Below are 56165 nucleotides of genomic sequence, written 5' to 3'. Positions count from 1 at the left end.
CCTTCCAGGAATACACCGTGGGCATGGTGTTCGTGATCGCCGGCCTGCTGGTGTTCAGCCTCGGGGCGCTGCCGGAACTGCGACGTCTCGGTATCAGCGTCGTGGTGGTCAACCTCGCGTTCACGCTGGCCGCGATCGTGGCCGCCGAAGCGCTGCCGCTGACCGCCACGGGCATCGCGTTGACGTTGGCCGGCGGCGCGTACACGGCGGCGTTCGCGGGGCTGCAATACCTGGGGTGCGTCGCCTCGAGGCGTGATCTGCCGCCGGGCCGGTGTGGGCTGCGTTAAGCGCTAAAGCTTGCGCAGCCGCAACCGGTTGATGGAGTGGTCGGCGTCCTTGCGCAGCACCAGGGTGGCGCGTGGCCGGGTCGGAAGGATGTTCTCGACCAGGTTGGGGCGGTTGATCGACCGCCAGATCTCGCGAGCGGCGGCGACCGCCTTCGTGTCGTTGAGGGCCGAGTAGTGGTGGAAGTGCGATTCGGGATCCGCGAAGGCGGTGCTGCGCATGGCCAGGAATCGCGATACGTACCACTGCTCGATGTCCTCGATCCGGGCGTCGACGTACACGCCGAAGTCGAACAGGTCCGACACCATCAGGGTCGGACCGGTCTGCAGGACGTTGAGGCCCTCCAGGATCAAGATGTCGGGGTGACGGACCACATGCTTAGCCCCGGGGATGACGTCGTATTTCAGGTGCGAGTACACCGGCGCGCACGCGTAGTCCGAACCGGATTTGACCGAGGTCACGAACCGCATCAACGCGCGACGGTTGTAGCTCTCCGGAAACCCCTTGCGGTGCATCAGGTTCCGCCGGTCCAGCTCGGCATTCGGGTACAGGAAACCGTCGGTGGTGACCAGGTCGACCCGCGGGTGGTGATCCCACCGCGCCAACAGGGCCTGCAGCACACGGGCGGTCGTCGACTTGCCGACAGCGACGCTGCCGGCTACCCCGATGATGAACGGCACCGGCCGGTCCGGGTTCTGCTGAGGTTCGCCGAGGAATTCGGCGGTGGCGGCGAACAATCGCTGCCGCGCCGCGACCTGGAGGTGAATGAGCCGGGCCAGCGGCAGGTAGACCTCTTCGACTTCGAGCAAGTCGATTTGTTCACCCAAACCGCGCAGCCCGACGAGTTCTTCCTCGGTGAGGGCCAGCGGCGTCGACATACGAAGCGCACGCCATTGCTTTCGGTCGAACTCCACATATGGGCTCGGCTCGCTAAGCCGCGGCATAGTGCAAGTGTTGCAGGAGCGCCGAAAAGCCCGACGGCTGGGCTGGCGAAAACTCGACGCTGGATAGCGCGAGCGGCCTCGCTGTGGGGTTAGCCGGCCGACTAGTCTTGTTCTCATGTCAGCCGACTTGACCCGCACCGCCATCTCGACCACGTCACCGGGCGGCGAATATGCCGACACCGCGACCACTGCCTACCGAGCCGCACTGCAGGTGGTCGAGTCCGTCGAACCACGCATCGCCGCGGCGACGCGCAAAGAGCTCGCTGACCAACGTGATTCGCTCAAGCTGATCGCCAGCGAGAACTACGCGTCGCCTGCGGTCCTGCTGACGATGGGCACCTGGCTGTCAGACAAATACGCCGAGGGCACCATCGGACATCGGTTCTACGCCGGATGCCAGAACGTCGACACCGTCGAAAGCGTTGCCGTCGAGCACGCCCGAGAGCTGTTCGGCGCCCCGCATGCGTACGCGCAGCCCCATTCGGGCATCGACGCCAACCTCGTTGCCTACTGGGCGATCCTGGCGACCCGGGTCGAGGCCACGGGTCTGGCCAAGGCGGGGGTCAAGCACGTCAATGATTTGTCCGAGGCCGACTGGGAGAAGCTGCGCACCGAACTGGGCAACCAGCGGTTGTTGGGCATGTCGTTGGATGCCGGCGGCCACCTCACCCATGGCTTCCGGCCCAACATCTCCGGCAAGATGTTTCACCAGCGCAGCTACGGCACCGATCCGGACACCGGATTCGTCGACTACGGCGCAGTCGCGGCCGCCGCGCGCGAGTTCAAGCCGCTGATCATCGTCGCGGGCTACTCCGCTTACCCGCGCCGGATCAACTTCGCGACGATGCGTGAAATCGCCGACGAGGTGGGCGCCACCCTGATGGTGGACATGGCGCATTTCGCGGGCCTGGTGGCGGGCAAGGTGTTCACCGGCGACGAGGACCCGGTGCCGCACGCCCACGTCACGACGACGACGACGCACAAGTCGCTGCGGGGTCCGCGCGGCGGCCTCATCCTGTGCCAACCCGAATACGCCGACGCCGTTGACAAGGGCTGCCCGATGGTGCTCGGCGGGCCGCTGTCACATGTAATGGCGGCCAAGGCCGTCGCGCTCGCCGAGGCGAGGCAACCCGCGTTCCGGGACTACGCGGCGCGGGTCGCCGACAACGCCCAGGCCCTGGCCGACGGCTTCCTTAAGCGCGACGCCCGGCTGGTTACCGGGGGCACCGACAACCACATCGTGCTGCTCGACGTCACCTCGTTTGGCTTGACTGGACGTCAAGCGGAGTCGGCGTTGCTGGACGCCGGCGTCGTCACCAACCGCAACGCCATACCCGCCGACCCCAACGGCGCCTGGTATACCAGCGGCATCCGGCTCGGCAGTCCCGCGCTGACCACCCGCGGCTTCGGTGCCGACGACTTCGACCGAGTGGCCGAGTTGATGATCGACGTGCTGACAAACACGGAACCCGCGGGCTCCTCCAAGGCCAAGTATTCACTGGCCGACGGCACCGCCGAACGGGTCAAGGCGGCCGCGACCGAACTATTGGCCGCCAACCCGCTTTACCCGGGCCTGACGCTCTAGGCTCCCGCTGTACCAAGGGCTCCAGGAGTGGAGCCAGGTCGGCCGCTGACCAGGGGGCGCAGCGGCTCTGAGGACCAAAGTCACCAGTCGCCGCGACTTGCCGCGACACGACCCGGGCGATTTCATGAACCTGTGTATGCGGGTTACAGTTATCTCATGGCACAGAGACCTGTCGCTAACGCGCTGACCCTGGAACTCGAGCCGGTCGTCGAAGCAAACATCGACCGCCACTTGTCCACCGAAGAAACCTGGTTCGCACACGACTACGTGCCGTTCGAACGGGGCGAGAACTTCGCCTTCCTCGGTGGGCGCGACTGGGACCCGTCGTCCATGACGCTGCCGAGGCCGTTGACGGACGCATGCGAGATCATGCTGCTGCTCAAGGACAACCTGGCCGCGCACCATCGCGAGTTGGTCGAGCACTTCATCCTGGAGGACTACTGGGGCCGCTGGCTGGGCCGGTGGACCGCCGAGGAGCACCTGCACGCCATCGCGCTGCGCGAGTACCTGGTGGTGACCCGCGAGGTCGACCCGACCGCCAACGAAGAGGCCCGCGTCCAGTACGTCATGAAGGGCTACCGCGCCGACACCTACTCGCAGGTGGAAACGCTGGTGCACCTGGCGTTCGTCGAACGCACCCACGCCGTGTTCTGTGAAAACCTGGCCGCGAAGCTCGAGGAGCCCATCCTCGCCGGCCTCATCGACCGGATCGCCCGCGACGAGCGGCGCCACGAGGTCTTCTTCTCCAACCTCGTCGCGCACTGCCTCGAGTACACCCACGACGAGACCATCGCGGCCATCGCCGCCCGCGCTGCCGACCTGAAGGTGCCCGGCGCCGACATCGACGCGTATGCGGACAAGGTGCAGAACGTCGAAAAGGCAGGCATTTTTGGTCCGGAGCAGCTGCGTCAGGCGATCTCCGACCGCATCGCCGCATGGGGGCTCGCGGACGAGCCTGAACTGCGGCAATTGATCGTCGGCTAAGCCGGCCTGCACGCGCCCCTCAACATCGGCCTCCCACCGAAGGGGGTCGCGGGTCGCCACGTCGGCGCGCCTGCACAGCGCGCATGCGGCCACGGGAGTAGCGTCGATCCCGATGGTCAGCGTCATGCTCTGCTGCCAGGGCGGCACCTCCCGTCACCACAACGGAAGGACCGGCCCCGGTCCTGGTGCTGCGGTTCCCGTCGACATGCCTGTGCGGGTCCGCGCGGGCTCATCCCGCTCGAGGAGCGCTACGTGACCGAAATCCGGACCTACGTGATCGACACTTCCGTGCTGCTGTCCGACCCCTGGGCGTGCAGCCGGTTCGCCGAACACGAGGTGGTTGTTCCGTTGGTGGTGATCAGCGAGCTGGAGGCCAAACGCCACCACCACGAGCTGGGATGGTTCGCCCGCCAGTCCTTGCGGCTGTTCGACGATCTCCGGCTGTTGCACGGACGACTGGATCAGCCCATTCCCGTTGGGACGCAAGGTGGTTCGCTGCACGTCGAGCTCAACCACACGGACCCGTCGGTGCTGCCTGCGGGTTTCCGCAGCGACAGCAACGACTCCCGGATCCTGAGCTGTGCCGCCAACCTCGCCGCCGAGGGCAAGCGAGTCACCTTGGTCAGCAAGGACATTCCGCTTCGCGTCAAGGCAGCCGCGGTGGGTCTGGCCGCCGACGAGTACCACGCGCAGGATGTGGTGGCTTCCGGGTGGTCGGGAATGCGCGAGATCGAGACCGCTACCGAGGACATCGACGCGCTGTTCACCGACGGCGAGATCGATCTGGTGGAAGCGCGAGACCTTCCCTGCCACACCGGTGTTCGGCTGCTCGGCGGGAGCTCTCACGCGCTGGGCCGGGTCAACGCGGACAAACGTGTCCAGCTGGTGCGCGGCGACCGCGAGGTGTTCGGGCTACGCGGCCGCTCGGCCGAGCAGCGGGTGGCGCTCGACCTGCTGCTAGACGAGTCGGTGGGCATCGTGTCGCTGGGCGGCAAGGCGGGCACCGGCAAGTCGGCCCTCGCGCTGTGCGCCGGCCTGGAGGCGGTGCTGGAACGGCGGACCCAGCGCAAGGTGGTGGTCTTCCGGCCGCTCTACGCCGTCGGCGGTCAGGAGCTCGGATACCTGCCCGGCAGCGAGAGCGAAAAGATGGGGCCATGGGCGCAGGCCGTCTTCGACACCCTCGAGGGTCTGGCCAGCCCGGCGGTGCTCGAGGAAGTGCTGTCCCGCGGCATGCTCGAGGTGCTGCCGTTGACCCACATCCGGGGCCGGTCGCTGCACGACTCGTTCGTGATCGTCGACGAGGCGCAGTCGCTGGAGCGCAACGTCCTGCTGACGGTGCTGTCCAGGCTGGGCACCGGATCGCGGGTGGTGTTGACGCACGACATCGCGCAGCGCGACAACCTGCGAGTGGGCCGCCACGACGGGGTCGCGGCGGTGATCGAGAAGCTCAAGGGCCATCCGCTGTTCGCCCACATCACCCTGTTGCGCAGCGAGCGGTCCCCGATTGCCGCCCTGGTCACCGAGATGCTCGAGGAGATCGCCGGCCCGCAGTGAGGGCGCCTGACCAGCGCGCTCCACTCCGGGTAGGCCTGCCTTCGCTAAACTTCCACGGTGGCGAAACGACCCGACACCCAAGCCTGGCGCTACTGGCGCACGGTTGTCGGTGTGGCGGCGGCCGTCGCGGTGCTGGTGATCGGCGGGCTCACGGGTCACGTGACGCGCGCCGACGACCTCAGCTGCTCGGTCATCAAGTGCGTCGCGTTGACGTTCGACGACGGGCCGGGGCCGTTCGACGGGCGGCTGCTGCAAATACTGAAGGAGAACGACGCCAAGGCCACCTTCTTCCTGATCGGCAACAAGGTGGCCGCCGACCCGGCCGGGGCCAAGCGCATTGCCGACGCGGGGATGGAGATCGGCAGCCACACCTGGGAACACCCCAACATGACCACGATCCCGCGCGAGGACATCGCCGCCCAGTTCTCCAAGGCCAACGACGCGATCACCGCCGCGACCGGCCGCACCCCGAACCTGTATCGCCCCGCGGGCGGATTGTCCGACCCGGTGGTGCGCCAGGCCGCTGGCCAATTCGGCCTGGCCGAAATCCTCTGGGACGTGATCCCTTTCGATTGGGCGAACGACTCGAACACGGCGGCGACGCGCTACATGCTGATGACCTACATCAAGCCCGGCTCGGTGGTCCTGCTGCACAGCACCTACTCGAGCACCGTCGACCTGGTGTATCAGTTCATCCCGGTGCTCAAGGCCAACGGCTACCGGTTGGTGACGGTCAGCGACCTGCTGGGATCGCGTTCTCCCGGCAGCAGTTACGGCAGCCGGGAGAACGGTCCGCCCGTCAACGGCCTGCACGACATCCCACCCGGCGACATCCCCACGCTGCCCAATACGCCCTCACCGAAACCGATGCCGAATTTCCCGATCACCGACATCCCAGGGCAGAACTCCGGCGGGCCGAACAACGGTGCGTAGAGCAAATTTCGGACCAGACGCGGCTACCTTCATAGGGTGATCACCGTGGGCTGGCTTCGGGATCGGCTTCCGCCATCGTGGCGTGGCCCGGGGCGGCAGCCCGCCATGGGGCAACGAAAGTCCTTTCGACGGTGGTTGTTTCAATACGGGTTCGATATGAGCCTGTCCTACCTGTTGGCCGTCGTCGAGGTGGCGGCCATCCTGATTCCGTTGCGGGGCCACACTTCCGTCGGCGCCAACGCAGACTTCGCACGGCAGAACACCGCGCCCGTGGTGCTGCTCATCGTGCTGGGCATCGTCAGCGTCGCGGTCGCCGGCGCCGTCAGCCTGGTGCCCACCGTGCGCTGGTACGTCGCCGGTAATGAACCCACCCCGCAACAACGCGAAGCCGTGATGAAGCTGGCCGGGCGCCAGTCGGCGATCCTGGTGACGTCCTGGGCGACGACCGGCGGGATCTTCATCCTGCTGAATCTGACTGGCGGGGCCCAACTTCTGCTGCCCATCGTGCTCGGCGTGCTGCTCGGCGGATCGGCGGCCGCCGGCACCGGGATGCTGCTCGCGCAGCGCACCCTGCGGCCCATCATGCGCGCCGCCACGCTGGGCGCCGAGCCGCGGCTGGCGGTGCCGAGCGTGTACGCGCGGCTGGTCCTGCTGTGGTTCTTGTGCAGCGCCTTTCCCATCGCCGTCATCGCGACGCTGGTAGTTCTGCGCTCGTATGGCTGGCTGATCGAGAAGTCGGCCTCGCTGGACGTGCCGATTCTGGTGGTGTCGCTGGCGGCGCTGGTGCTGGGACTGCCCACGATGATCCTGACCTCGCGGTCGATCTCGGATCCGGTCGGCGAGGTCGTCGACGCGATGGCCGAGGTCGAGCACGGCCGCATGGAAACGTATGTCGGCGCCTACGAACGATCCCAAATCGGGCGCCTGCAAACGGGATTCAACCGAATGGTGGCGGGCCTCGCCGAGCGCGACCGGCTGCGTGACCTGTTCGGCCGCCATGTGGGCGCCGACGTCGCACAACGCGCCCTCAGCGAGGGGGCGACGCTGTCGGGCGACGTGGTCGAAGCGGCGGTGCTTTTCATCGACCTGGTCGGATCCACCCGGCTCGCCGAAAGCCGCCCACCGCAAGAGGTCGCGGAGGTGCTCAATGACTTCTTCCGGATCGTCGTGCACGCCGTCGACGAACACCACGGGCTGATCAACAAATTCGCCGGCGATGCCGCACTCGCCGTCTTCGGGGTGCCGTTGCCGATCAGCGAGCCCGCATCGTCGGCGTTGGCGACCGCCCGTGCGCTCGGATCCCAACTGCGCAGGCTGCCGGTCGATTTCGGCATCGGTGTGTCAGCGGGTCGGGTGTTCGCCGGCAACGTCGGCGCTGAAAACCGGTACGAATACACCGTGATCGGTGACGCCGTCAACGAAGCCGCGCGGCTGGCCGACCTCGCCAAAACCTCCGACAGACGGATCCTGTGCTCGGCGGGTGCCATCGATGCCGCGGGTGAGGCCGAGCGCGCGCAGTGGGCCGAATGCTATTCCACGGTGCTGCGCGGGCGATCCGAGGCCACCCACGTCTCGGCGCCGACCGGCCCGGCCGGTTAGCCGGGCCAACCTGCGTCAGGACTTCGAGACCTTCAGCGCGGCAATGATTTTGCCGACGAGGCCCGCCGAGGCGGAGTCACCGATGGGTGTGCTGCCGATGAAGACCGTCACCGGCTTGGTGTCGACGGCGATGATGGTGACGGAGTCACCCTTGACGTTGCGACTGGGATCGGCGATCGTGACGTCGGCGTCGACCCGGGCGGCCTTGGTGCCGTCGACGGTGATCGACGACGACTTCGTCGGTCCGAGCGTGGGCTGGGCGTTCGCGTAGCCGGGGCCCGCGACGATGCATTGCATCAATTTCGTGGCTTGGGCCGTAAGGTCCATGCTGGAAACGAAATTGGTGACGCCGACCTCGGCCGTCATCATCCACTGATTGGCCCCGGGCACGTCCTGGGCGACCCCCAGCCCGCCGATCAGGTTCGGACCCTGGTCGTCGGAGAACACCGTCCAGCCGCCCGGGGCCGCACTGGCGGGGAACGAAAGCTTGCCGGCGGAGATCGAATCGCCCCGCGGCATCTCACCGCCGGACACGTTCGGGGTGCAGTCGGTCGCGTTCTGCGCGGAGTTCTTCGGCTGCGAAACCGAGGTGCTCGTTGTCGAGGGCGCGGTGGCCGGCTTGTTGTCATGTCCGCCCCGCATCACCAGCAGCGTCGCCACCAGCGCGATGACCGCCAGCACGACCAGACCGGCGACGATCAGCCACGGCAGCTTCGAGCCGGATCCACCCGGCGGCGGCCCCGGAGGGTAGGGCCCGCCGGGGCCACCCGGCGGAAACTGTTGTCCGGGTTGGGGATACTGCTGATATGGGTACTGGCCACCCGGCGGCGGGTAGCCATACGGACCGCCCTGCGGGTAGGGACCTGGACCGCCCTGCGGGTAAGGCCCTGGACCGCCCTGCGGGTAGGGACCTGGACCGCCCTGCGGGTAGGGGCCTGGACCGCCCTGCGGGTAAGGCCCTGGACCGCCCTGCGGCTGGCCGCCCCAATTCGGGTCCTGCCCATACGGATTGCTTCCGTAGGGCCCCTGACCGTAGGGACCGCCGGGAGGAGCCGTCATGGAAAACCACCCTTACTCTCGTCGACCACCGCCGTCACCCCCCGGACGGCCGGCTCAGTCTTCGGGTTTGACCTTGGCCATCGCCAGCACGTCGAGCCGCCGGTCGAGTTCCTCGATCGACAACTTGTCGCCGATCAGGCCGCGATCGATCACCGTCTGACGAATCGTCTTGCGCTCCTTGAGCGCTTGCTTGGCCACCGCCGCGGCCTCCTCGTAGCCGATCGCCGAGTTCAGCGGCGTCACGATGGACGGCGACGACTCGGCCAGCTCGCGCAGGTGCTCCACATTGGCGGCCAGTCCGGTGATGCAGCGCTCGGCGAACAGCTTCGACACGTTGGTCAGCAGCTTGAAAGACTCGAGTACGTTGCGGGCCATCATCGGGATGTAGACGTTGAGTTCGAACGCACCATTTCCACCGCCCCATGCGACCGCGGCGTCGTTGCCGATCACCTGGGCGGCGACCTGCGTGACCGCCTCGGGCAGAACGGGATTGACCTTGCCCGGCATGATTGAGCTACCCGGCTGCAGGTCGGGCAGCTGGATCTCGGCCAGGCCGGTCAGCGGGCCCGACCCCATCCAGCGCACGTCGTTGGCGATCTTGGTGAGCGACACCGCGATGGTGCGCAGCGCGCCGGAAGCCTCGACCAGCCCGTCGCGCGCCGCCTGCGCCTCGAATGAGTTTGCCGCCGTGCGCAATTCACTCAGCCCGGTGGAGGTGACCAACGTTTCGACCACCTTGGCGCCGAAGCCGTCGGGAGCGTTCAGGCCGGTACCGACCGCGGTGCCGCCGATAGCCAGCTCGCCCAGGCGGGGCAGTGTCGCGCGCACCCGCTCGATGCCCGCCTCGATCTGCCGGGCGTACCCGCTGAATTCCTGACCGAGCGTCACCGGGACGGCGTCCATCAGGTGGGTGCGGCCCGACTTGACCACGGTGTGCCACTCGCGGGCCTTGCCGGCCAGGGCGGCGTGCAGCACCTCGAGGGCGGGAATGAGATGACGCACGGCGGCCTCGGTGGCCGCGATGTGCGTTGCGGTGGGGAAGGTGTCATTCGACGACTGCGACATGTTGACGTCGTCGTTGGGGTGAACCGTCACACCGTTGGCGGCCGCGATGCTTGCGATCACCTCGTTGGTATTCATGTTGGAACTGGTGCCCGAACCGGTCTGAAAGACGTCGATGGGGAACTGGTCGTCGTGCTGGCCGTCGGCGATCTCAGCCGCCGCGGCGATGATCGCGTCGGCCTTCTCCGGCGCCAGCAGGCCGAGGTCCTTGTTGACCTGCGCGCAGGCGCCCTTCAACAAGCCCAACGCGCGGATCTGGGTGCGCTCCAAGCCGCGACCCGAGATCGGGAAGTTCTCGACCGCACGCTGGGTTTGCGCGCGCCACAACGCTTTTGCGGGTACGCGCACCTCGCCCATGGTGTCGTGCTCGATGCGGTACTCGGTGTCGTTTCCAGAGCCGTCAGCGGCCATAGAGTGGCTTCCTTGTTCCTCGATGGTTGGTCAGGGCAGGGGATAGGCGGCAGAGCTGTCGCCGGTGAAGTCGATGGAAGAGTATTCGTTGAGTTTCGACAGCCGGTGGTAGGCCTCGATCATCCGGACGGTGCCCGACTTCGACCGCATCACGATCGACTGGGTGGTGCAGCCGCCGGGGTAGTACTGCACGCCCTTGAGCAGGTCACCGTTGGTGACTCCGGTCGCGCAGAAGAACACGTTCTCACCGGAGACCAGGTCCTCGGTGGTCAGCACGCGGTCGATGTCGTAGCCGGCGTCGACGGCCTTCTGGCGTTCCTCGTCGTCCGTGGGGGCCAGCTGCGCCTGGATGGCGCCGCCCATGCAGCGGATCGCGGCGGCGGCGATGATGCCCTCCGGGGTGCCGCCGATCCCGGCCAGCATGTCGGTGCCAGAGTGCGGCCGGCAGGCCGAGATGGCGCCGGCGACGTCGCCGTCGGTGATCAGCCGGATCCGGGCCCCGGTCGCCCGGACCTCGTGGATCAGCTTGGCGTGCCGCGGCCGGTCCAGGATGCACACGGTCATGTCCCGTACCGACAGCGCCTTGACCTTGGCGACGGCTTTGATGTTCTCGGCGATCGGGGCGGTGATGTCGAGTACGTGCGCGGCCTCGGGCCCGACGGCGATCTTGTTCATGTAGAACACCGCGGACGGGTCGAACATCGCGCCGCGGTCGGCCACCGCCAGCACGGAGATGGCGTTGGGCATGCCCTTGCTCATCAGCGTGGTGCCGTCGATCGGGTCGACGGCGAAGTCGCACTCCGCGCCGTCGCCGTTGCCGACCTCCTCGCCGTTGTAGAGCATCGGCGCGTGGTCCTTCTCACCCTCGCCGATGACGACGACGCCGCGCATCGACACCGTGTTGACCAGCTCACGCATCGCGTCGACGGCCGCCCCGTCGCCGCCCTCTTTGTCGCCGCGGCCGACCCAGCGACCTGCGGCCATGGCGCCGGCCTCGGTGACGCGTACCAGTTCCAAAGCCAGGTTGCGGTCCGGAGCCTCACCGCGCGGTCGCCCCTGCGCTGGGCTCCGGCCGGTGGTGGCGGTCGAGTGGTCGCCCTCAACTGTCATGGTTGGAATTGTCCCAGAGGCGGATCGGTCCGCTGGAACTGGGATACTTGGGGGATGACGGAGGAGCCGCCGCTGAATGCCCAGCTTGATGGGAACGTAGCAGGCGCGCCGTCTCCGCAAGCAGGACCGGCGCCCAGGCCGGCGAAGCCCCGGCTGTTGCAGGACGGCAGGGACATGTTCTGGTCCCTGATTCCGCTGGTCATCGGGTGTGTCGTGCTGGCCGGGATGCTCGGCATGTGCTCGTTTCAGCTCGGCAACCACGAGGGCCCCGTCCCGTCCTATGACGCGGGCGCGGCCCTGCGTGCCGACGCTTCCGCGCTCGGCTTTCCCATCCGCCAACCCCGGCTGCCCGCCGGCTGGCAGGCCAACTCCGGCCACCGCGGTGGCATCCAGGGCGGGCGGACCGACCCCGCCAGCGGGCAGCGGGTGAACGCGCCCATCTCGGTCGTCGGCTACGTCAGTCCGACCGGGATGTATCTGAGCCTGACCCAGAGCGACGCCGACGAGGACAAGCTGGTCAACTCGATTCATCCGTCGGCCTTCCCGACCGGCGCGGTCGACGTCGCCGGGACCAACTGGGTGGTCTATCAGGGTTCCGGCCAGGACGGCGTGGACGCCGAGCCGATATGGACGACCCGGCTCAGCGGCCCGGGCGGCGCCACCCAAATTGCGATAACCGGCGCCGGAAACACCGATCAGTTCCGTACGCTGGCGTCGGCGACGCAATCGCAACCGCCTTTGCCAAGCCGCTAACCCACCCGCGCAAGCAAGGGGCCCTGTCGACGTGACTGCACCAGAGGCTGATCTGTCCGGATGGTCGGCGGCACCGTTCAGCGGCGGCGGATACACCCATGACGTCTACCGCAGGGGCAGAGGCCCCGGTGTGGTGCTGATCCCCGAGATTCCCGGGATCCATCCCGGCGTGCTCGCCCTGGGTAATCACCTGGTGGACAACGGCTTCACCGTCGCCATGCCCTCACTGTTCGGCGAGCCGGGCAAGGCCAAGACGGCCGGTTACCTCGTCGGCGCGATCGGGCGGGCTTGCGTGGCAAGAGAATTCGCGGCACTCGCGCTGAACAAGCAGAGGCCGGTGGCATCGTTCCTGCGTGCGCTGGCGCGTGATCTCAACGCGTCGACGCCGGGTAAGGGCGTCGGCGTGATCGGCCAGTGCTTCACCGGCGGGTTCGCGCTGGCCGCCGCGGTCGACGACAGCGTGCTGGCGCCGGTGCTTTCGCAGCCGTCGGTCCCGTTCCCGCTGGGCGCCGCGCGGCGCCGCGACCCCGGCCTGAGCGAATCCGAGCTGGCCACCGTGGCCGACCGGTGCGCCAATGACGGCCTGTGCGCAATGGGCCTGCGGTTCAGCGAGGACAAGACGGCGCCGGCCGAGCGGTTCGTGACGCTCAAGCAGCGGCTCGGCGACGCCTTCGAGGTGATCGACATCGACTCAGGCCCAAACAATCAGCACGGCTTCGGCAAGATGGCGCACTCAGTGCTCACCGACGAGGTCCGCGAAGTCGACGGCCACCCCGCCTACGAGGCCCGCAAGCGCGTGGTCGAGTTCCTCACGCAACGCCTTTTCTAGGTTCTTCAGGAGATTTCGCACGCGCATGGCAATCGACGACTTGGTGGTCGAAACCAACTACGGCCCGGTCCGGGGCATCGCAGAGGACAACGTCAAGGCGTGGAAGGGCATTCGGTACGCGGCGGCTCCCGCCGGCGAGCTGCGTTTCCGGGCGCCCCAACCGCCCGCGCGCAGTACCGCGGTCGCCGACGCCACCGCATTCGGGCCGGCGTGCCCGCAACCCGTATTTCCCAACATGCCACTGGATCTGGGCGCGCCACAGGGTGAAGATTGCTTGCGGCTCAACGTCTGGACGTCTTCTGCCACCCGGCCCGGCGACGCCAAGCCGGTGATGGTCTGGCTGCACGGCGGCGCCTACGTCCTGGGGTCGAGCAGCCAGACGCTGTATGACGGCCGCAGATTGGTCAGCCACGGCGACGTCGTCGTGGTGACCGTCAACTATCGGCTCGGGGCGCTCGGCTTTCTCGACCTGTCGTCGTTTGATCGCGCGGGACGGAATTTCGACTCGAACGTCGGCTTGCGCGACGTGCTGGCGGCGCTGGAGTGGGTGCGGGACAACATCGCGGCCTTCGGCGGCGATCCGCGGCGGGTCACCCTGTTCGGCGAGTCCGCCGGGGCCGGGATCGTCACCACCCTGCTGGCCAGCCCCGCGGCCGAGGGTCTGTTCGGCGCGGCGATCGCGCAAAGTTCGCCGGCCACTTCGGTTTACGACCGCGAGCGGGCCGCCCTGGTGGCCAAGGCCTTCCTCGACCGGCTGGATGTCGCCCCGTCGGAATCGCAAAAGCTGCTCGACCTGCCCATGGCGACCATCCTGGCCGCGTCGCAACGGGTGTTCGACGAGGTGCCGGTGCGCAACCCGGGAAGGCTGGCGTTCGTCCCGATCGTCGACGGCGACGTGCTGACCGACTACCCGGTCAAGCTGGCACAGGAGGGCCGCTCACATCCGGTCCCGTTGATCATCGGCACCAACAAGCACGAGGCGGCGCTGTTTCGGTTGATGCGCTCGCCGCTGATGCCGATCACACCGAGCGCGATCACGTCGATGTTCAACCAGATCGCCGCCGAACAACCCGATCTGCAGTTGCCCACCGAAGAGGTGATCGGCTCGGCGTATTCGCGAATGCGGCGCAAGGCAAGGAGTTTGAGCATTGCGACCGACGTCGGCTTCCGGATGCCGTCGGTGTGGCTCGCCGAGGGCCACAGCCGGGTCGCGCCGGTCTATCTGTACCGGTTCGATTACGCCACCCCGTTGCTGAAGCTGCTGATGGTCAACGCCGCGCATGCCACCGAATTGCCTTACGTCTGGGGCACTCTCGGTGCGCCCAAGGATCCCACCCTGAAGCTCGGCGGTACCAGAACCGCCAAGGCGGTATCCAAGAGGGTGCGCGCCCGGTGGATCAACTTCGCCGCGAACGGCACGCCCGCGGGTCCCGCCGGTGAGCCGGAGTGGACGCCGTATGCGCAGGACGACCGCTCCTGCCTGATCATCGGCCGCAGCGACGCGGTCGCGCACGACGTCGATGCCGGCATCCGCGCGGCCTGGGGCAGTGAGATGGTGAGCTTCCGCTAGGCGGATGCCTTGCCGGCCAGGACTTGTCGCTTCATCTGGTCGAACATCTCGACGTAGTACGACAGGCATTCCGACAGCGCCTGCTCGGTGTTGAACAGGGGCTGATAGCCGAGATCGCGCGACGCCTTGTCGATGGAGAAGAAGTTGTCCAGATACAGCCGCTCGACGGCGAGCGGCTCGAGCAGCGGCGCCGGTATCCCGAATCGGAAATGCAGCCGCTGCCAACCCGTCATCGCGGCGCGCACGATGGGGCCGTTCACCCGGACCCGTGGCCACTTCTCCCCGCAGGCCTCGACGACCGGCCTGGCGAACTCGAACATGTTGATCGGCTCGGCGTCGTTGATGAAGTACGCCTCGCCGGGCGCGGTGCCGCCGGGCGTCAGGTGCTCGGCCGCCAGGATGAAACCGTGAATCAGGTTGTGCACGTAGGAGTTATCCAGCCGGGCCGATTTGCGCCCGATCAGCACCTTGACGTGGCCGGCGATCACGCTTTCGAACAGCTTGCGGAACATCGTCTGATCGCCCCGGCCCCAGATGCCGCTGGGCCGGATGGCACACGTCAACAGGCCGTCAACCCCGTTCTGGCCCAAGACGAATCGCTCGGCGATCACCTTGGTCTCGGTGTACAGGTCGTTGAACCGGTTGGTGTAGGGCAGTGTCTCGTCGCCGCCGGCGATGTTCTGGCCACCCATGACGACGCTGTTGGACGAGGTGTAGACGAAGCGCTGCACCCCGGCGGCCTGTCCGGCACGGACCAGGTTCTCGGTGCCCCCGACGTTGACACCGAAGCTGCGCTGGCGGTACTCATCGGTCACCGACGCGCCGCCCATCAGGTCGATGATCGCGGCGGTGTGGAAGACGGTGTCGATGCCGTCGACCGCCCGCGCGCACACGGCCGTGTCGGTGATGTCACCCTGCAGCACCTCCAGCCGCGGGTGGGGCGGCAGCGGTGAGGGCGCACGGTCGAAGGAGCGGACCTGATGCCCGCGGTCGAGCAAAGTGGTTACCAGGTTGGCGCCGACGAATCCGGACCCCCCGGTGACCAGGACACGGCCGAGTTCGGCCGTCAGTGATGCATCACCCATGGTTGAGAGCATAACTGAAACGTGTTCCAGTTTGGAAAAATGTCTTCAACGAAGCCCCTCCAATATCGCCGAATTCAGGCGTCCTCGGCGTCGCCTGCCGCGAGCGCATCTTCGATTCTCTTCCGGGCGCCAGCTAAGTGCTCTTCGCAGCGTTTAGCCAGCTGTTCGCCTCTTTCCCACAGCTTCAGCGATTCGTCCAGGTCCAAGCCGCCCTGCTCCAGCACACGCACGACTTCGATCAATTCGTCCCGGCACGCTTCATAGGCCAGGTGACTAATAGGTGTAATGGATTCGACCTCTTTCGGGGTGGTGGCGTCGTCTCCACCGTCGCTTTTACGCGCCATCGGACCGCCCCTCGCTCACCGCGGCCACGGCGCCGTCGGCCACCCGCACCCGCAGCCGCGTGCCCGCCGGCGCGTCGTCGACCGAGCGGAGCACGTGGTTCGACGGCCCGATGGTCTGCACGACGGCGTAACCGCGGGCCAGCGTGGCCGCCGGCCCCAACGTCGCCAGCCGCGCGCTCAGGTGGCCGACACGCTCGCTCTCGGTGGCGGCCAGCCGGGTGATGTCGCGGCGAATCGCCGATCGGGCGCGGTGCACCTCCTCGGCGCGCACGGTCAGCGCCGCCAGCGGCTCGGCCAGCACCGGGCGGCTGCGTATCTGGGCCAGCGCCCGTTGCTCGCGGGACACCCAGTTGCGCAGCGCCTGCGCGCTGCGCCGGCGCAGGTCGTCGATCAGCCGCTGCTCGGCGGCGGTATCGGGCACCACCTTCTTCGCCGCGTCGGTGGGAGTGGCCGCACGTAGATCGGCGACCAGGTCGCACAGCGGATTGTCGGGCTCGTGGCCGACCGCACTGATCACCGGGGTGCGGCACGCCGCGATGGCACGGCAGAGCGTCTCGTCGGAGAACGGCAGCAGGTCCTCCACACTGCCGCCGCCGCGGGCCAGCACGATGACGTCGACCTGGGCGTCACGATCGAGTTCGCCCAGCGCCTCGACGATCTGGGCGACCGCGTTGGGTCCCTGCACCGCGGTGTTGCGCACCGCGAAGCGCACCCCGGGCCAGCGTGTGGCCGCCACGGTCGTCACGTCGCGTTCGGCGGCGCTGGCCCGGCCGGTGATCAAGCCGATCATGTTGGGCAAGAAGGGGATTGGTCGCTTGAGCCGAGGATCGAATAACCCCTCGGCGTCCAGCAGCCGGCGCAGCCGCTCGATGCGGGCCAGCAGCTCGCCCACCCCGACCGCGCGAATCTCGGTGAGCCGCAATGAGAATGTGCCCCGGCCCGTATAGAACGAGGGCTTGCCGCGCACCACCACCTGCGTGCCTTCGGCCAGCTTCACCGGCGCGTTCAGCACCAGATCGCGCGGACACGTCACGCTCAGGGACATGTCGGCGGCCGGGTCGCGCAGCACCATGAACACGGTTTTGGAGTCCTGCCGCATCGAGATCTGGGCCAGCTGGCCCTCGACCCAGACGGTGCCCAGCTTGTCGATCCAGCCGGCGACCCGGATGGCCACCGCGCGCACCGGAAAGGGGTTCTCGGCGGAATTCGGTTCGGAGGTAACGGCCGGTGTCACTTCGCGTTCGCGCGGGTGATCCTGTTGGCCAGCAGCGTCTGGAACGGTGCGCGGCCCTTGGTGGCCTGCTCGTAGGCCAGCAGGGCTTCGAGTTCGTCTACGCTCAGCGATTGCAGACGGGCGCGCAGCTGCGCCAGTGTCAGCGACGGGTAGTCCAGCTCGGTGACCACCGACGGTTGCGGAACCGAGGCGTTGGCGGCCGGCTTCTTCGATTGCCGGGCGGGCTTGGTCAGGGCGCTGGCGTCTTCGTGCGCGTCGGCCACCGAGTACAGCGCGAACCGGCCCTCGGCCCGGCGCTCGCCCTCACCGCCGTCCTGCGTCGGGCTGAGGCCGCCGTCGAGCGCGTCGTTCAGGTCCTCATCGAAGGTCGCCCACTCCGGCTTCTCATCCCGGGGCGGGAAGATCGATTCGAGGGTGCTGTCGCCCTTGATCGCCAGCTCGGCGAGGTTCTGCTGAAAGCGCATCACGATGTGCGCAGCCTGGCTGGCCAGTGTCATCGGGTACATCAGGATGGTTTTCGGCAGCCTGATGGTCTCTTCGACAGCGACTGTTGCCGCGCCGACCAGCAGCCGAACGCCATACGGTGCAGTGCCCATGGGTCCAAGATTGCCCTAAGCGGCGGCTAACTCCAAGCCCACCGGCGCGAGCTGGCAAGCCCGTGTCGGCAGTAAGTACCCTGGACCTCATGCCGCCGACTATCGACATGGGGATTCCCGGCGCGGTGCGATCGGTAGCCAGCGACTCAGCCCGTAAACGAGTGCTCCTGGCCGAACCGCGCGGGTACTGCGCGGGCGTGGACAGGGCCGTCGAGACCGTGGAACGCGCACTGGAAAAGCACGGCCCACCGGTCTACGTCCGTCACGAGATCGTGCACAACCGCCACGTCGTCACCACCCTGGAAAAGGCCGGCGCGGTGTTCGTCGAGGAGACCGACGAGGTGCCCGAGGGCGCCATCGTGGTGTTCTCCGCCCACGGCGTCGCGCCCACGGTGCACGCCGCGGCCGCGGACCGGAACCTGCACACCATCGACGCCACCTGCCCCCTGGTGACCAAGGTGCACAACGAGGCCAGGCGGTTCGCCCGCAACGACTACGACATCCTGCTCATCGGCCACGAGGGCCACGAGGAGGTCGTCGGGACCGCCGGGGAGGCGCCCGACCACGTGCAGTTGGTCGACGGGGTCGCCGCCGTGGACAACGTGACGGTGCGCGACGAGAACAAGGTGGTGTGGCTCTCGCAGACCACGCTCTCGGTGGACGAGACCATGGAGATCGTCGAGCGGCTGCGGCAGCGGTTCCCGAAGCTGCAGGATCCGCCCAGCGACGACATCTGCTACGCAACCCAGAACCGCCAGGTCGCGGTCAAGGCGATGGCCCCGGAGTGCGAGCTGGTGATCGTCGTCGGGTCCCGCAACTCGTCGAATTCGGTGCGGCTGGTCGAGGTGGCGCTGGGCGGCGGGGCCGCCGCCGCGCACCTGGTCGACTGGGCCGACGACATCGACCCGGCGTGGCTGGAAGGCGTCAACACGGTGGGCGTCACCTCGGGTGCATCGGTGCCCGAAGTGTTGGTGGAAGGCGTCCTGGCGCGGCTCGCCGAGTGCGGCTACGACGTGGTGCAGCCGGTCACGACCGCGCAGGAGACCCTGGTGTTCGCGCTGCCGCGCGAGATGCGGTCAGGTCGCTGAGCCGCGTAGCGCCTCATCCCGATGGTGGCGACCCGCCGCGCTGGACATCACAACTAGACGTCGTACTCCCACGATTCCGCCGGCGACCGTCCGTGCGAGCGCCCCGGTGTCCGCGAGCGGCTGCGGCGCTCGGTGGGCGGCTCGCGCGGCGGGTCCTGTGAACCGGCGCCGCGGTAGCGCACCTGCGAGATGGGGTGATGCGTCCCGCTGGAACCGTTCGACGGGGGCCGCCGGCGCCTCGGTTCATAGGAAGGCTCGTAGGGCTCACGGCTGTCGTAGCGGCCCTCATACCGGCTCGCGGAAGTGGGGCCGCTCGGCGGGTCGTACCGGTCGCCATAGGACTCGAAGCCGTCGAAACGGCTGCTCCGCGGGGTGGGCCGCTCGTAAGGATCGCGGCGGGTGCGCGGTTCGCGACGGGCTTCCCGGGGCGATTGGGCACGCGGATCGGCGTCGGCGTCCGGCCGCGGCCGACGGCGTGACCGCCGGGCCGGGTCGGCGGCGTCATAGTCGCGGGCCGACGCCGCGCTGCGGCGCGTGCTGCTGCGCCTTGGGCGCTCGGGCCGCTCGAGCGGTTCGGACCCATCGCCCAGCGGCTCGCGTGAATGCCGGGAGCGGGCGCGTGCCGACCGGGTGGAGGAGCGGGTGCTGCGCGTCGTGCGGCGGGTGCTCGACGACGAGCCCGACCTGCGCGCGCGACGGGACTCGGTGCTGTCGTCGGCCTCGTCCGCCTCGGCATCGGACTGCAGCGCCGACTGCGCTTTGGCGACGATGCCGTTGAAGAAGGACTTGACGGCGACGCTCGCGGCCCCGGCAGCGTCCTCGGAGGCATTCGCCGTCGCGCTTGTCTTGTAAGCGTTTCCGAAATACCAGCGGGCCAGCCCGATCGCCAGAACGCCGCCGGCGGTGCCCAGCATCAGCGGGAACCGCTCGATCAGCGGATAGCCGCAGTTGATCAGCAGGTCCTTGAGGCGGCCGACCTTGGCGTCGTGGAACAGCCAATAGGCGCCGGGGACCGCGCCGAACAGGATCAGGGGCGGCTGGATGATCGTGGTGAAGATGCCGTCCTGGCGCACCGCCAGCACCGCCGCCACGCAGCCGGCTATATAGAAGCCGGCGAAGACGTGCGTCAGTTCCTTGTGACCAGCGTCGATTCCGTAGCCGATGGCAGTCGCTGTGACGGCGATAAGCAGGGCCGCGTACCAGGGGATACCTGGGATATTTGGGTGGATCGAACGGTGAGCACCCTCCACCGTCGAACTTGCCCGCTGTGCTGACACATGTAGACCGTACCGGGAATGGGCCGAAAGGCCCGTAAATACCTCGTTGCGATCCTGCGCGTGCCATGCCGGCGTGCAGTATCGGTGGTGATCAACGGTCCCCGGCGCCCGTCGCCGCCAAGACCCCTAGACTTGGTTCCCCGTGAGCCTGAGCCTGGGAATAGTGGGTTTGCCCAACGTCGGCAAGTCGACCTTGTTCAACGCGTTGACCCGGAACAACGTGGTGGCGGCCAACTACCCGTTCGCGACGATCGAGCCCAACGAGGGCGTCGTCCCGCTGCCCGATCCGCGGCTGGACAAGCTGGCCGAGATGTTCGATTCCGAGAAGATCGTGCCGGCGCCGGTGACGTTCGTCGACATCGCCGGGATCGTGAAGGGCGCGTCCGAGGGCGCCGGGCTGGGCAACAAATTCCTGGCCAACATCCGCGAGTGTGACGCGATCTGTCAGGTGGTGCGGGTGTTCGCCGACGACGACGTCGTCCATGTCGACGGCAAGGTTGATCCGGCCTCCGACATCGAGGTGATCGAGACCGAGCTGATCCTCGCCGACATGCAGACGCTGGAGAAGGCCGTCCCGCGGCTGGAGAAGGAAGCCCGTAACAACAAGGACCGCAAGCCCGTGCACGAGGCGGCCGTGGCCGCGGAGGCGGTGCTGAACTCGGGCAAGACGCTCTTTGCGGCCGGTGTCGACACCTCACTGCTGCGCGAGCTGAACCTGATGACCACCAAGCCGTTTCTGTACGTGTTCAACGCCGACGAGTCCGTGCTGACCAACGACGCCCGCAAGGCCGAGCTGTGCGCGATGGTCGCACCAGCCGACGCGGTGTTCCTCGACGCGAAGATCGAGGCCGAACTGCAAGAGCTGGACGACGAGTCGGCGGCCGAGCTGCTCGAGTCCATCGGACAAACCGAGCGTGGGTTGGATGCGTTGGCACGGGCCGGTTTTCACACCCTCAAGCTGCAGACCTACCTGACGGCGGGCCCAAAAGAGGCGCGCGCGTGGGTGATTCATCAGGGCGACACCGCGCCGAAGGCCGCCGGGGTGATCCACACCGACTTCGAGAAGGGCTTCATCAAGGCCGAGATCGTCTCCTACGACGACCTGATCGCCGCGGGGTCGATGGCGGCGGCCAAGGCGGCCGGCAAGGTCCGCATGGAGGGCAAGGACTACATCATGGCCGACGGCGACGTGGTCGAGTTCCGGTTCAACGTGTAGGCGGCAAGGCTGCTGCACGCTAGAACCCGTTGCTTAGGCCGATGACCCGGTTCGGGAACATGGAGACATGGGACGAACGGATTCCGCCTCGTTGGTGATGGATGCTCCGCTGCGTCGGGTGTACACCGCACTGGTAGAACCGCAGGCGCTTCTCAAGTGGCTTCCGCCTCACGGGATGTCGGGTCAGTTCGAACACTTCGACGTCCGCCCTGGAGGCTCCTACCGGATGAGGCTGACCTACGCCGACGCGCCCGAGTCGGGCGGCAAGTCGAGCAGCAACTCGGATGTGGTGGATGTTCGGTTCGTCGAGATCGTGCCCGGTGAACGTGTCGTTCAGGCAGTCGACTTCGAATCCGATGACCCTTCGTTTGCGGGAACGATGACCATGACGTGGTCGGTTACCGCGGTGAACGCCGGCAGCACCCGTGTTGATATCCGAGCCGATGACGTCCCAGCCGGCATCTCCGCTGAAGACCACATTGACGGGCTTCGATCGTCATTGACAAACCTTGCGACCTATTTGACCGGGGCGCGGGTCGATCAAGATTGACCGCGACCTGGTCGAGCTCCGGCACGGAGCAACAACAAAGCCGACGAGGTAGCAAAACCCGCACAGTAGGCAGTCGGCCGGCTGGTTGACGATTGATGGTCCCCCCGAGTGACGATTACGATCATCGCGGGACTCTTAAGGAGGCGACAATGACACCGCCGTCGCTCGCTTCGAAATTGGGTGCCGAGCTTTTCGGCACGTTCTGGTTGGTGTTCGGTGGGTGTGGCAGCGCGATTTTTGCGGCCAAACAGATCGCTCGAGCCGAGGGGGGCAGCGGCACCTTCCAATTGGGCATCGGCTTCCTCGGAGTGTCATTGGCGTTCGGGCTCACTGTCGCCACCATGGCTTACGCCGTCGGTCACATCTCGGGTGGACATTTCAACCCTGCGATCAGTCTGGGCGCTGCGGTGGGCGGCCGGCTGCCGTGGAAGGACCTTCCGGGATATTGGATCTCCCAGGTTGTCGGTGGTCTGCTCGCGGGCTTGGCCCTGCTCGTCATCGCGAGGGGAAAGCCCGGATTCTCGCCGACCGGCCACATGGCCGCGAACGGATTCGGTGAGCATTCACCTGACCACTACTCGCTGGGTGCGGTGATAAGCACCGAGGTCTTGCTAACGGCGTTCTTCCTCATCGTGATATTGGGCGCGACCGACGACCGGGCCCCTGACGGATTTGGGCCGCTGGCCATCGGTCTGGCGCTGACTCTCATCAATCTCGTGGCCATCCCGATCAGCAACTGCTCGGTCAATCCGGCCCGGTCTACTGGCGTCGCCTTCTTCAACGGGGACGGCGCGCCAGGCCAACTGTGGGTGTTCTGGCTGGCACCACTGATCGGGGGTCTTATCGGCGGTGCGATCTACCCACTCGTGTTCGGGAGCCGAAACTCGGCGCCCGCAAAGACGACGCCGCAGGCCAACTGACGGTCGAGTTCCGGTTCAACGTGCAGTCGCCAACCAAGAAATACTTGCAGCCGGCTGGCCGCTTCCGATCTAACCCTTGATAGCTGGACAGGTGTCCAGTTATCGTGACCACAATGATCGTCAGTCGAGCCGAACAGGATGGGGCCTGAAATGGGCAAGGCTCCAAGCCGTCAGGCCCGCTTGGCGCACGCGGCCAAGCACGCGGAGTTGTGGAACGCGGGCCGTAAGGACGAGTGGGTGGCATCGTGGCGCACGATCTGTCCGGGCGAGGTCCGCATGTTCGATCCGGTCGGCACGGAGGAGAAGCACGGTTTCGCCGCCGCCACGACGGACGCGTTCGACATGTTTCAGTCGATTCTCAATATCAAGATGATCACGGTTCAGGTCAACGGGAACGAGATGGCTTGGGTGTGTGAGAACCACTTCGGTACCGAGCCGAACGTGCAAATGGCATACAGCATCGAGACATTCGCTTGGAACGACGACGGAAATCTGCTCATCAAGACCTACTATCCGATGCCGGAATCCGTAGGTGTCGAGGCCGATCCTTACGCTCACCTATTGGACGGGCAGAAGTAGTCGGCACTCGGTATACATGGCGTCGCGGGACTAGAAGTGGTAAGCCTCGAGATCATCGGATGAGAGAGGATCGAAGGACCGCGCACCGGCGTAAGGGCGACTCCTGGCGAGGAGGTGTACGTGGCCACCGACGACTTCGCTGACACGCCCGGTGCCTGCGATCGCCGGGTTTCCCGGCTCGACGAGCGTGAAAAGGCGCTTGATCATCGCGAGGCTGAACTTGCGAGACGCGAATGGTTCGCCGATGAGCGTGATCGGCTCGCTGATGAGCGTGACTTCCTTGCCGACCAGCGCGAGCGGATAGCGGACGAACGGGAGTTGCGTGCGGACGAGCGCGAAGGCACGGCCGCCGACCGTGAAGTCGCGCGGCTGCGGCGCGTAGACGAGGGCACGGAGCGCGATACGGCCGCTGCCGAACGGGAGGAGGCAGACGTGTCCCGGGAAATGGCCGACAGCGAAAGGCGTGACGCCGAGGACTGATCCTCCACTGACTGTGATGACCGGACCCCGCGAATTGGTCCACGGCAGCTGAGAGTCAATCGGAACGAAACCGGGAGTAGTTCAGAGAGTTGCCGGTGGCAGGGCCTCAGATCGCTGAAGTGCCGCCGTCGACGGCCAACTCCACCCCATTCACGTAGCTGGAGTCGTCGGAGGCCAGGAACAACGCCACCGTCGCAATCTCTTCGGGACGGCCCATCGTTCCTCGCGGAATCAGAGATTCGAACTGCCGCTTTGTCTCCGCGTCGAACATCTTCTCCTGAATCGGTGTGGCGATCTGCCCCGGGCTGAGCACGTTCACCCGGATCCGCCGGTCCTTCAGTTCGTTGAGCCACGTGCGGGCGAACGAACGCAAGGCAGCTTTGCTCGCCGAGTACACGCTGTAATCGGGCCAGCCCTTGACCGAGGCGATTGACCCTGTCATGAAGATGGATCCGCCATCGTTGAATAGCGGCAACGCCTTTTGCACCGTGAAGAGGGTGGCACGGGTGTTCAGACCGAAGACTGTGTCAAAGTCCTCTTCGGTGATCTCACCGAGCTTGCGCGCTTGCCCTCCCGTTCCGGCGCTGGCGAAGAGCACGTCGACACTGCCCTTCTCCCGCTTCACCGTGTCGAACAACCGGTCCAAGTGGTCGAGGTTGGCCGCGTCGCCCTGCACGGCGGTGACGTTGCGACCGATCAAGGCGGCGGCCTCGTCCAGAGCCTCCTGCCGCCGGCCCGTGATGAAAACGTGTGCTCCCTCGTCGACGAACAGCTTCGCGCTGGCGAGCGCCAGACCGCTTGATCCACCCGTGATCACCGCAACCTTGCCGTCAAGCTTTCCCACATCCCCTCCTCGCCGTGTTAGATATACCGATCTGTGTACTTAAGCTAGCGGAGGAGGTAACCCTACGCCAGCTAAGTACACTTAGCGTTACCCTGGATGGCGTGGCCGAGCTGGAAAAAGGTCCGCGGGGCCGGCGACGGGGCCGGGGAGCGCGCGAGCGCATCCTCGGCGCGGCGCAGCAGCTGTTCCGCCAGCGGGGCATCAACAACACCGGAATGGATCTGCTCTGCGCGGCAGCACAGGTGTCCAAGCGCACCGCCTACCAGCACTTCGGCAGCAAGGACGAGCTGATTGCTGAGTATCTACGGCGTCATGACGTCGACACCATGCCCGAGGGCTTCGAACGCGCCGGCCTCACGCCACGCGAACGCCTGCTCGCGGTATTCGAGAAGCCGCCCGCGTTCACCCACGACCCGATACCCCTCTGCCCGTTCCTCGCCGCCGCCGTGGAGATCTCCGATCCGAAGCATCCCGCGCGCGTGCGCGCCCGCGAGTACAAGACCTCCGTCGCCGCCCGCCTGAGCGAGACCGCCCGGGAAGCCGGTGCCGCCGATCCGGTATTGCTCGGTGAGCAGCTGGCGCTGTTGCTCGATGGCGCCTCGGTCCGGACCAGAGCCTTAGGCACTGACGTCTTCCCGGCCGCTGTCGGCATCGCGGTCGCTCTGATTGAACACGCCATTCCGTCTACCGCACAGTGAATCTCGCGACGCGATGCGAACCGTTTTAGGTAGCTAACCCGGTGAAGACGGCGTCTAATAACGCATCGATGTATGTCCCCGATAGGTCGCCGTGCTCGTAGGGGACAAGCAGGCGGTGGTAAATGGGCCCGTACAGCAGATCGAGGACGATGTCGGGATCGAGCCCGTCTCGAAGCTCTGAGGAGTCAATCCCGTGGCGAACGACGGATCGGGCGCGTGCTCGCCGGGGCTCGACCCAGCGTGTGATCACCGCGCCGCGCAATTCGTCGTCGATCTGCGCCCGTCCGATCAAGATGCGCAATATCTGGCCGTGCGGACTCCGGTACAGCCGGGCCAGCGCTTTCAGTGATGCCGCCAAGCTTTCGCGGGCGGTGCCGCGTTCGACGATCGGAGCTGCCCGATCCACTTCGGCGAGGAACGCATCCATCACCACTGTGGAGATGTTCGGCCATCTCCGGTAGATCGTCGTCTTGGCGACCCCGGTGCTCTGGGCGAGGCGTTCCACGGTGAGCGCATCGAATCCCATTTCGGTGCCGAGCTCCAACGCTGCCCGCAGAATCATCGCCGTCGTCTCCGCACTCCTCGTGGGCTTAACACTTCGCTGCCCATCCGATTCCGCTGCCGACATCGCGCACTCCTCTCAGCTCAGGCATCGCTGCTGACACCGGTATCCCAGTTGACGCACAACGCTACGCTACGTAGCGTTGTTTTGGGACTGTTGTATGTAGAACGAGGGAGGGCGGCATGGGCGTCGATCACGTCAGAGAAAACCTGCACGGCAAGGTGGCGATCGTGACTGGCGCGGCCAGCGGCATCGGTCGGGCCGTTACCCGACAACTGATCGAATACGGCGTCTTTGTGGTCGCCGAAGACATCAACCCCGCGGTCGAGGACCTGTACGCCGACATCGACGCGGTGGCGCCACTCGTCGGTGACGTCGCCCAGGAACAAACGGCGAACGACGCGGTCGAGTTGGCCGGTCGCCGCTTCGGGCGGCTCGACATCCTGATCAACAATGCCGGCACCATCATCAACCGGCCGGTCATCGAAACGACCCTGGAAGACTGGAATCACATCCTCGGAACCAACGTCACCGGGGCGTTCCTTCACACCCGCGAGGCGATGCGCGCAATGATCCCCCGAGAAAGCGGCGCCATCGTGAATATCGGTTCGTACGCCTGCTTTCAAAGCTTCAAGACGATTTCCGCCTACGCGGCGTCCAAAGGAGCCCTCGCGCAGCTCACCCGCACCGCCGCCCTAGAGGCAATCGATGCCGGTATCCGGATCAACGCCCTCGGCGTCGGTGATGTCGTCACCAACATCCTGGGCGATCCCGGCAACTTGGTCGAGCACGGGAAAGGCGCGCCCATCAAACGCGCCGCGGATCCCGCCGAAATCGCCCACGTCGCCGCCTTTTTAGCCTCCGATTTGGCAAGTTACGCGGTAGGTGCTGTCTGGATGATTGACGGGGGCATGAGCGTCGCCATCCCAAATTGATCCGCTGCTCGGAGTGTCTCAGTTTTAAACCGGACGCTTCCGACGGCCCCAGGTCGCTTCCTCGTCGGCGTCAACGGTTCGCGAAAATGATCCTCTCGGTTCCGCTGGAAACCACCTCCCGGAAGATTGCCCCTGGCGTTCGGACCATAAGTCTCTGACCTAGATCGCACGCCAACTTTGGTCGTTCTATCGCGCGATCCGTGCTTTCGCCAGGAGTCGGCCTGATCTGGCGAACACGGTGCCAAGCGTCGCATGGCAGGCCAGGAGAACCCGGCGGGCCCGGTGATTCGGGACATCGGGTCGCACCCTCGTGACGGCGCCCTGGTTGTCGGAGGCGGCGTCTAGCATCCGTGCCCAGACAGGCATCGCTGTGAACCCGAGGGAGATCGCATGAAGTTCATCTCGACGCGCATCATCACGGCCGACGTCAAGCGGCTGGTCGGTTTCTACGAGCTGGTCACCGAGGTCGCCGCGATCTGGGGCAACGAGCTGTTCGCCGAAATCCCGACGCCGATCGGCACGCTGGCCATCGGCAGCGACAAGACCGTCCCAGTGTTCGGCGAGGGATCCGCCGAACCCGCGGCCAACCGAAGCGCCATTCTGGAGTTCATCGTCGAGGACGTGGACTCCGAATACGAGCGGCTCCGCGAGCACGTCGCCGAGGTCGTGACGGAGCCGACCACGATGCCCTGGGGGAACCGCGCGTTGTTGTTCCGCGATCCCGATGGAAACCTGGTCAACCTGTTCACCCCGGTGACGCAGGAGGCCCGGGCCAAGTTCGGGCTGTGACCCGCTTGCCAAGGAATCCGACTTACTACTTGCCCGGATCCCGGTCTAGGGAAAGTCTGGGGAGATGACGACTGTAAAGCGGACGGGGCGGTGGTCTCGGAGAGTGCTGGTGGGCGGTGCGTTGGCGCTGTCAGCTCTGGGCCTGGCCGGCGGCCCCGTCGCTGAGGCGGCCCCGACGCCGTCGCCCACCGGTCACTGGTGTCCGGGCGATCAATGGAACCCGGCCTGGGGCAACGTATTGGACTGGGACTGGCATCAATGCCACGACTGGCAACGTCCGGGAGGCCCATCCGCCCCGGCGGGGTGGGGGCCCTGGGGGCCCCCACCGGCGTGGGCGCCGCCGCAGCCACCCCAACCGGCCTGGGCGCCCGGGGCGCAAATGATGTGGAACCCGACCGGCGCCGGTAACTGGGGTATCTGGAACAACGGGATATGGACGCCGGTCTGACCAAAACGCCGTGTGCCGAGAGTTGGATCGGGAGAAGTCGCGCTCGGCGGGTTGTCGGCTGCGACCACGCGTAGTCGGTAACGGTGTAAAAGCGCACGGAGGAACCGCGGAACCAGCGCTCGCGAACCGCAAGTATTTAGCTGCCGAAAATATACCGATGTGTAATAAGTTTGCTCTAGCTGCGGCGTACGTCATTCTCCGCATAGCGGATGACCTGCGCCACAAATTTTGGTTCGCGATAAATGTTATTGCTAGCCTCCCTGCCCATGGTCGTTATTGCAACATTGATGTCTTTGATCGGTCAGGTTTCCGGCACGCCGTATATTCCGGGCGGCGATTCGCCCTCCGGGACGGATTGTTCGGGACTTGCTTCGTGGATTGCGAATGCAGCGACTGACAGGCCCGTTTTCGGCGATCGATTCAACACCGGAAACGAAGAGGGTGCATTGCTGGCGCGCGGCTTTCAATATGGAACCGCCCCCAACGCCTTGGTCATCGGCTGGAACGGTGGCCACACCGCGGTGACGCTGCCGGACGGAACCTCGGTCGCCAGCGGTGAGCGCGGCGGCGTGCACCTAGGTGGTCCGGGCGCCTACCAGGCCGGATTCACCCACCACATGTTCCTCCCAATGCCACCGGAAGATGGTGGCGCGCCACCGCCACTGTTCGCTCCGCCGCCAGCGCCGGACGCTCCGCCGCCGCCGCCTGCCGTTCTGATCGACGCTCCGGCCCCCGTTCCGCCTCCGCCGGGTCCCTGATTTCCTTTATCCGGGCACGCAGGAATTGCGAATCAATAACGAAAAGAACGCGAATTGCCGGGCATAAAGACAGGTTTTTCGACGCCTTGAGTGGATGCAGTTCTGCCGTTGCGTGGAATAGTGAAATGCAGCCGCATCGGGCTAATTTGTGAGCTACGCCACTAGTCATGGGAAAAGGGTAGCCTGCGGCGAAAGTGTGCTCATGTGTCATGTGTGACGCATGAGCACACTTTGCTCTAACCATTACCCAAGCAAACTACGCCGGGCGTTCGGCCCCGGACGTAGCCGTCGCGCCACCCGCGGGCGGATAGGCTGGCGCTGCCCGCGGAGACCGGACGGGCGTAACCGGAACAGCGAACCGAGGCGGGGCCGCAATGATCTTCATCGTCGTCAAGTTCGAGACCAAACCCGAGTGGACCGACCGCTGGCCCGAATTCGTCGCGTCGTTCACCGCGGCGACTCGGGCCGAAGAAGGCAATCTCTGGTTCGACTGGTCGCGCAGCCTGGACAACCCGGCGGAGTACGTCTTGGTGGAGGCGTTCCGCGACGATGAGGCGGGCGCAGCCCACGTCAACAGCGACCACTTCAAGCGCTTCATTCAAGAGGCCCCGCAGGCGCTGATGTCGACGCCCAAGATCATCAACCAGACCATCGACGCCACGGGCTGGTCGGAGATGGGCGAGATGGCGGTCGAGTAGTCCTCGCCTAGCCGACCGCGATCTCGATTTCGTCGCCCAGGGCGTAGCCCGGTGCGAGCGGCAGCCTGTCACCGCTCCAGAACGAGCCGGGGTCGAAGTAGTTGGAGTACTTATCCGTGGTGAGCAACCCCATTTCCTCGTAGGTGATGGCCACCGTTTCCGCGCAGTAGGCCACCTCCAGGCCGAGCCTCTGGCGCTCCTTGCGTCGCTGCGTCGATTCGCGAACCTTCTTGTCCACGAACGGGATTCCGCGCGTCCAGTCGTAGGCGTTCGGCAGCCGGCCGCGCAGCCACCGGCCGGTCAGGCGCATGGTGGTGGGAAATGCGGTGCCGTCCATCCGGGCGATCACGCGCAGCAGCGTGTTCTCTTGCTCCCGGTTGGCCGGCGGGGTCAGCTGGCGTAGCCAGCACCGCTGGTGGTAGCGCCGCGACCACTGCAACACCGACTGCGCAAGGTCGTTGAGTTGCACGCCACGATGATTCGTCCCCGTCCACAGGTCGACGAGCTTGTCACCGAGTTCGGCGTGCCAGATCAACGGCGGCAGGTCGTCGATGGCCACCGTCATCCCGACGTGGTTCACCGGGCTGTTTGTCAGCGTCTGGATGGCGCGGTCGGGTCCCGAACCGCCACGAAACAACCAGAGGTCGCCGGTGCGGGTCTGTTCGAGCGCTTGGTTCAAAGTGAGCATCTTCGTGTAAGCCCGTCCGCCGCCGCAACTTTCGTCGCTGTCGTCGCCAATATGAGCCCGCCGGTACGTCACGCGCGATGCGTTGCCGAATGTTGCGGGCACACAAGTCAATCACAACCGGGCCATAACGACCCGGCTGCGCATAGCCTGGTGTCATGCGCAATGTGTGGAAGTGGCTGGGATTGGCCGGTGCCGCCGGTGTCGTCGCCGGGGGCGCGCTGGTCGTCCGCGACCAACGCAAGCGGCGCGCATACACCGCCGACGAGGTCCGCGACCGTCTGCATCAGCGGTTGGCCGAATACAACGGGGACGGCGTTCAGTCCGGCTCGGAATCGGACGGAGGCTCTACGGCGAATAAGCGGTAGGTGCCCGAAAAGCCCTTCAGCTCCACATTGCGGCCGTCGTCGAACCGGATGCCGTCGGAGTCGGAAAGCGCGTCTCGTACCGGCTGACTCACCAGAATCTGACCCCCGACCGCTTGCGCGGCGACCCGTGCCGCCATTGCGACGTTGCGGCCGAACAGGTCATCGCCGCGACGCACCGAACGGCCCATGTGGATGCCGATCCGGACGCGAATCTCCTCGTGCCGCTTGCGGTTTGCGTCCCTGCGCAACGCGCGCTGCAGATCGAGACCGCACCGGACGGCATGCTCGGCGCGAGAGAACGCGATCATGAATCCGTCGCCCTGGCTCTTCACCACATGACCGGACCGTCGCTGCACCAGATCCGAAACCAGCTTGTCGTGCGAGCTGATCAGCTTGACCCAGGCCCGGTCGCCGATCCGCTCGTTGAGCGCGGTCGATTCCTCGATGTCAGAGAACAAGATCACCACCCGGCCGTCCGGGGTGACGCGGGCGAGGTCGGGTCGCTCGACTTCGGCCCAGTCCGCGAGGTCCTCGATGCTGCTGCGCACCGCCGCGCCGAAGCCCTCTTTGCGCATCAGATTGGCGGTGTTCCACACCCTTTTGACGGCCTCGCGACCACCTGACAGCAGCTGATTGCGGGTGTCGGTCCGCTGGCGCAACTCGTCGAGTTCCTGCTGACTGCGCACCAGCAACCGCCACAGCACGATCAGCGCAACGCCCTCGATCGCGGCAATCCCCGCCAGGAGGTAGACCGTGACGTGCAGCGCGTCAGCCATGGCGGTCATCCTTTCAAGGCGGCGGTCCACTCAGGTTGTCGGCCCTATCTGCAGTGTCTAGTGTTGACTCCGCCAGCCGCGGGTAGTGATCTCAAGGGAGCCGATCGGGTGACTTTCGGGAGGAGCGGTTTTGGCCGAGGACGACACTAGTCCATCTGACCTGCTGGTGATCTTCGGAATCACCGGCGATCTGGCGCGCAAGATGACGTTCCGGGCGTTGTACCGGCTCGAGCGTCGCAACATGCTCAACCACCCGATCGTGGGCGTGGCCAGTGACGACATCACCGTCGAGCAGCTTCAGGATCGGGCGCGCGACGCCATCAAGGCATCGGGGGAGACGTTCGACGACGCCGTGTTCGACCGGCTGGCGGACCGGCTGTCCTACCTGCACGGCGACGTCACCGACGCCAGCCTCTACAAACAGCTCGCCAAGAAGATCCCTTCGGACTCCCATCCGCTCTACTACCTCGAAATGCCGCCGTCCTTGTTCGCGCCGATCGTGGAGAACCTGGCGAAGGCCGACCTGTTGGAGCGGGCCAGGGTTGCGGTGGAAAAGCCGTTCGGTCACGACCTGGACTCGGCGCGTGATCTCAACGAGCGGCTGCGCGCGGTGCTCGACGAAGACCAAATCCTGCGCGTGGACCACTTTTTGGGCAAACAGCCGGTCGAAGAACTGCAATACCTGCGATTCGCCAACCAGGGGCTGGCCAAGGTGTGGGACCGCGACAGCATCTCCGAGATCCACATCACCATGGCCGAGGACTTCGGGATCGAGGACCGCGGCAAGTTCTACGACGCGGTGGGCGCCCTTCGCGATGTCGTGCAAAACCACCTGCTGCAGGTGCTCGCCCTGGTCGCCATGGAGCCCCCGGTCGGGGCGGGCGCCGACGACCTGAACGACAAGAAGGCCGAGGTGTTCCGGGCGATGCCGGCGCTGGATCCGGAGCGTTGCGTCCGCGGCCAGTATCGCGGCTACACCGACGTCGCCGGTGTGGCAAAGGATTCCACCACCGAGACCTACATTGCGCTGCGGACCGAGATCGACAATTGGCGCTGGGCCGGGGTGCCGATCTTCCTGCGCGCCGGAAAAGCGTTGCCGGAGAAGGTGACCGAGGTGCGGATGTTCCTGCATCACGTTCCCGGGTTCTCGTTCCTGCCCAACCGCCGCCCGCCCGAGTGCAACCAGATCGTGCTGCGCATCGACCCCGATCCCGGGATGCGGCTGCAGTTGTCCGCCCAGGCCGGAGATTCGTGGCACGACGTTCACCTGGACTCGTCGTTCGCCGAGGACCTCGGCGAACCGGTGCGGCCCTACGAGCGGTTGCTCTACGCGGCGTTCAACGGAGATCGCCAGTTGTTCGCCCGAGAAGACGCCATCGAACAGACGTGGCGAATCGTGCAGCCCGTGCTGGACAAGCCGGGCCGCATTCATCATTACGACGAGGGCTCGTGGGGACCCCAGGCCGCACAGTCGCTGCTGCGGGGCCACCACAGCTGGCACGAGCCGTGGCTGCCGCGTAGCAAGCCCACCCAACAGTAAGGAGACTGGCACGATGCAGCTTGGGATGATCGGCCTGGGCCGGATGGGCGCGAACATCGTCCGCCGCGTGGTCGCGGGCGGACACGAGTGCGTGGTCTACGACCACAACCCCGACGCGGTCAAGGCGATGGCGGGCGAGGAGAGGACCACCGGGGTGGGCTCGCTGCAAGAGCTCGCTGAGAAGCTGACGGCGCCGCGGGTCGTCTGGGTGATGGTGCCGGCTGGCACCATCACGACGGGTGTCATCGAGGAACTGGCCAAGACGCTGGAGTCGGGTGACATCGTCATCGACGGCGGCAACTCCTACTACCGCGACGACATCCGCCACGCGAAAACTCTGTCGGAGAGCGGCATTCACCTACTCGACTGCGGCACCAGCGGCGGCGTGTGGGGCCGGGAACGCGGCTACTGCCTGATGATCGGCGGCGACGACGAGGCTTTCCTGCACGCCGAGCCGATCTTCGCCACCGTCGCACCGGGCGTCGACGCCGCGGCCCGCACGCCGGGTCGCGACGGCGAGGTCGCGCGGTCGGAGCAAGGCTATCTCCACTGCGGGCACTCCGGCGCCGGGCACTTCGTGAAGATGGTGCACAACGGCATCGAGTACGGAATGATGGCCTCGCTCGCCGAGGGGCTCAACATCCTGCGCAATGCCGACATCGGCAAGCACGTCCAGGCGGGTGACGCTGAAACCGCGCCGCTGGAGCATCCCGAGTTCTACCAGTACGACTTCGACATTCCGGAGGTCGCCGAGGTGTGGCGGCGCGGCAGCGTCATCGGCTCCTGGCTGCTGGACCTGACGGCGATAGCACTGCACGATTCGCCCGACCTCAAGGAGTTCTCCGGCCGGGTCTCGGACTCCGGGGAGGGCCGGTGGACGTCCATCGCGGCGATCGACGAGGGCGTCCCCTCGCCGGTGCTGACCACCGCGCTGCAATCCCGCTTCGCTTCGCGCCAACTCGACGACTTCGCCAACAAGGCGCTCTCGGCGATGCGCAAGCAATTCGGCGGGCACGCGGAGAAGCCGGCGAACTAGCCTCGTCGGCCAGTCAGCGGCGGTTGACGAACGCCACCACGGCGTCGCTGAACGCGTCGTTGTCGTCGCCGGCCGCGGTGTGCCCGGCGTTGGACAGCTCGACGAACTCGGCGCGCGGCACGGTGGCCAGGAAGTGCCGAACGCCCTCGGGGCTCACCACGTCGGACAGCTTGCCGCGGATCAGCAAGACGGGTATCGATAGGCTCTTGGCGGCCTGCTCGAAGCTCTCGGTGCGCAGTTCGGGATCGTCGCCGGGCTTGGTCATGAAGGCGGGGTCCCAGTGCCAATACCAGCGGCCGTCGCGTAGGCGCAGGTTCTTCTTCAGGCCCTCCGGGCTGCGCGGCTTGCTCCGGTAAGGCAGGTAGGCGGCGACGGCGTCGGCGGCCTGCTCCAGCGAGTCGAAGCCGTCGAGGCCGCTGAACATGAAGTCGCGGATGCGGGCGCTGCCGCCCTTTTCGAATCGGGGGACCACGTCGACGAGCACCAGCCGGGTGACCTTCGCGGGACCGGCCCGGTGAGCGGCGAGGATGCCGGTCAGCCCGCCCATGCTGGCCCCGATGATCGTCACGGGCCGGCCGATCGCGTCCAGCACCCGCATGACATCGCCGGTGAGCGTCTCGATCTCGTAGTCGGCGTCGGGGGAGCGTGCGCTGTCTCCGTGTCCGCGGGAATCCAGCGCCACCACGTGCAGTCCCTCATCGGCCAGCGTCTGGCCGGTGTTTTTCCAGGAAAACCGGTTCTGGCCGCCACCGTGCAACATCAGGATGCTCGGTCGCCCGGCACCGTCGGAGCCGCGATTCCATTCATCGGCGACCAGGGTGATCCCCTCGACGCCGGCAAACTCCACCGTCTCGGGACTGCTGCTGACGGTATTCATGCGACCTGACGTTACATAGGCCGGTTAAGCACTGTTGCGCGGGTGGACGACGCGGTGAGTTTTCGTCGGCGCCGGGGTCTATCAATGGCAGAGACCAACGAGCCAACAAGGAGGCCCCGGACATGCCATCGATCACCCCGTCGTTGTGGTTCGACGACAACCTTGAGGAGGCCGCCAGGTTCTACACCTCGGTGTTCCCCAACTCCCACATCGAGGGCTTCAACCAGACCACCGAGGCCGGGCCGGGCGCGCCCGGCACTGTCCTGTCCGGCAGCTTCGTGCTGGACGGAACCAGGTTCATCGGGATCAACGGCGGTCCGCACTTCCACTTCACCGAGGCGGTCTCGTTCACGATCCACTGCAAGGACCAGGACGAGGTCGACTACTACTGGGACCGGCTGAGCGACGGCGGCGAGGAATCGCAATGCGGCTGGCTCAAAGATCGCTTCGGGATGAGCTGGCAAATCGTCCCGGACCGGCTCTACGAATTGATCGGCGACCCCGACCGCACGCGGGCGGCGGCGGCCACCAACGCGATGTACGGCATGCGCAAGATCATCATCGCCGAGCTGGAGCGGGCCGCCGCGCTGCAACGGTGAAAACTCCTGGTACAGCGACGGTTTGACCCTCTGGCGACCAGGGTCGGTGCGTCGTGCGGCCGCACAGGTTAGGTTGATCCCTGCGGAGACGTCGAGCAGGGAGTGAACATGGCTGAACCAGGCTGGATCGACGTGACCGGTCCTGTGGGGGACCTCAAGGCCCTCACCTGGGGGCCGCAAGACGGTCCCATAGCGCTGTGCCTGCACGGCTTCCCCGACACGCCCTACGGCTGGCGCAAGGTCGCCCCCCGGCTCGCCGCGGCGGGGTGGCGGGTGATCGCACCCTTCATGCGCGGATACGCGCCGTCGTCGATCCCGGTCGACGGCGGCTATCAGGTGGGCGCGCTGATGGACGACGCCCTGCGGGTGCGCTCGGCCGCGGGGGGCACCGAGAACGACGTGATCATCGGCCACGACTGGGGCGCGATCACCGGCACCGGCCTGGCCGCCATGCCCGACAGCCCGTTCACCAAGGCGGTGATCATGTCGACGCCGCCGTCGGCGGCGTTCCGGCGGCGCGGTGGTGACGTTGGCGAGCGGGCCCGGCTGGCCGCCCATGTGGCGCGCCAGGTCTTCCGCAGCTGGTACATCATGTACTTCCAATTGCCTTGGCTGCCTGAGCGTTCCGCGTCCTGGGTGTTGCCGCTGCTGTGGCGGCGGTGGTCGCCCGGCTATCGCGCCGATGAGGACTTGCGTCACGTCGACGCCGCGATCGGGGCGCCGGAAAGCTGGCGTGCGGCGCTGGGGCCTTATCGCGCCACCATCCGCAACACCCGGCCGTCGGCGCGGTATGCCGCCTTGAACCAGTTGTGGACCGAAGAACCCGTGCTGCCGTGCCTGTACCTGCACGGTCGCGACGATGGTTGCATGACACCGGCTTTCGCGAGGCGGGCCGAAAAGGTGCTGCCCGCGGGCAGCGAGGTCGGCATCGTCGAACATGCCGGCCATTTCCTGCAACTCGAGCAGCCCGACAAGGTCGCCGACCTGGTGCTCGGGTTCATCGGCTCACCCGGCTGACACCGTGGCTCGGGCCGTGTCGGGGCACCGGATGGCTGCCGTCGACGCGCAGTTCTACTGGATGTCGGCCAAGATCCCCAGCGACGAGTTCCTGCTGTACGCCTTCGACGGTGAGCCCGCCGACAACGCGGGTGCAGTCGAACAACTCTGCTTGCGGGCCAACGCCGAGCCGGCGCTGAGGATGCGGGTGCGGGACCGAGGCCGATGGCGCTACCCGCAGTGGGTGCCGGTGGCCGTCACGTCCGAGCAGGTGGTTCGTCACAACCTCGCCGAGCAAAGCTGGGACGGCGTCCTGGCGGCCGTCGCCGGCCTCGCCGATGACCAGCTGGACGTTCGGCGGATGGCCTGGCGGCTGCACGTCTTCACCCCGGTTCGGGGCATTCCCGGCGTCGCCGGGTCGGGTGCTGTCGCGGTGTTGCAGGTCGCGCACGCACTGGCCGACGGCGCCCGCTCCGCGGCGATGGCGGCGTGGCTGTTCGGGCGGCCGGACCCGGTGCCGCAGGTGCCCAGACAACGGCCGGGCTTTCTGCCGTGGCGGGCCGCGCAGGCGGCACGCACCCATCGCCGGCTGGAGCGCGACATCCGCGCGGGCCTGCTGGCCCCCGGCGCCGGGTCGCGTCCGCTGCTTCCGACGAATGCGCGTCCCGAGGGCGCCCGCGCGGTGCGGACGTTGGTGCGACACCGTGCGCAGTTGCCCGGCCCCACGATCACCGTCGGCGTGCTGGGCGCGATATCGCAGGCCCTGTCCAATCTGCTTGATGGGCGATGCGATTCGCTGGGTGCCGAGGTTCCCATGGCCAAGCCCGGTACGGCGGGGGCGCACAACCACTTCGGCAACATCGTGGTGGGGCTATACCCGCAGCTCGGGCCGGACGCGCGCGCCGAGCGGATCGCAGCCGACCTGGCCAACGGCCGGCGCCGCTTCGAGCACCCGGCCACCCGGGCCGCCGACCGCGCGTTCGCGGCGGTTCCGGCCGGGTTGCTGCGTTGGGGCATCGGACAATTCGATGTCGAGGAGCGCGCGACGCAGGTGTCCGGCAATACCGTGGTGTCCAGCGTCAACCGCGGGGCCACCGATCTGAGCTTCGGCGGTGCCCGGGTAGTGCTGACGTCGGGATATCCGGCGCTGTCACCGATGATGGGGCTGACGCACGGCGTGCACGGCCTCGGTGACACCATCGCGATCAGCGTGCACGCGGCGGCCTCGGCCGTGCCCGACATCGACGCCTACCTGGTGCTGCTCGACGCGGCGCTCTAGCTATTGCGCATCGCCGGATCTGGCCGCCTCTTCGCGGGTCAGGCCGGCGGCGACGATCAGCTCTTCGTGTAGCTCGAACCACACCGTGTGGTAGGAGTCGATCAACGGCCGGGTCAGCCAGGTGGTCTCCCCGGCCTTGACTTTGTCCAGTGCCGCAACCAGTTTGGCCGCGTAGGCGCTCAGCCGCGGCAGTTGTGCCGCGGCGGCCTCGATGATAGGCATCGTGCGGGCGTGCACGTCATCGAGGCGGGCCAGCACCCCGGCGTCGTAGGCGGCGTCGTCGTGAGCGTTGGGAACGCCGCCCGGTCCGCCCTTGAGCTGCCAATCCGTCACCAGCCGCTTGAAGTCGGCGTTGACGGCGCGGAAGTCCTCGTAGGCGGCCGCCATCGCTTTTGGATCGATGCCCTCGCGTTCTTCGTCGAGCAGCGCCGCCAGCCTGTCGGTCCCGCTGAGGGTGATCCGCAACGTCGGGCCTTCTGTCAGCAGTCCCGCCGCGGTCAGCCGCTCGACAACGGGGGTGATGTCGGCAAGGTCCGCACCCAGCGTCGCAGCGAGGTCGGCGGGATTCACCCGGCCCTTGAGCCGAACCCCTTGCAGCACAGCCAATTCGGTCACGGCGCGGATCCTGCGGTCAGGCGCAGCGCGGTCAGCATCACGATCAACGGCGTCGCCGACACCACGTCGGCCTGCCCGCTGTTGAGTGCGGCGCGCACCGCGACCTCGGAGCTGTCGTCCAGTCGCGCGTGGTCGCCCGCGGCGTGGGCACGCAGCGGGCTGATCCGCCGTGCGATGTCGGCCAGTTCGCGCAGTTCCGGCGTATCGTCTTCCGACCACGCGGACAGGCTCAGATTGCCTTCGCGCACTTCGCCTTCGGCGCCGTCGACGGTGATTTGCTTGCCGGCCAGCGCTGCCGCGACCCCGTGGCCGCAGCCAACCACCGCCACCCGGCCCAGTTCGCGGCTGACCACCGCCGCATGGCTGGATGCGCCGCCGACCTCGGTGACAATGCCCTGCGCGGCCAGCATGCCCGACACGTCTTCCGGCCGGGTGTGATCGCGCACCAGGATCACCTGCTCGCCGCGATCGACGGCGCGCAGCGCCTCGTCGACATCGGTGTACGCCTTGCCCGACGCCACGCCCGGGCACGCCGGTAATCCCTTGGCCAATAGCGGTGCCGCCAAACGTATTTCGGGCTGAAGCGCCGGTTGTAGCAGGGTTTGGACGTGCGCCGGGGTCACCCGGCGCATTGTCTCCGCGTCATCGATGACTCCCTCATGGCGCAGCTGCAGCGCCGTGCGCACCGCCGCCTGCGCCGACCGTTCCGCCGCCCGTGTCTGCAACAGCCACAGCTTGCCGTCCTCGACGGTGAACTCGATCTCCTGGATGTCGGAGTCCAGCCGTTCCAAGGTGCGGGCGGCACCAATCAGTTCGTCGTAGACGGCCGGCTGTTCGTCGCGCAGCGCGACGATCGGTTCGACGTCGACCGATCCCGACACCACGTCGTCGCCCTGGCCACCGGGCAGCCATTCGCCGAACGGTTCGTCGTCGCCGGTGATCGGATTGCGGGAAAAGAACGCCCCGGCACCGGAATTGGGGCCGTGGTTGCCGAACACCATCGCCTGCACGACCACGGCGGTGCCGTGCTGATCGTCGATTCCGTAGTGGGCGCGATAGGCGAGCGCACGGGGTGAATTCCACGAGGCGAATACCGCCTCGATGCCGGCGCGCAGCTGCGCGTACGAGTCGGAGGGCACCGATTCGTGCTCGGTGACGCCGACGATGCGCCGATACATGTCCGAGAACCGCCGGCGGGTGTCGCGGGCGAACGCTTGGTCGCCGGTCGCCGCCAGCGCCTGCTCAACGTCGTCGTTGATGCCGAGGTCCAGGATGGTGTCCATCATGCCCGGCATGGACTGGGTGGCTCCGGAGCGCACGCTGACCAACAGGGGATGCGGGCCCCGGCCGAACGTGCGCGAGGTCTGACCCTCCAGCCAGCGCATCCGGTCGAGCACGTCGTCCCAGATGGCGTCCATGGTCGCCGCGGGATCGGCGAGATATCGGAGGCCCACCGCGGTGGTGATGCAGAACGCGGGCGGCACCGGCAGGTTGTGCCGGCGCATCGCCTCGATGCCGTGGCCCTTGTTGCCCAGCAGCTCCCGCCGGTGGCTCGATGTGCCGTCCAGCAACACCACGGAGTGCTGGGTAGGCGTAGACCCGCGGCCGCTTGACGCATTGCGGTGGGCGCCGCTGCCTGGTGCGGTGCCAGCCGTGGTGCACCCCCTTAATGGTGTGGCTACTGATCGGGCCGACGTCGGAACGCCCGCTATGTTCCCACACGGACCAGCGGATTAAGTGACGTAGCTGCTCGGCGGCTCTTGTGGTGTCACCCGGCCCATGATCTAGGTTTACAGTTATGACTTCATATGACACGTTCCATGACGTCGGAGTACTGATCCTGCGGCTGGTGTTGGGCGTGACGCTGGCCGCGCATGGCTACAACAAGTTCTTCGGCGGCGGCCGCATCCCGGGCACCGCGCGCTGGTTCGAGAGCATCGGCATGAAGCCCGGCAAGTTCCACGCCACCGTGGCCGCGACCACCGAAATGGCCGCCGGTTTGGGCCTGGCCGCTGGATTTCTGACCCCGATCCCGGCGGCGGGCTTCGTCTCGCTGATGATCGTCGCGGCCTGGACCGTGCACCGCGCCAACGGCTTCTTCATCGTCAAGGAGGGCTGGGAGTACAACCTGGTGCTGGCGCTCAGCGCGGTGGGCGTGGCCACGCTCGGCGCGGGCAAATACAGCCTGGACTACCTGGTGTTCGGGAAGAACTGGTTCGACGGCTGGCAGGGCCTGGTGATCTCGGCGGGGTTGGGCCTGGCCGGCGCCATCGGCCAGCTGGCGATCTTCTACCGCCCACCGGCCAAGCAAGCCGGCTGATCAGGGGGCATCGCCGCTGCCGTCGATACCCGTGGCGATGCGCTGCAGCTCAGGGCGTCTTGGTAGAGCGGCGGTGCGCGGCTTGGGGTTAAACTCACCGCCGTAGCTCATTGTGGAGCAAAGGAGACGACGATGGTCCGCCTGCGTTCCCGTCTGGCCCGGGCCGGCGTGGTTACCGCCGCCTTGACCGGTCTGACCGCCGCTGGGTTGGCCACGACGGCCGCGGCCGACCCCGCCAATAATCCGGTAGACGTGCAAACGCTGATGAGCCACCTCTCGGGCGGCTACACCCCCGCAGATTGCCACCCCGCCGGCGCGCACTCCGCCGTGGCGGTGGCCGCAGTCAACTGCGACAACTACAGTCACGATCCCGGCGGCCCCTGGAACGCGGATTACCTGCTGTACGCCAACACCGACGATCTGAACGGCGACTTCCAGCGGGGCCTCGCGGAGGCCCCGCAGACTCCGGCGCAACCTTTCCCGGATGGCACGACGGGGCCCACCGAGTGGAATCGCGGCGGGCACTACGGGTCGGTGGTGTTCCTCGGCACCGGCCGAGATGACGGCGTCTATCTAGTCTGGACAGACATCCCCGCGCGGACGCTGGTAGTCGCTGAGCAGGGCATCGCCCCGGAGAGCACCCAAGCCGCCCTGTACGACTGGTGGCAGGCCGAGGGCGTTCGCTGATTCGAGTTCGCGGGATTGTGGAGGTGGTCGAAATGTCGGGGAGGAAAGAGCTGCTCGGGGTGCGCCACCGCGCCATAAAGCCGCGCTGCGGCTCTATACATTCAGCAGCGAGAAATTAGGATCGGGTGCCATGGCGAATCGAACGGGCAGAGCCGTAGCGTGCGCTGGTGCCGCCGTGCTTGCACTGGCGCTCGGCGGTGTCGGCGGTGCAGGTATTCCGCGTACCAACGCCGCCCCTGCGCCGATTGCGGCCCCGACGCCCGCATCGCCGGACGGCGTTTGCTGCAACGACGCCGTCCAACCTCAAGCAAGCGGCTCGGACTGCATAATCGGCCTGAACTGTGGCCAAATTCGGCCTCGTCCTCGCCGGACGGCGCCGGCGCCGCTCCCTCCGCCTCCGCCGCAGCAATAACCGCGGTGGGCCCTGCCCGCGCTCCGTTCGACCCTGCGAGCTTTACGCCGCGTCGTCGCCATCCTCGGCCAGCAATTTTTCGGGATGATGAAACGTGTTCACCCGGGGCTGGCCGCGGTCGAGGTGTGGCGGCGGGATCCATTCGGTGTCGCCGTTGACGCGTTTTCGGGTGGTCCAGCCCTTCTCCGCCAGTGGGTGATGACCGCCGCACGCGAAGGCCAGTTCGTCGATGTCGGTGCTGGGTCGCGTGGCATAACTGGTTACGTGGTGGACTTCGCAGTAGTAGCCAGACACGTCGCAACCCGGATGCGAACACCCACGGTCCTTGGCGTACAGGACAATTCGCTGTCCGGGCGAGGCCAGCCGCTTGGTGTGATACAGCGCAAGCGATCTGCCCTTGTCGAAGATCGTCAGGTAATGATGAGCGTGGCGGGCCAGCCGGATCACGTCCGACATCGGTAGCAGGGTGCCGCCCCCGGTGAGGCCCTTGCCGGTGGTGCGTTCGAGGTCGTCGAGTGTGGTGGTGACGATGATCGATGCCGGTAACCCGTTGTGCTGGCCTAGTTTTCCGCTAGCCAGCACCGCGCGCAGCGCGGCATTGAGGCCGTCGTGGTTGCGTTGGGCGGCGCGGCGGGTGTCGCGCTGAATCGCCTCTTCAGCAGGCGCGCCGTCCACGACCGGTGCGTCGTCATCAGGGTTGCACATCCCGGGTGCGGCGAGCTTGGCCAGCACTGCCTCCCAGCTGGCTCTGGCCTCGGGTGTCAGCCATCCGCTCAGGTGCGACATGCCATCGGCCTGCTGGTTGCCGAGCACCAGCCCGCGCACCCGCGCCCGGTCGGCATCGGTGTAGCTGCCGTCGGGGTTGAGGCAGTCCATCAGGCGGCGGGCCAGCTTGGCGAGCTGATCGGGCCGAAATTCGGTGGCCCTGGCGACCAGCTGCTGCTCGGCGTGCTCACAGGTCTCGAGGTCGACGGACTCGGGCAATTGGTGAAAAAACCGCCGGATCACCGCCACGTGGTCGGCGCCGATAGTCCCGTCGTGCTGAGCCGCCGCGGTGGCGGGCAGCACCGGAGCCAACGGCTCGCCGGTAAGCGCACGGCGCGGGCCCAGATCGGCGGCCTCGGCGATGCGCCGTCCGGCCTCGGCCCGGGTGATGTGTAGCCGGTCGGCCAAGGCCCATGGCAACTTTCCGCCCAATTCGGTCGGATCCGCTTGCTCACCAAGCTGATTGATGAGTTGGTGGCTTGGCGTCTGGAGCTTGCGCGTTACGCATTCGAGCTTCTCCAAGATTGCCAAGCGTTCGGCGTTGCTCAGCGCCGCATAGGAATGCTCCTGAAAACGAGCAGCCGCAGAGCACAACGCGTCAGCGTCGGCCTGAATCTGCTCGCGGTCGCCTATCGAACCCATGTTCGAATGCTAAGCCAGGCCACCGACAAAACGCGTTCAACTAAAACCACTGAAACAAAAGTGGCACAAGTGATTTGGCCGCGCTGCCGCGCGGATCTGGGCTACGCGACAGCGGCGGTCTCGGCCTCGGCCACCTCGGCCGCGGCGCGCTCGCCGGAGCGCATCGCGCCGTCGATCCACCCGCACATCACGGCCGAGCTCTCGGTGCCGGCCCAATGGATCCGGCCACAGGGTTCGCGCAAGGTGTAGCCGAATTCGGTCAGCACGCCGGTGGGGGCGTGGCCGATCATTCCGCCACCGGAATAGCGGTCCACAGTCCAGTTCTGTTCGTGGACCTCCAGCGGCGCTTTGGCCTTACTGCCGAACCGGTCGACGAGTTCGCCGATGATCAGCGTTTTGCGCTCGGCTTCGTCGAGCTGTGTCAGCCGGCGCGCCGCGGGCCCTTCGGTGATAACGCACATGATTCCCGGGTCCCCGGTGTCCGTGCAGGCGTCGATGGTCAGGGTGGCCGGGGACCCCGGCGCGGCGGACTGGCCGGAGAGTCCGTCGGCCCGCCAGAACGGCTCGTCGTAAATGAGCGAGGTCTTGATGACCGCGCCGCTCGGCATGCGCTGGTGCAGAAACGCCCGGTCCACCGGGAGCATTGGCTCGTACTGGATCGAGGTGGCGATCGCCAGCGGGATCGCGACAATGACGCGGCGCGCCCGCACCGTCAGATCGGCCGCGGTAATCGTCACTCCGTCGGCATCCTGGGTGATCTGCCGGACCGGCTGCGAAAGGTGCAGCGCGTCGCCCAGTTCGGCCACCATCGGGCGGTGCAGGGCGCCCATCCCACCAACCGGGCGGGCATCTTGGGAGCCACCCTTGCCCGAAATCGCGAAGGTGAGTCCACCCGCGGAGGCCGTTTGCAGTAGCCCCCACAGCAAGGACGTCTCCGACGCTGCCGAGGTGTAGAGGCCGGCGAAGGCCATGTCCAGCATCTCGGCGGCCTCCTTGGACATGGAATTCTTTTCGATCCATTGCCCGATGCTGATGCGGTCCCACTCCTGAGCCTTCTTCGCCTCCCACGGGGCCTCGCGGGGAATCGCTTTGCACATCTTCTCGATGGCGGCCAAACCAAGGCCGAGGTTGGCGACCGCCCACGGGCTGACGGTCCACGGGATGGCGCCGCCGTAGCGGTGCTTTTTGCCGCCGACGATCATCATGGCGTCGCCGTCGTTGTGCTGCTTGTACTCCGGCACGCCGAATTCGTTCATGAGCGCATAGATTCGGTCCTGGCCCGGACCGATCCACGCGCCGCCGCGGTCGATCCATGTCCCGTCGGCTCGGGTTTCGGTGAAGGTGCGGCCACCGACCCGATCACGGGCCTCCAGCAAGGCCACCGAATGGCCCCCCTGTTTGAGCCGCAACGCGGCCGTCAAACCCGCGAATCCCGCTCCGACCACGCAATAATCGACCTCAGACACGGTTGGCTCCTCAACCTCGTCCACCCCAGCAGCAAACTACACTGCTCGGCTGCCGGCGGTGGTCGGTTAACGCAGATTTCCGCCGGAGTTCGAACGCGGCTGTAGCCGGCGTTCGAGCAGAGCGCCGCGGGATGAGTGAGATGAGTTGGCGCACAGACCAATCGGTCGGCAACCGCTACGAAGGCCCGCCGTATTGCCACACCAGCGCATGGGGTCCGGTGGTCGTCGGGTTGCACCACATCGGTCTGTCATTGACGTCCCGGGTGGTCGAGTGCAACACCGTGCACTCGTCGCCGGGCATCGGCGGATCGGCACGGCCTTCGGCGGCCGACGTGATCGCGAAGACGGCGGTAACCGTTGCCCATGCCAGCGACCAAGGCCTGCTCATGATGGAACCCCCTAAGCGCACGCCGACCCGCTCAACGGTATCGGCGCGAAAGGCGCAGGCAAAGGTTTCTTGCCAAGGTTGCAGTACGCAGCCCTAGAACAGGTTCTAGTCTGTGAAACCATGGGATTTCTGAAGCCCGAGCTGCCGCAGCTCGACATGGCCGAATGGAACAAGGGCAGCCGCAGCGAAAAGATCCGGCCGATGGCCAAGCACTGGGCCGAGGTGGGCTTCGGCACGCCGGTCGTGCTGCATCTGTTCTATGTCGTCAAAATCCTGCTCTACATCCTCGGTGCGTGGCTGTTCGCGTCAGCCACGAACGGCCTCGGCGGCTTCACGCGCGTCGCGTCGTGGTGGTCGGAGCCGATCGTGTTCGAGAAGGTCGTGCTCTACACGATGCTCTTCGAGGTGATCGGGCTGGGTTGCGGCTTCGGCCCTTTGAACAACCGGTTCTTCCCGCCGATGGGCTCGATTCTGTACTGGATGCGCTTCGGCACCATCCGGCTGCCACCGTGGCCGGATCGGGTCCCGCTCACCAAGGGCACCAAGCGCAAGCCGGTCGACGTCGCGCTGTACGGGCTCTTCCTTCTGGTGACGCTGGCGGCGCTGTTCGCCGACGGCACCGGGCCGATACCCGAGCTGGGCACCAGGATCGGGTTGTTGCCGGCATGGAAGATCGTGCTGATCCTGCTGCTGTTGGCGGTGGTCGGCCTGCGCGACAAAGTGATCTTCCTGGCCGCCCGCGGCGAGGTGTACGCAACCATGGCGGTGACGTTCCTGTTCGCCGCGCCCGACATGATCGTCGGGTCCAAGGTGGTGTTCCTGGTGATCTGGGTGGGCGCCGCGACATCCAAGCTCAACAAACACTTTCCTTTCGTCATCTCAACGATGATGTCCAATAACCCGTTGGTGCGGCCCCGCTGGTTGAAACGGCGCTTCTTCGAAAGCTTTCCGGATGATCTGCGGCCGGGACGGCTGTCGCGGTGGCTGGCGCACCTGAGCACCGCCATCGAGATGTTGGTGCCGTTGCCGCTGTTCTTCTGCCACGGTGGCTGGCCCGTCACGATCGCCGCCATCGCGATGGTCTGTTTCCACCTCGGGATCCTGGTCTCGATCCCGATGGGCGTGCCGCTGGAGTGGAACGTCTTCATGATCTTCGGGGTGTTGTCGTTGTTCGTCGCGCACACCCACATCGGGCTGCGCGACCTGCGACACCCCGTGGTGGTGGCGGTCCTGTTCGTCGTCATCGCAGGAATCGTTGTGTTGGGCAACATGTTTCCGCGCAAGATCTCGTTCCTGCCCGGAATGCGTTACTACGCAGGCAACTGGGACACCACGCTGTGGTGCATCAAGCCCTCGGCCAGCGACAAGATCGGCAGGGGCATCGTGGCGATCGCCAGCATGCCGCAGGCCCAGCTGGAGCGCTTCTACGGCAGCCCCGAGGCGGCGCAGATCCCGATCTACATGGGATATGCGTTCCGCGGATTCAACACTCACGGTCGCGCGCTGTTCACGCTGGCGCACCGCGCCATGGCGGGGCAGAACGAGGACGACTACGTCATCACCGACGGCGAGCGGATCTGCAGCACCGCCATCGGCTGGAACTTCGGCGACGGCCACATGCACAACGAGCAACTGATCGCCGCCATGCAGGAGCGCTGCCACTTCGAACCGGGTGAGGTCCGCGTGGTTCTGCTTGACGCGCAACCGATCCACAAGCAGACGCAGGCATACCGGTTGGTCGACGCGGCGACGGGTGAGTTCGAGCGCGGCATCGTCCGGGTCGCCGACATGGTGGTCCGCCAGCCGTGGGCCGACGACGTTCCGGTGGAACTGGTTTCGGACGAGGCACCGTCGACCGCCACGCCAGAGTAAGGGCGAAGGCCGAGCGCCATACTGGCGTGTCCCCCGCAAGCGAGTGGGGGTACTTCCCGCTCGCGGGGGAGTGCCCCAGCTCGGCCTCGGCTAAGGGCTAGACGCCGGCCCGGACCTCCTGCGCGGCGGCAACCATGTTCTTCAGCGACGCGTTCACCTCGTCGGTGTTGCGGGTCTTCAACCCGCAGTCGGGGTTGACCCAAAGCCGCTCCGCCGGCACGGCCCGCAGCGCCGCGCGCAGCGACTCGGCCATCTCGTTCGTGCTCGGTACCCGCGGCGAGTGGATGTCGTAGACGCCCGGACCCACGCTGTTGGAGAAGCCGATCGAGTTCAGGTCGTCCAGCACCTCCATGTGTGAGCGTGCCGCCTCGAGGGACGTCACGTCGGCGTCCAGGTCGGCGATGGCGCCGATCACCTCACCGAATTCCGAGTAGCACAGGTGGGTGTGGATCTGGGTGGAGTCCGCGACGCCGGAGGTGGCCAAGCGGAAAGACCCTACGGCCCAACGCAAGTAGTCTTCCTGGTGGGCGCGACGCAGCGGCAGCAGCTCCCGCAGCGCGGGCTCGTCGACCTGGATCACCGCGATGCCCGCGGCCTGCAAGTCCACGGTCTCGTCACGGATGGCCAGCGCCACCTGGTTGGCGGTGTCGGCCAGCGGCTGGTCGTCGCGGACGAACGACCACGCCAGGATCGTCACCGGACCGGTCAGCATGCCCTTGACCGGTTTGTCGGTCAGCGACTGCGCATACCTGGCCCACTCCACCGTCATCGGGTGCCGGCGGATCACGTCGCCGAAGAGCACCGGCGGGCGCACGCAGCGGCTGCCGTAGGACTGCACCCAGCCGTTCTTGGTGGCGAAGAAGCCGTCCAGCTGCTCGGCGAAGTACTGCACCATGTCGTTGCGCTCCGGCTCGCCGTGCACCAGCACGTCGATCCCGAGGCTCTCCTGCAGCTTGATGACGTCCGCGATCTCCTGCTTCATCCGCCTCTGGTACTCGGCCTCGTCGATCTCGCCGGCGGCCAGCGCGGCGCGCGCCTTGCGGATCTCGACGGTCTGGGGGAACGACCCGATGGTGGTGGTCGGCAGCGGCGGCAGGTGCAGCCGCGCCTCCTGGCTGCTGCGGCGCTGGGCGGCGTCGCCCCGGTGCGTACCCGACGCGACGATCGAATCGATGCGGGCCCGGATGCGGTCGTTGTGCAGGCGCGGGTCGCTCTTGCGGGACGCGACCGCGGCGTTGGACGCGGCGATCTCGTCGGCGACCGCGTCGCGGCCCTCGTTGAGTGCCCGGGCCAGCGTCACCACCTCGGCGACCTTCTCCTGTCCGAATGCCAGCCAGCTGCGCAGCGCGTCGTCCAGGCCGGTCTCGGGCTCCAGCGAGTACGGCACGTGCAGCGTCGAGCAGGACGTCGAGACCACCACGTGGGCCGCCGAGCCCCGCAGGGTGGCCAGCTTGCCCAGCGCCGACTCCAGGTCGGTGCGCCAGATGTTGCGCCCGTCCACCACACCGGCGACCAGGGTCTTGCCGGCTAAGCCGGGCGCCCCAAAAACAGAAGCCACCGCCGTGTCGGCCCCGTAGACCAGGTCGACACCGATCGCCTCCACGGGCGTGCGGGCCAGCCCGGCCAGGGAGGCGCCGGGGTCACCGAAGTAGGTGGCGACGTAGATGGCCGGCCGGTTGCTCACCGAACCCAGCTTGTTGTAGACCGCCTCGGCCAAAGCCGGGGCGTCGGGGGAGATGTCGGTGACGAGCGCGGGCTCGTCGAGCTGGACCCACTGCGCGCCGTTGTCGGCGAGCAGCGACAACAGCTCCGAGTAGATCGGGATCAGCTCCTGGAGCCGCTCGATAGGCGCGCCACCACCATCGACGCCCTTGCTCAGCAGCAGGAACGTGATCGGGCCGATGACCACCGGACGGGCCGGAATCCCTTGTCCGAGCGCCTCTTTCAACTCCGAGAGCACCTTGTCCGGGTTCAGCGAAAACGTTGTATCGGGCCCGATCTCGGGGACGATGTAGTGGTAGTTGGTGTCGAACCACTTGGTCATCTCCAGCGGCGCGACGTCCTTGTTGCCGCGCGCCGCGGCGAAGTAGCGATCGAGATCGTCGGCGACCTGCGCGGCCCGGGCCGGCAGCGCGCCCAGCATGACCGCGGTGTCGAGCACCTGGTCGTAGTAGGAGAAGGTGTTCACCGGCACCGAGTCCAGGCCGGCGTCGGCCAGGCCCTTCCAGGTGTCGCGGCGCAGCGTGGCGGCGACCTTTTCCAGATCGGCTCGGCTGGTGCGTCCGGCCCAGTAGCCCTCGGTGGCGCGCTTGAGTTCGCGCTTGGGACCGATGCGTGGCGAGCCGACAACCGTTGCGGTGAATGCTTGAGGGGTCACGATATTCGTCCTTCAATCGGCGTGGTGGTCACCGCCGGCGGACGTGCAGCTGATCCGTTAGCGGTGCGTACCCGAGTACTAACCGCAACGGCTGCAGCCTGACGCCCATTCCTCGAGGCGATGAGCCGCCGGACGCGGCGCGCCCGGCACAGCCGGCAGGTCTCCGGACTCGCAGGCGCGCACCGGGTGGTGCTCCTAGTGGCCGTCGCTTCCCAGTCGTAGTGACCAGTGCTTGCCAAAAACTCTGACGGCGGTCGTTCCTGCATACCGTTGCGGGACAGTCCCGGATTCTCACCGGGTTCCCTCTCACGAAGCGTTACTAACGTTGCCTCGCTCGATGCCCGCGCCGCGGTTGCGGCGCAAGCAGACCAGCTGCGAGAAGCAGTTTAGTCAGTTCGCCAACGCTTGGGCGATCGGGATGTCGCCGTTGTTGAATTCGATGGTCCGCCGGATGGTCGAATCGTCGGTTAGCGCGGCGGTCGCTACGAGCGCGACGTCGGCGCGAGAGACCTCTCCCTTTCCCTTCGCAAGGACGATCTTGCCGGTCGGCGGTTCCAGCGTGAGCCGGCCGGGGCCCAGCACCGTCCAGTCCAGGTCGCTGTCCCGCAGGCGGGTATCGGCGGCGGCCTTGGCCTCGGCATAGGCGAAGAACGGATCATCCTGCGGCACACCGTGATCCGGGCCCGCACCGAAGTAGGACACCATCACGAACCGCTTGACGCCGGCCTGTGCGGCGGCGTCGATCACCCGGATCGCCGCGTCGCGGTCGACGGCATAGGTCCGGGCCGGATTGCCACCACCCGCCCCGGCCGAGAAGACGACCGCGTCGTGCCCGGTCACCAGGTCGGCCAGCGCGTCGGTGTCGAGCCGCTCGATGTCGGCCACCACCGGCTTGGCACCGGTGGCAGCGACGTCGTCGGACTGATCGGGATTGCGGAAGACCGAGCTCACCTGGTCGCCGCGCTGGGTCAGGATCTGGGCGAGCTGCAGGGCGACCTTGCCGTGTCCGCCGAAGACGATGACTCGTGCCATGTCTCCGACGGTAGCGCGGCTGATCCCGACGGGAGCGGGGCTACACCCGATGGTGGCGACCCGCTTCGCCCGGCTACGCCGCGCTCGCGATCGCCACTACAGCTTTACCTTGCCCATGATGATGTCGATGATCGGCTTGCCGGGCGCGTAGGCGCCCGTCATCGAGGCCATGGTGTGGCCGGAGTCCACCAGCAGCGTGATCCCGCTGACGCCGCAGGCCGCCTCGCTGTTGAGGAACGTCATCACATCGCCCATCTGCTCGGGCGTGTGCACCTTCGAGCCGGTCTCGTCGCGGTAGTCCTGGGCGAAGGACAGCCACAGGTCCGCGTTGGCCTGGGCCAGCGGGGTGTCCGTCGGGCCCGGGCAGATCGCGTTGATCCGAATGCCCTTCTTCGCCAGCGGATAGCCCTGGGTCGCCACGTAGGTGTTGATCACCTTCTTGCTGGTGCCGTAGTGGTTGATGCCCTCGGCCTCGTGCGCCTGGCACCACGCCTCGGCCGCCGCGAAGTCCGGCGTGGCCAGGAATTCCAGCATCAGGTCCAGGTCGTTCTCCCAGCCCATGCCGGCCACGGAAGAGATGAAGCAGATCGCCGCGCCGTTCGGCAGCTTGTTCTTCTCCAGCAGCCGGTCGATGAGGTGGCGGTGGCCGATGAAGTTGATCTTCATCAGGTCGATCGTGCCGTCGGCAACGCCGGCGGCGGAGAACACCGCGTGGATGGGGCCGTCGACCTGCTCGAGGGCGGAATCGATGGACGCGGGGTCGCGCAGGTCCACCTGGACGGACTGGGCGACCTTGTAGTCCACCGGTGCGTAGTCCATCACGATGACTTCGGCACCCAGCTCGGCCGCTGACTTGGCCGCCGCGGCGCCCATGCCAGTCGCGCCACCAACAACGAGAGCGCGCTTGCCGTCGTAGCGCAACCGATCGACAATGGTCATGGAAATCCCCTTCTCGGATAATGCCAACGCGGTTCTAACTGCTCAACTGTATGGGTAACAGTTATTTGGTTCAATACCGGGGCGGTTAATTGAGGTTTACTTGCCGCGGACGGCGACGCCGCGCAGGACTGTGTCGCGAACATGCAGTAAAGCAGGGCGTTTGCCGATCTCGGCGAGGATGTTCTCCGGGATCCACTGCAGGCCGATGAGGCAGCGCGCCAGCATCGCGGTCGACGGGGCGTCCATCGCGATCTCGCCCGAGCGGAGCCCTTCGGACAGCAGCGATTTCATCTGCCGAAGGCGTGTTGTGTAGGACCAGCCCGGATTCGCGGTCGGCGGCGACAGCCGCATCCAGGCCAGCTGAATCCTGAACTCATCGGAGAACTGATCCAACGCATTGACGTTGACCCAGCTCAGCGCGTCCAGCTTCTCGGTGGGTGTGGCATCGGAACGCAGCACGCTGACCCAGCCGGCCTCCACCTTCTTGCCAAACGAGCGCATGATCGAGTCCAGGAGTTCGTCCTTCGACCCGATCACCCGGTATACGGTGCCGGTGCCCAGACCGGCAGCCGAGGCGATGTCCCTGATGGTGGTGACCTCGTACCCCCTGCGGCCGAATTCCGTCCGCGCCACCGCGCGCACCAGCGCCGCCTTGTCGCTCGGGTCCGCGTCGCTGTCGTCGGACCACGTCGCGATGACGTCCTTTGCGGCGGCAAAGGCATTGGACCGGTCCAGCGCCGCGTCCGTGGGAGGGCGAGTTGCCAAGCCCTGCAGTATGATTCGGCACAACAGTTCGGCAACCTGGTTGGCCGACGAACTGTGGCGCATGACGTCGAGGCCGACCTGCAGCATGGTTTGGCAGATTCGATCGGCCAACGTCGGCAGATCGATGTCGGGCTTGATGTAGCCGCTCCACCGGCCTGCCCGCAGCGTCTGCAGCATGGCCTCCTGGATCGCCACCGGCCGCTGCTGCGTCAGCTTGGTCAACTCCGGGTCCGTACCCGGCCCCTCGTAGAACGACATCTGCAACGCCGCGCGGTGTTCGACGGCGCAGGTGGCGATCGCCGACCCGAGCTCGATGATCTGGTCGGCGACCGGACGGGCGTCGGGTCCGTCCAGCCTCTGCTGCGCGGACCGCCCGATGCGCTCCAGATCCTCCTGGTACCGCAGTATCAGCTCGACGAGGATGGCTTCTTTGGACTCGAAATGGTGATACAGGCTGCCGGGAAGAATGCCTGCGGCATCGGCGATCTCCTGCAGCGAAGTCCGCAGCCCCGAAGACGCGATCAATGACGCGGCGGTGGCCAGGATCTCGGCGCGACGGGTCGGAGAATCAGCAGTGCCGCTGGCTCGCAGTGACTCGGCCTTCGCCATGGTTAGCGGTGTGCAAATCCGGACGACTGCGGGCTGGCGAACATTCGCATTCGTCCTCTCTTGCCGAACCAAATCTTTGTTAGAGGCTATCAGACTGTGCGGCGATGAATGCGCTGCACAGAGCGGTGAAAGCCCCATTCTAGAGCGGCGGACCGTCCCAGTGGTCGCACGCAACCACTTCCTCGAGCGGCCGCCGGGGCGCCGGCGAGAACGTGCGGCCCGCCCGCAGCCGCCCCACCGGCAACAGGCAGCCCTGAACGTAGGTTGACGGGATCCCGAGCAGGTTCCGGAATTCCTCTTCGTGATGCAGATGCAGGGTGGTGATGCACGTCCCGTATCCCCGGGTGTGGAGCGCCAGCTGGAAATTCCACACCGGCGGGAAGATCGAGCCGTACAACGTGGCCAGGTGAAACGATTCGTCGCCCTCGATGCGAGGCAAATAGGGCTCATAGCAAGGGATTACCAGCAGCGGCACCCTAGCCATGTTCTCGACCAGCCACTCCGTCGACGACATGACCCGGCTCTCGGGAGTTCCCTCGGGCATCAGGCCGGCGATCAGCCGTCCACCGACGCGCAGCAGGTAGGCCTGGCGATACAGCTCGGCGATCTTGGTGCGCAGCGCCGGATCCGAGATCACCAGCCAGCGCCATGCCTGGGCATTCGACCCGTTCGCGGCCTGCAGGGCGATCCGCAGGCAGTCGCGGATGTCGCCGGCGTCCACCGGCGCGTCGAGGTCTAGCGATTTGCGGGCCGAAGGCGTCGCGGTGAGCAGGTACTCGATGTCCATCACTGACGGCCTCTCTTGTCAAGGCGCGCACCGAGTTCGGTGAGGTATTCGTCGGGGCCGCCGCGCAACGCGCTCCAGCTCAGTAGGCGCTTGAGGTAGAGGTGAGCATCGTGCTCCCAGGTGTAGCCGATCCCACCGAACACCTGGATGGCGGTGTCGGCCACGGTGGCCAGTCGTCCGGCGAACGCCTTCGCGCGCATCGCGGCAAGATGGCGCTCTTCGCCGGATCGACCGTCGCCTCCCGGGAACGCATCGCTGGCCCATAGCGCGTGGATCACACCGCTGCGGGCCAGCTCGACCGTCTCGAACATGTCCACACACAGGTGTTGGATGGCCTGGAAGGAGCCGATCGGCTGGCCGAATTGTGTTCTGCTTTTCGCATATTCGACGGCGAGGCCCATGATGGCGCGCGCGGCGCCGAGCGCATCTGCCGCGCTGGCGATCAGCATGTCGTCGATCACCGCCGCCAGGTCGTCCGCTGGCGCCGCGGCCAGTCGCTGCGCGGGTACGGCGTCGAACGTGACGCGGAACTGCTTGCGGGTCTGGTCGATGCCGTGCTCGGGCGCGACCGACAACCCGGACGAGCCGGCGCGCACCGCGAAAAGCGCGCTGCCGTGGTCGTCTTCGGCGACCACGAGCAGGACATCGGCGGCCGCGGCGTCGGGCACCGCGGCGATCTCGCCGCGCAACACGATCGCCTCATCGCGTCGGCTCGCGGCGATCGAGGCGTTCGCCGAATCCGGGAAGCAGACGGTGGCCACTGTGGTGCCGTCGGCGATGCCGCGCAACAACTTCGGTGCGATGTCGTTGTCGCCGAGCCGGGTCAGCGCCCGCGCGGCGGCCACCGCGGTCGACAACCACGGCCCCGGATGCAGCGCGGCGCCCAGCTCTTCGGCGACGATGCCGGCCTCGACCATCGTCATCCCGGCGCCGCCGTACTCCTCCGGCACCAGCAGGCCGGTGGTCCCGAGGTCGGCGAGACCGCGCCAGACCGCCTCGTTCGTTCCGGCGGGATCGTCGAGCAGCGCCCGCACATGCTGCGAAATCGGCGCCTTCTCGGCGAGGAAGCGCCGTGTGGTGTCGCGCAGCGCCACCTGTTCGTCGGTGAGTTCGAGGTTCATTTGCGCGGCAGTCCCAGCACTCGTTGCGCGGTGATGTTCTTGTTGATCTGCGTGGTGCCGCCCGCGATGGTCAGCGACCGCGACGTCAGGCGGTAGTTCGCCCACGGCGCGCCGGCCCCCCGGGTGCCGAGAGCGTCGAAGGCCAGTGCGGCCAGGTCCTGGCCGATCTCGCCCCACACGGTCTTGGCGAGGCTGGCCGACCCCAACGCGTCGCCGCCATGCAGCGTCGCCGAGATCGACCGCTGACACAGGACCTCGAGATACTTGATGCGGACCGCGATTTCGCCGAGACGCCGCAGCGTCACCGGATCGTCCAGCGCGCCGGTGCCGGCCGCGGCGAGATCGTCGACCAGCTCTTCGAGCCGCACCTGCATCTCCGCGTACAGCCTGGCGGCCCCGGCGCGCTCGTGGCTGAGCGTGGTGGTGGCCACCTGCCAGCCCCCGTTGAGCGGACCGAGCAACGCGTCCGCCGGCACCCGCACGTCATGGAAGAAGACCTCGGCGAAGTCGGCGTCACCGTTGAGCGTGACCAGCGGGCGGACCTCGATGCCCGGCAGCGTCATGTCGACGATCAGGCAGGAGATCCCGTTGTGCTTGGGCGCCTCGGGATCGGTGCGCACGTAGAGCTGACACCAGTCGGCCCGGTGCCCCAGTGAGGTCCAGATCTTCTGGCCGTTGACGACGAAGTCGTCGCCGTCTCGCACGGCGCGGGTGCGCAGCGCCGCGAGATCGGACCCCGCCTCGGGCTCCGACATTCCCTGGCACCAGATGTCGTCGGCGCGCATCATGTGGGGGAGCAGCGTGAGCTTCTGCGACTCGGTGCCGTACTGCATGATGGCCGGGGCGATGTTGTTGAGCCCAATCACGTTGAGCGGCATCGGAGCTCGAGCTCGCGTGGTCTCTTCGGTGTAGACCAACTGCTCGAGCACCGTTGCGCCGCGCCCACCGTATTCGGGCGGCCAGGATACGGCGGCCCATCCCGCGTCGGCCATCGTCGCGTTCCACGCGCGCAACATCTCGAACGCGACGTCGTCGCGGCCGGTGGGCCGGCGCGCCGCCACCAGCTCGTCGGTCAGGTTCTGCGAGAGCCAGTCACGCAGCTCGCTGCGGAACTGCTCCACTTCCGCCGGGTATGAAAAGTCCACGTTCCTCTGTCTTCAGCGTCGTAAAACCCTGACCTAGCCGGACTCTACGGTTGGGCGGATATCTGGTCAACGATGTTGGCGGGCATGCGCGATGCCGTGAGCGGTCGATCGTATGAGGCGTCCGTCCTGTCGTGGCGGGGCGTTCGGCTGCCGGGCACCATGGCGATGGCTTCGTCGGTGAGCAGCGATTGCGATTCGTTCATGAACTCCACCAGGCAGACGCGATCGACGATGGCCCAACCTCCGTCGCGCCGCTCCAGGCGATCCACGTAACGACCCCCGGAGACC

56 protein-coding genes, 1 pseudogene and 1 riboswitch (2 of these 58 running past the window's edge) are annotated in these 56165 nt (G+C 66.8%); of the genes and pseudogenes, 30 read left to right on the top strand and 27 right to left on the bottom strand.

Annotated features, from left to right (window positions below; all coding sequences use genetic code 11):
- Positions 1–287: the 3' portion of a hypothetical protein gene (locus A5760_RS14775; RefSeq protein WP_064881945.1), read on the top strand. The gene continues 166 nt to the left of window position 1, outside the view; 287 of the gene's 453 nt are visible here — the last part of the coding sequence; its start codon lies off the left edge, out of view; the stop codon is at positions 285–287.
- 3 nt (positions 288–290) lie between these two features.
- Here A5760_RS14775 and coaA read toward each other — a convergent pair whose 3' ends face one another.
- Positions 291–1229, bottom strand: a complete 939-nt coding sequence (gene coaA / locus A5760_RS14770; protein ID WP_064881943.1) for a type I pantothenate kinase — start codon at positions 1227–1229, stop codon at positions 291–293.
- Positions 1230–1344: 115 nt separating this feature from the next.
- On the opposite strand from coaA, the gene A5760_RS14765 reads away from it, so the two are divergent.
- The 5 genes from A5760_RS14765 to A5760_RS14745 all read left to right on the top strand — a co-directional run bounded on the left by A5760_RS14765 (position 1345) and on the right by A5760_RS14745 (position 7884).
- Complete coding sequence (locus A5760_RS14765) at positions 1345–2814, top strand: glycine hydroxymethyltransferase (RefSeq protein WP_064881941.1); 1470 nt, start codon at positions 1345–1347, stop codon at positions 2812–2814.
- 156 nt (positions 2815–2970) lie between these two features.
- A complete protein-coding gene (locus tag A5760_RS14760) occupies positions 2971–3798 on the top strand; it encodes an acyl-ACP desaturase (protein WP_064881939.1) in 828 nt (275 codons plus the stop codon).
- A 252-nt stretch (positions 3799–4050) separates the two neighbouring features.
- A complete protein-coding gene (locus tag A5760_RS14755) occupies positions 4051–5352 on the top strand; it encodes a PhoH family protein (RefSeq protein WP_007776610.1) in 1302 nt (433 codons plus the stop codon).
- Positions 5353–5409: 57 nt separating this feature from the next.
- Positions 5410–6285, top strand: coding sequence for a polysaccharide deacetylase family protein (locus tag A5760_RS14750; protein ID WP_064881936.1), 876 nt, complete (start codon positions 5410–5412; stop codon positions 6283–6285).
- A 156-nt stretch (positions 6286–6441) separates the two neighbouring features.
- Positions 6442–7884, top strand: coding sequence for an adenylate/guanylate cyclase domain-containing protein (locus A5760_RS14745; protein ID WP_064881935.1), 1443 nt, complete (start codon positions 6442–6444; stop codon positions 7882–7884).
- A gap of 15 nt (positions 7885–7899) precedes the next feature.
- Here the strand turns inward: A5760_RS14745 and A5760_RS14740 are convergent, their stop codons facing one another.
- The 3 genes from A5760_RS14740 to glpX are packed head-to-tail and all read right to left on the bottom strand — an operon-like array spanning position 7900 to position 11526.
- Positions 7900–8943, bottom strand: coding sequence for a hypothetical protein (locus A5760_RS14740; RefSeq protein WP_064881933.1), 1044 nt, complete (start codon positions 8941–8943; stop codon positions 7900–7902).
- A 54-nt stretch (positions 8944–8997) separates the two neighbouring features.
- Positions 8998–10416 (bottom strand): class II fumarate hydratase, encoded by a 1419-nt coding sequence (locus A5760_RS14735; RefSeq protein ID WP_064881931.1) that lies wholly within the window; start codon positions 10414–10416, stop codon positions 8998–9000.
- 30 nt (positions 10417–10446) lie between these two features.
- Entirely contained in the window at positions 10447–11526 is a 1080-nt protein-coding gene (glpX, locus tag A5760_RS14730) for a class II fructose-bisphosphatase (RefSeq protein ID WP_196772093.1), read from the bottom strand.
- Positions 11527–11580: 54 nt separating this feature from the next.
- On the opposite strand from glpX, the gene A5760_RS14725 reads away from it, so the two are divergent.
- The 3 genes from A5760_RS14725 to A5760_RS14715 are packed head-to-tail and all read left to right on the top strand — an operon-like array spanning position 11581 to position 14678.
- A complete protein-coding gene (locus tag A5760_RS14725; RefSeq protein ID WP_064881924.1) occupies positions 11581–12279 on the top strand; it encodes a DUF4245 domain-containing protein in 699 nt (232 codons plus the stop codon).
- A 31-nt stretch (positions 12280–12310) separates the two neighbouring features.
- Positions 12311–13108, top strand: a complete 798-nt coding sequence (locus A5760_RS14720; protein ID WP_064881922.1) for a dienelactone hydrolase family protein — start codon at positions 12311–12313, stop codon at positions 13106–13108.
- A 25-nt stretch (positions 13109–13133) separates the two neighbouring features.
- Positions 13134–14678, top strand: a complete 1545-nt coding sequence (locus A5760_RS14715; protein WP_064881921.1) for a carboxylesterase/lipase family protein — start codon at positions 13134–13136, stop codon at positions 14676–14678.
- Here the strand turns inward: A5760_RS14715 and A5760_RS14710 are convergent.
- The 4 genes from A5760_RS14710 to A5760_RS14695 all read right to left on the bottom strand — a co-directional run bounded on the left by A5760_RS14710 (position 14675) and on the right by A5760_RS14695 (position 17937).
- Entirely contained in the window at positions 14675–15775 is a 1101-nt protein-coding gene (locus A5760_RS14710) for an NAD-dependent epimerase/dehydratase family protein (protein WP_064881920.1), read from the bottom strand. The genes A5760_RS14715 and A5760_RS14710 overlap by 4 nt on opposite strands.
- 62 nt (positions 15776–15837) lie before the next feature.
- The gene (locus tag A5760_RS14705; protein ID WP_064881914.1) at positions 15838–16107 is read right to left on the bottom strand and encodes an exodeoxyribonuclease VII small subunit; all 270 of its coding nucleotides are present in this window, start codon (positions 16105–16107) and stop codon (positions 15838–15840) included.
- Positions 16097–17341, bottom strand: a complete 1245-nt coding sequence (xseA, locus tag A5760_RS14700; protein WP_064881913.1) for an exodeoxyribonuclease VII large subunit — start codon at positions 17339–17341, stop codon at positions 16097–16099. Before xseA ends, A5760_RS14705 begins: the two co-directional genes overlap by 11 nt.
- Positions 17338–17937 (bottom strand): lipid droplet-associated protein, encoded by a 600-nt coding sequence (locus A5760_RS14695; protein WP_064881912.1) that lies wholly within the window; start codon positions 17935–17937, stop codon positions 17338–17340. Before A5760_RS14695 ends, xseA begins: the two co-directional genes overlap by 4 nt.
- 89 nt (positions 17938–18026) lie before the next feature.
- On the opposite strand from A5760_RS14695, the gene A5760_RS14690 reads away from it, so the two are divergent.
- Positions 18027–19025: a 4-hydroxy-3-methylbut-2-enyl diphosphate reductase gene (locus tag A5760_RS14690; RefSeq protein WP_064881911.1), complete on the top strand. Its 999-nt coding sequence runs from the start codon at positions 18027–18029 to the stop codon at positions 19023–19025.
- 53 nt (positions 19026–19078) lie between these two features.
- Here A5760_RS14690 and A5760_RS14685 read toward each other — a convergent pair whose 3' ends face one another.
- Complete coding sequence (locus A5760_RS14685) at positions 19079–20302, bottom strand: DUF6542 domain-containing protein (protein WP_196772092.1); 1224 nt, start codon at positions 20300–20302, stop codon at positions 19079–19081.
- A 142-nt stretch (positions 20303–20444) separates the two neighbouring features.
- On the opposite strand from A5760_RS14685, the gene ychF reads away from it, so the two are divergent.
- From ychF to A5760_RS14660, 5 genes are all read left to right on the top strand, one after another.
- The gene (gene ychF, locus A5760_RS14680) at positions 20445–21518 is read left to right on the top strand and encodes a redox-regulated ATPase YchF (RefSeq protein ID WP_064881907.1); all 1074 of its coding nucleotides are present in this window, start codon (positions 20445–20447) and stop codon (positions 21516–21518) included.
- Positions 21519–21636: 118 nt separating this feature from the next.
- On the top strand, positions 21637–22068 hold the full coding sequence (locus A5760_RS14675) for an SRPBCC domain-containing protein (protein WP_231122638.1): 432 nt from the start codon (positions 21637–21639) through the stop codon (positions 22066–22068).
- 149 nt (positions 22069–22217) lie between these two features.
- A complete protein-coding gene (aqpZ, locus tag A5760_RS14670) occupies positions 22218–22988 on the top strand; it encodes an aquaporin Z (RefSeq protein ID WP_064881903.1) in 771 nt (256 codons plus the stop codon).
- A gap of 150 nt (positions 22989–23138) precedes the next feature.
- The gene (locus A5760_RS14665) at positions 23139–23567 is read left to right on the top strand and encodes a hypothetical protein (protein WP_064881901.1); all 429 of its coding nucleotides are present in this window, start codon (positions 23139–23141) and stop codon (positions 23565–23567) included.
- Between the two features lie 120 nt (positions 23568–23687).
- Positions 23688–24047, top strand: coding sequence for a hypothetical protein (locus tag A5760_RS14660; RefSeq protein ID WP_064882006.1), 360 nt, complete (start codon positions 23688–23690; stop codon positions 24045–24047).
- A gap of 106 nt (positions 24048–24153) precedes the next feature.
- Here the strand turns inward: A5760_RS14660 and A5760_RS14655 are convergent, their stop codons facing one another.
- Entirely contained in the window at positions 24154–24891 is a 738-nt protein-coding gene (locus A5760_RS14655; protein WP_064881899.1) for an SDR family NAD(P)-dependent oxidoreductase, read from the bottom strand.
- A 101-nt stretch (positions 24892–24992) separates the two neighbouring features.
- Between A5760_RS14655 and A5760_RS14650 the strand changes: the two genes are divergently transcribed.
- Positions 24993–25589 carry a TetR/AcrR family transcriptional regulator gene (locus A5760_RS14650; RefSeq protein WP_064881897.1) on the top strand — a complete coding sequence of 199 codons (597 nt, stop codon included), beginning with the start codon at positions 24993–24995 and terminating at the stop codon, positions 25587–25589.
- A 25-nt stretch (positions 25590–25614) separates the two neighbouring features.
- Here the strand turns inward: A5760_RS14650 and A5760_RS14645 are convergent, their stop codons facing one another.
- Positions 25615–26217 carry a TetR/AcrR family transcriptional regulator gene (locus A5760_RS14645; RefSeq protein ID WP_064881895.1) on the bottom strand — a complete coding sequence of 201 codons (603 nt, stop codon included), beginning with the start codon at positions 26215–26217 and terminating at the stop codon, positions 25615–25617.
- Between the two features lie 116 nt (positions 26218–26333).
- On the opposite strand from A5760_RS14645, the gene A5760_RS14640 reads away from it, so the two are divergent.
- The 5 genes and pseudogenes from A5760_RS14640 to A5760_RS14625 all read left to right on the top strand — a co-directional run bounded on the left by A5760_RS14640 (position 26334) and on the right by A5760_RS14625 (position 29779).
- The gene (locus A5760_RS14640) at positions 26334–27086 is read left to right on the top strand and encodes an SDR family NAD(P)-dependent oxidoreductase (RefSeq protein ID WP_064881893.1); all 753 of its coding nucleotides are present in this window, start codon (positions 26334–26336) and stop codon (positions 27084–27086) included.
- A gap of 390 nt (positions 27087–27476) precedes the next feature.
- Positions 27477–27875, top strand: a complete 399-nt coding sequence (locus A5760_RS14635; protein ID WP_064881891.1) for a VOC family protein — start codon at positions 27477–27479, stop codon at positions 27873–27875.
- A 64-nt stretch (positions 27876–27939) separates the two neighbouring features.
- Positions 27940–28323, top strand: a complete 384-nt coding sequence (locus A5760_RS26190; RefSeq protein WP_082279476.1) for a hypothetical protein — start codon at positions 27940–27942, stop codon at positions 28321–28323.
- Between the two features lie 266 nt (positions 28324–28589).
- Positions 28590–29078, top strand: a pseudogene (locus A5760_RS14630) (C40 family peptidase); the annotation flags it as partial.
- A gap of 377 nt (positions 29079–29455) precedes the next feature.
- Positions 29456–29779 (top strand): putative quinol monooxygenase, encoded by a 324-nt coding sequence (locus A5760_RS14625; protein WP_064881888.1) that lies wholly within the window; start codon positions 29456–29458, stop codon positions 29777–29779.
- 7 nt (positions 29780–29786) lie between these two features.
- On the opposite strand, the gene A5760_RS14620 is transcribed toward A5760_RS14625, so the two are convergent.
- Positions 29787–30467 carry a hypothetical protein gene (locus A5760_RS14620; RefSeq protein ID WP_064882004.1) on the bottom strand — a complete coding sequence of 227 codons (681 nt, stop codon included), beginning with the start codon at positions 30465–30467 and terminating at the stop codon, positions 29787–29789.
- A 155-nt stretch (positions 30468–30622) separates the two neighbouring features.
- Here A5760_RS14620 and A5760_RS14615 point away from each other — a divergent pair, with 155 nt between their 5' ends.
- Positions 30623–30832 (top strand): hypothetical protein, encoded by a 210-nt coding sequence (locus A5760_RS14615; protein ID WP_064881887.1) that lies wholly within the window; start codon positions 30623–30625, stop codon positions 30830–30832.
- Here the strand turns inward: A5760_RS14615 and A5760_RS14610 are convergent.
- Complete coding sequence (locus A5760_RS14610) at positions 30784–31617, bottom strand: adenylate/guanylate cyclase domain-containing protein (protein WP_064881886.1); 834 nt, start codon at positions 31615–31617, stop codon at positions 30784–30786. The two genes, A5760_RS14615 and A5760_RS14610, sit on opposite strands and share 49 nt — an antisense overlap.
- Before the next feature lie 121 nt (positions 31618–31738).
- Here A5760_RS14610 and A5760_RS14605 point away from each other — a divergent pair, with 121 nt between their 5' ends.
- Together A5760_RS14605 and gnd are read left to right on the top strand one after the other, a co-directional pair.
- A complete protein-coding gene (locus A5760_RS14605; RefSeq protein ID WP_064881885.1) occupies positions 31739–33148 on the top strand; it encodes a glucose-6-phosphate dehydrogenase in 1410 nt (469 codons plus the stop codon).
- Between the two features lie 13 nt (positions 33149–33161).
- Positions 33162–34184 (top strand): phosphogluconate dehydrogenase (NAD(+)-dependent, decarboxylating), encoded by a 1023-nt coding sequence (gene gnd / locus A5760_RS14600; RefSeq protein WP_064881884.1) that lies wholly within the window; start codon positions 33162–33164, stop codon positions 34182–34184.
- 13 nt (positions 34185–34197) lie between these two features.
- Here gnd and A5760_RS14595 read toward each other — a convergent pair whose 3' ends face one another.
- Positions 34198–35061 (bottom strand): alpha/beta fold hydrolase, encoded by an 864-nt coding sequence (locus A5760_RS14595; protein WP_064881883.1) that lies wholly within the window; start codon positions 35059–35061, stop codon positions 34198–34200.
- A 122-nt stretch (positions 35062–35183) separates the two neighbouring features.
- Here A5760_RS14595 and A5760_RS14590 point away from each other — a divergent pair, with 122 nt between their 5' ends.
- From A5760_RS14590 to A5760_RS14580, 3 genes are all read left to right on the top strand, one after another.
- Positions 35184–35660: a VOC family protein gene (locus A5760_RS14590; RefSeq protein ID WP_064881881.1), complete on the top strand. Its 477-nt coding sequence runs from the start codon at positions 35184–35186 to the stop codon at positions 35658–35660.
- 108 nt (positions 35661–35768) lie between these two features.
- Complete coding sequence (locus A5760_RS14585; RefSeq protein ID WP_064881880.1) at positions 35769–36677, top strand: alpha/beta fold hydrolase; 909 nt, start codon at positions 35769–35771, stop codon at positions 36675–36677.
- Between the two features lie 16 nt (positions 36678–36693).
- On the top strand, positions 36694–37935 hold the full coding sequence (locus A5760_RS14580; RefSeq protein WP_231122639.1) for a WS/DGAT domain-containing protein: 1242 nt from the start codon (positions 36694–36696) through the stop codon (positions 37933–37935).
- On the opposite strand, the gene A5760_RS14575 is transcribed toward A5760_RS14580, so the two are convergent.
- Positions 37936–38550 (bottom strand): hypothetical protein, encoded by a 615-nt coding sequence (locus A5760_RS14575; protein WP_064881878.1) that lies wholly within the window; start codon positions 38548–38550, stop codon positions 37936–37938.
- Positions 38547–40127 carry a pyruvate, phosphate dikinase gene (locus tag A5760_RS14570; RefSeq protein ID WP_064881877.1) on the bottom strand — a complete coding sequence of 527 codons (1581 nt, stop codon included), beginning with the start codon at positions 40125–40127 and terminating at the stop codon, positions 38547–38549. The genes A5760_RS14575 and A5760_RS14570 overlap by 4 nt, the downstream gene beginning before the upstream one ends.
- Before the next feature lie 221 nt (positions 40128–40348).
- Here A5760_RS14570 and A5760_RS14565 point away from each other — a divergent pair, with 221 nt between their 5' ends.
- A complete protein-coding gene (locus tag A5760_RS14565; RefSeq protein WP_064881876.1) occupies positions 40349–40870 on the top strand; it encodes a DoxX family protein in 522 nt (173 codons plus the stop codon).
- Positions 40871–41002: 132 nt separating this feature from the next.
- Entirely contained in the window at positions 41003–41557 is a 555-nt protein-coding gene (locus tag A5760_RS14560; RefSeq protein WP_064881875.1) for a hypothetical protein, read from the top strand.
- A 454-nt stretch (positions 41558–42011) separates the two neighbouring features.
- On the opposite strand, the gene A5760_RS14555 is transcribed toward A5760_RS14560, so the two are convergent.
- From A5760_RS14555 to A5760_RS14545, 3 genes are all read right to left on the bottom strand, one after another.
- Positions 42012–43376, bottom strand: coding sequence for an HNH endonuclease signature motif containing protein (locus tag A5760_RS14555; protein ID WP_064881874.1), 1365 nt, complete (start codon positions 43374–43376; stop codon positions 42012–42014).
- A gap of 101 nt (positions 43377–43477) precedes the next feature.
- Entirely contained in the window at positions 43478–44842 is a 1365-nt protein-coding gene (locus A5760_RS14550) for a flavin monoamine oxidase family protein (protein WP_064882002.1), read from the bottom strand.
- Positions 44843–45017: 175 nt separating this feature from the next.
- Positions 45018–45230 (bottom strand): hypothetical protein, encoded by a 213-nt coding sequence (locus A5760_RS14545; RefSeq protein WP_064881873.1) that lies wholly within the window; start codon positions 45228–45230, stop codon positions 45018–45020.
- A 120-nt stretch (positions 45231–45350) separates the two neighbouring features.
- On the opposite strand from A5760_RS14545, the gene A5760_RS14540 reads away from it, so the two are divergent.
- A complete protein-coding gene (locus tag A5760_RS14540) occupies positions 45351–47102 on the top strand; it encodes a DUF3556 domain-containing protein (protein WP_064881871.1) in 1752 nt (583 codons plus the stop codon).
- A 97-nt stretch (positions 47103–47199) separates the two neighbouring features.
- On the opposite strand, the gene metE is transcribed toward A5760_RS14540, so the two are convergent.
- The 8 genes from metE to A5760_RS14500 all read right to left on the bottom strand — a co-directional run.
- Positions 47200–49479: a 5-methyltetrahydropteroyltriglutamate--homocysteine S-methyltransferase gene (gene metE, locus A5760_RS14535; RefSeq protein ID WP_064881869.1), complete on the bottom strand. Its 2280-nt coding sequence runs from the start codon at positions 49477–49479 to the stop codon at positions 47200–47202.
- A 136-nt stretch (positions 49480–49615) separates the two neighbouring features.
- Positions 49616–49818, bottom strand: a riboswitch (cobalamin riboswitch).
- A 51-nt stretch (positions 49819–49869) separates the two neighbouring features.
- Complete coding sequence (locus A5760_RS14530) at positions 49870–50511, bottom strand: SDR family oxidoreductase (RefSeq protein WP_064881867.1); 642 nt, start codon at positions 50509–50511, stop codon at positions 49870–49872.
- 96 nt (positions 50512–50607) lie between these two features.
- Entirely contained in the window at positions 50608–51450 is an 843-nt protein-coding gene (locus tag A5760_RS14525; RefSeq protein ID WP_064881866.1) for an SDR family oxidoreductase, read from the bottom strand.
- A 96-nt stretch (positions 51451–51546) separates the two neighbouring features.
- On the bottom strand, positions 51547–52824 hold the full coding sequence (locus tag A5760_RS14520; protein ID WP_064881865.1) for a TetR/AcrR family transcriptional regulator: 1278 nt from the start codon (positions 52822–52824) through the stop codon (positions 51547–51549).
- 139 nt (positions 52825–52963) lie between these two features.
- Positions 52964–53611, bottom strand: coding sequence for a nitroreductase family protein (locus tag A5760_RS14515; RefSeq protein ID WP_064881864.1), 648 nt, complete (start codon positions 53609–53611; stop codon positions 52964–52966).
- A complete protein-coding gene (locus A5760_RS14510) occupies positions 53611–54732 on the bottom strand; it encodes an acyl-CoA dehydrogenase family protein (protein WP_064881863.1) in 1122 nt (373 codons plus the stop codon). The genes A5760_RS14515 and A5760_RS14510 overlap by 1 nt, the downstream gene beginning before the upstream one ends.
- Positions 54729–55877: an acyl-CoA dehydrogenase family protein gene (locus A5760_RS14505; RefSeq protein ID WP_064881862.1), complete on the bottom strand. Its 1149-nt coding sequence runs from the start codon at positions 55875–55877 to the stop codon at positions 54729–54731. The genes A5760_RS14510 and A5760_RS14505 overlap by 4 nt, the downstream gene beginning before the upstream one ends.
- 44 nt (positions 55878–55921) lie before the next feature.
- Positions 55922–56165 carry the 3' end of a nuclear transport factor 2 family protein gene (locus A5760_RS14500; protein WP_064881857.1) on the bottom strand. 326 nt of this gene lie beyond the right edge of the window, so only the last 244 of its 570 coding nucleotides appear in the window; its start codon lies off the right edge, out of view; the stop codon is at positions 55922–55924.

The sequence above is a fragment of the Mycobacterium colombiense genome (assembly GCF_001665835.1).
In the GTDB taxonomy this organism is placed as follows: domain Bacteria; phylum Actinomycetota; class Actinomycetes; order Mycobacteriales; family Mycobacteriaceae; genus Mycobacterium; species Mycobacterium colombiense_A.
The sequence above is the reverse complement of the archived record's forward strand: the minus strand, read 5'-3'. Positions and strand labels throughout refer to the sequence as shown.

Bases quoted from the DNA above. Each gene is read 5' to 3' on its own strand.
- A5760_RS14560 (WP_064881875.1), top strand. From the start codon at position 41,003: ATGGTCCGCCTGCGTTCCCGTCTGGCCCGGGCCGGCGTGGTTACCGCC.
- A5760_RS14690 (WP_064881911.1), top strand. From the start codon at position 18,027: ATGCCGCCGACTATCGACATGGGGATTCCCGGCGCGGTGCGATCGGTA.
- A5760_RS14545 (WP_064881873.1), bottom strand. From the start codon at position 45,230: ATGAGCAGGCCTTGGTCGCTGGCATGGGCAACGGTTACCGCCGTCTTC.
- coaA (WP_064881943.1), bottom strand. From the start codon at position 1,229: ATGCCGCGGCTTAGCGAGCCGAGCCCATATGTGGAGTTCGACCGAAAG.
- A5760_RS14635 (WP_064881891.1), top strand. From the start codon at position 27,477: ATGAAGTTCATCTCGACGCGCATCATCACGGCCGACGTCAAGCGGCTG.
- A5760_RS26190 (WP_082279476.1), top strand. From the start codon at position 27,940: ATGACGACTGTAAAGCGGACGGGGCGGTGGTCTCGGAGAGTGCTGGTG.
- A5760_RS14645 (WP_064881895.1), bottom strand. From the start codon at position 26,217: ATGTCGGCAGCGGAATCGGATGGGCAGCGAAGTGTTAAGCCCACGAGG.
- A5760_RS14520 (WP_064881865.1), bottom strand. From the start codon at position 52,824: ATGGCGAAGGCCGAGTCACTGCGAGCCAGCGGCACTGCTGATTCTCCG.
- A5760_RS14735 (WP_064881931.1), bottom strand. From the start codon at position 10,416: ATGGCCGCTGACGGCTCTGGAAACGACACCGAGTACCGCATCGAGCAC.
- A5760_RS14715 (WP_064881921.1), top strand. From the start codon at position 13,134: ATGGCAATCGACGACTTGGTGGTCGAAACCAACTACGGCCCGGTCCGG.
- A5760_RS14625 (WP_064881888.1), top strand. From the start codon at position 29,456: ATGATCTTCATCGTCGTCAAGTTCGAGACCAAACCCGAGTGGACCGAC.
- A5760_RS14590 (WP_064881881.1), top strand. From the start codon at position 35,184: ATGCCATCGATCACCCCGTCGTTGTGGTTCGACGACAACCTTGAGGAG.
- A5760_RS14530 (WP_064881867.1), bottom strand. From the start codon at position 50,511: ATGGCACGAGTCATCGTCTTCGGCGGACACGGCAAGGTCGCCCTGCAG.
- A5760_RS14760 (WP_064881939.1), top strand. From the start codon at position 2,971: ATGGCACAGAGACCTGTCGCTAACGCGCTGACCCTGGAACTCGAGCCG.
- A5760_RS14620 (WP_064882004.1), bottom strand. From the start codon at position 30,467: ATGCTCACTTTGAACCAAGCGCTCGAACAGACCCGCACCGGCGACCTC.
- A5760_RS14705 (WP_064881914.1), bottom strand. From the start codon at position 16,107: ATGGCGCGTAAAAGCGACGGTGGAGACGACGCCACCACCCCGAAAGAG.
- A5760_RS14740 (WP_064881933.1), bottom strand. From the start codon at position 8,943: ATGACGGCTCCTCCCGGCGGTCCCTACGGTCAGGGGCCCTACGGAAGC.
- A5760_RS14725 (WP_064881924.1), top strand. From the start codon at position 11,581: ATGACGGAGGAGCCGCCGCTGAATGCCCAGCTTGATGGGAACGTAGCA.
- A5760_RS14595 (WP_064881883.1), bottom strand. From the start codon at position 35,061: ATGAATACCGTCAGCAGCAGTCCCGAGACGGTGGAGTTTGCCGGCGTC.
- aqpZ (WP_064881903.1), top strand. From the start codon at position 22,218: ATGACACCGCCGTCGCTCGCTTCGAAATTGGGTGCCGAGCTTTTCGGC.
- A5760_RS14515 (WP_064881864.1), bottom strand. From the start codon at position 53,611: ATGGACATCGAGTACCTGCTCACCGCGACGCCTTCGGCCCGCAAATCG.
- A5760_RS14510 (WP_064881863.1), bottom strand. From the start codon at position 54,732: ATGAACCTCGAACTCACCGACGAACAGGTGGCGCTGCGCGACACCACA.
- A5760_RS14695 (WP_064881912.1), bottom strand. From the start codon at position 17,937: ATGGGCACTGCACCGTATGGCGTTCGGCTGCTGGTCGGCGCGGCAACA.
- A5760_RS14615 (WP_064881887.1), top strand. From the start codon at position 30,623: ATGCGCAATGTGTGGAAGTGGCTGGGATTGGCCGGTGCCGCCGGTGTC.
- gnd (WP_064881884.1), top strand. From the start codon at position 33,162: ATGCAGCTTGGGATGATCGGCCTGGGCCGGATGGGCGCGAACATCGTC.
- A5760_RS14565 (WP_064881876.1), top strand. From the start codon at position 40,349: ATGACTTCATATGACACGTTCCATGACGTCGGAGTACTGATCCTGCGG.
- A5760_RS14710 (WP_064881920.1), bottom strand. From the start codon at position 15,775: ATGCTCTCAACCATGGGTGATGCATCACTGACGGCCGAACTCGGCCGT.
- A5760_RS14540 (WP_064881871.1), top strand. From the start codon at position 45,351: ATGGGATTTCTGAAGCCCGAGCTGCCGCAGCTCGACATGGCCGAATGG.
- A5760_RS14765 (WP_064881941.1), top strand. From the start codon at position 1,345: ATGTCAGCCGACTTGACCCGCACCGCCATCTCGACCACGTCACCGGGC.
- A5760_RS14665 (WP_064881901.1), top strand. From the start codon at position 23,139: ATGGGCAAGGCTCCAAGCCGTCAGGCCCGCTTGGCGCACGCGGCCAAG.
- A5760_RS14555 (WP_064881874.1), bottom strand. From the start codon at position 43,376: ATGGGTTCGATAGGCGACCGCGAGCAGATTCAGGCCGACGCTGACGCG.
- A5760_RS14745 (WP_064881935.1), top strand. From the start codon at position 6,442: ATGAGCCTGTCCTACCTGTTGGCCGTCGTCGAGGTGGCGGCCATCCTG.
- A5760_RS14610 (WP_064881886.1), bottom strand. From the start codon at position 31,617: ATGACCGCCATGGCTGACGCGCTGCACGTCACGGTCTACCTCCTGGCG.
- A5760_RS14525 (WP_064881866.1), bottom strand. From the start codon at position 51,450: ATGACCATTGTCGATCGGTTGCGCTACGACGGCAAGCGCGCTCTCGTT.
- A5760_RS14585 (WP_064881880.1), top strand. From the start codon at position 35,769: ATGGCTGAACCAGGCTGGATCGACGTGACCGGTCCTGTGGGGGACCTC.
- A5760_RS14640 (WP_064881893.1), top strand. From the start codon at position 26,334: ATGGGCGTCGATCACGTCAGAGAAAACCTGCACGGCAAGGTGGCGATC.
- glpX (WP_196772093.1), bottom strand. From the start codon at position 11,526: ATGACAGTTGAGGGCGACCACTCGACCGCCACCACCGGCCGGAGCCCA.